This window comes from Chitinophaga sp. 05T412 (genome assembly GCF_056396465.1).
The window spans coordinates 576,715-634,385 of sequence record NZ_JBFTLN010000002.1; the positions used below are offsets into that span (position 1 = coordinate 576,715).

49 protein-coding genes, 1 tRNA gene and 1 pseudogene (2 of these 51 only partly in view) are annotated in these 57,671 nt (G+C 44.0%); 19 read left to right on the forward strand and 32 right to left on the reverse strand.

The genetic code is table 11. The features are described 5' to 3' along the window. Positions 1–536 carry the start of a glycerol-3-phosphate dehydrogenase/oxidase gene (locus AC1DFM_RS06055; protein ID WP_477075800.1) on the reverse strand. It extends 1,036 nt beyond the left edge of the window, so the window shows 536 of its 1,572 coding nt (coding positions 1–536); its start codon is at positions 534–536; the stop codon falls past the left edge of the window. Between the two features lie 190 nt (positions 537–726). Here AC1DFM_RS06055 and AC1DFM_RS06060 point away from each other — a divergent pair, with 190 nt between their 5' ends. The 4 genes from AC1DFM_RS06060 (at position 727) to AC1DFM_RS06075 (ending at position 6,275) form a co-directional block, all read left to right on the forward strand. Next, positions 727–3,240, forward strand: a complete 2,514-nt coding sequence (locus AC1DFM_RS06060) for a mechanosensitive ion channel family protein (RefSeq protein WP_477075801.1) — start codon at positions 727–729, stop codon at positions 3,238–3,240. A gap of 124 nt (positions 3,241–3,364) precedes the next feature. Beyond that, positions 3,365–3,438, forward strand: a tRNA-Met gene (locus AC1DFM_RS06065). Positions 3,439–3,808: 370 nt separating this feature from the next. After that, positions 3,809–5,017, forward strand: a complete 1,209-nt coding sequence (locus AC1DFM_RS06070; RefSeq protein WP_477075802.1) for a retropepsin-like aspartic protease — start codon at positions 3,809–3,811, stop codon at positions 5,015–5,017. A gap of 214 nt (positions 5,018–5,231) precedes the next feature. Beyond that, on the forward strand, positions 5,232–6,275 hold the full coding sequence (locus AC1DFM_RS06075) for a hypothetical protein (protein ID WP_477075803.1): 1,044 nt from the start codon (positions 5,232–5,234) through the stop codon (positions 6,273–6,275). Between the two features lie 110 nt (positions 6,276–6,385). Here AC1DFM_RS06075 and AC1DFM_RS06080 read toward each other — a convergent pair. Further along, positions 6,386–6,529: pseudogene (locus tag AC1DFM_RS06080) on the reverse strand (IS256 family transposase); the annotation flags it as partial. A gap of 65 nt (positions 6,530–6,594) precedes the next feature. On the opposite strand from AC1DFM_RS06080, the gene AC1DFM_RS06085 reads away from it, so the two are divergent. Then, complete coding sequence (locus AC1DFM_RS06085) at positions 6,595–7,119, forward strand: hypothetical protein (protein ID WP_477075804.1); 525 nt, start codon at positions 6,595–6,597, stop codon at positions 7,117–7,119. A 13-nt stretch (positions 7,120–7,132) separates the two neighbouring features. Next, a complete protein-coding gene (locus AC1DFM_RS06090; protein WP_477075805.1) occupies positions 7,133–7,558 on the forward strand; it encodes a hypothetical protein in 426 nt (141 codons plus the stop codon). Between the two features lie 46 nt (positions 7,559–7,604). Here the strand turns inward: AC1DFM_RS06090 and AC1DFM_RS06095 are convergent, their stop codons facing one another. The 10 genes from AC1DFM_RS06095 to AC1DFM_RS06140 form a co-directional block, all read right to left on the reverse strand. After that, complete coding sequence (locus AC1DFM_RS06095) at positions 7,605–8,246, reverse strand: DUF2461 domain-containing protein (protein WP_477075806.1); 642 nt, start codon at positions 8,244–8,246, stop codon at positions 7,605–7,607. Positions 8,247–8,252: 6 nt separating this feature from the next. Further along, entirely contained in the window at positions 8,253–8,621 is a 369-nt protein-coding gene (locus tag AC1DFM_RS06100) for a VOC family protein (protein WP_477075807.1), read from the reverse strand. A 72-nt stretch (positions 8,622–8,693) separates the two neighbouring features. Then, positions 8,694–9,509, reverse strand: a complete 816-nt coding sequence (locus tag AC1DFM_RS06105; protein WP_477075808.1) for a DUF6597 domain-containing transcriptional factor — start codon at positions 9,507–9,509, stop codon at positions 8,694–8,696. A 53-nt stretch (positions 9,510–9,562) separates the two neighbouring features. Next, on the reverse strand, positions 9,563–10,045 hold the full coding sequence (locus AC1DFM_RS06110; protein WP_477075809.1) for a RidA family protein: 483 nt from the start codon (positions 10,043–10,045) through the stop codon (positions 9,563–9,565). Between the two features lie 121 nt (positions 10,046–10,166). Next, positions 10,167–10,907, reverse strand: a complete 741-nt coding sequence (locus AC1DFM_RS06115) for a hypothetical protein (RefSeq protein ID WP_477075810.1) — start codon at positions 10,905–10,907, stop codon at positions 10,167–10,169. Positions 10,908–10,923: 16 nt separating this feature from the next. Continuing rightward, positions 10,924–11,715 (reverse strand): hypothetical protein, encoded by a 792-nt coding sequence (locus tag AC1DFM_RS06120; protein ID WP_477075811.1) that lies wholly within the window; start codon positions 11,713–11,715, stop codon positions 10,924–10,926. Between the two features lie 17 nt (positions 11,716–11,732). Then, positions 11,733–15,164, reverse strand: coding sequence for a TonB-dependent receptor (locus tag AC1DFM_RS06125; protein ID WP_477075812.1), 3,432 nt, complete (start codon positions 15,162–15,164; stop codon positions 11,733–11,735). A 99-nt stretch (positions 15,165–15,263) separates the two neighbouring features. Beyond that, positions 15,264–16,211, reverse strand: a complete 948-nt coding sequence (locus tag AC1DFM_RS06130) for a FecR family protein (protein WP_477075813.1) — start codon at positions 16,209–16,211, stop codon at positions 15,264–15,266. An 85-nt stretch (positions 16,212–16,296) separates the two neighbouring features. Then, a complete protein-coding gene (locus AC1DFM_RS06135) occupies positions 16,297–16,875 on the reverse strand; it encodes an RNA polymerase sigma factor (RefSeq protein WP_477075814.1) in 579 nt (192 codons plus the stop codon). 50 nt (positions 16,876–16,925) lie between these two features. Continuing rightward, positions 16,926–17,306: a winged helix-turn-helix transcriptional regulator gene (locus AC1DFM_RS06140; RefSeq protein WP_477075815.1), complete on the reverse strand. Its 381-nt coding sequence runs from the start codon at positions 17,304–17,306 to the stop codon at positions 16,926–16,928. An 87-nt stretch (positions 17,307–17,393) separates the two neighbouring features. Between AC1DFM_RS06140 and AC1DFM_RS06145 the strand changes: the two genes are divergently transcribed. Next, positions 17,394–18,218 carry an SDR family NAD(P)-dependent oxidoreductase gene (locus tag AC1DFM_RS06145; RefSeq protein WP_477075816.1) on the forward strand — a complete coding sequence of 275 codons (825 nt, stop codon included), beginning with the start codon at positions 17,394–17,396 and terminating at the stop codon, positions 18,216–18,218. 17 nt (positions 18,219–18,235) lie between these two features. Beyond that, positions 18,236–19,141 (forward strand): alpha/beta fold hydrolase, encoded by a 906-nt coding sequence (locus AC1DFM_RS06150; RefSeq protein ID WP_477075817.1) that lies wholly within the window; start codon positions 18,236–18,238, stop codon positions 19,139–19,141. An 86-nt stretch (positions 19,142–19,227) separates the two neighbouring features. Here the strand turns inward: AC1DFM_RS06150 and AC1DFM_RS06155 are convergent, their stop codons facing one another. Further along, positions 19,228–19,446 carry a helix-turn-helix transcriptional regulator gene (locus AC1DFM_RS06155; protein ID WP_477075818.1) on the reverse strand — a complete coding sequence of 73 codons (219 nt, stop codon included), beginning with the start codon at positions 19,444–19,446 and terminating at the stop codon, positions 19,228–19,230. 210 nt (positions 19,447–19,656) lie between these two features. On the opposite strand from AC1DFM_RS06155, the gene AC1DFM_RS06160 reads away from it, so the two are divergent. Beyond that, a complete protein-coding gene (locus AC1DFM_RS06160; protein ID WP_477075819.1) occupies positions 19,657–19,815 on the forward strand; it encodes a hypothetical protein in 159 nt (52 codons plus the stop codon). Between the two features lie 78 nt (positions 19,816–19,893). Here the strand turns inward: AC1DFM_RS06160 and AC1DFM_RS06165 are convergent, their stop codons facing one another. Genes AC1DFM_RS06165 through AC1DFM_RS06185 form a run of 5 tightly spaced genes read right to left on the reverse strand, consistent with a single transcriptional unit; the run spans position 19,894 to position 28,802 of the window. Continuing rightward, positions 19,894–21,231, reverse strand: coding sequence for a GH36-type glycosyl hydrolase domain-containing protein (locus AC1DFM_RS06165; RefSeq protein WP_477075820.1), 1,338 nt, complete (start codon positions 21,229–21,231; stop codon positions 19,894–19,896). Positions 21,232–21,237: 6 nt separating this feature from the next. After that, positions 21,238–22,452, reverse strand: coding sequence for a DUF4998 domain-containing protein (locus tag AC1DFM_RS06170; protein ID WP_477075821.1), 1,215 nt, complete (start codon positions 22,450–22,452; stop codon positions 21,238–21,240). Between the two features lie 28 nt (positions 22,453–22,480). After that, positions 22,481–23,650, reverse strand: coding sequence for a DUF5000 domain-containing lipoprotein (locus AC1DFM_RS06175; RefSeq protein WP_477075822.1), 1,170 nt, complete (start codon positions 23,648–23,650; stop codon positions 22,481–22,483). 48 nt (positions 23,651–23,698) lie between these two features. Beyond that, the gene (locus AC1DFM_RS06180) at positions 23,699–25,639 is read right to left on the reverse strand and encodes a RagB/SusD family nutrient uptake outer membrane protein (protein WP_477075823.1); all 1,941 of its coding nucleotides are present in this window, start codon (positions 25,637–25,639) and stop codon (positions 23,699–23,701) included. A gap of 22 nt (positions 25,640–25,661) precedes the next feature. Beyond that, positions 25,662–28,802 carry a SusC/RagA family TonB-linked outer membrane protein gene (locus AC1DFM_RS06185; protein ID WP_477075824.1) on the reverse strand — a complete coding sequence of 1,047 codons (3,141 nt, stop codon included), beginning with the start codon at positions 28,800–28,802 and terminating at the stop codon, positions 25,662–25,664. Positions 28,803–29,077: 275 nt separating this feature from the next. Between AC1DFM_RS06185 and AC1DFM_RS06190 the strand changes: the two genes are divergently transcribed. The 3 genes from AC1DFM_RS06190 to AC1DFM_RS06200 all read left to right on the forward strand — a co-directional run bounded on the left by AC1DFM_RS06190 (position 29,078) and on the right by AC1DFM_RS06200 (position 33,126). Next, a complete protein-coding gene (locus AC1DFM_RS06190) occupies positions 29,078–29,812 on the forward strand; it encodes a GntR family transcriptional regulator (protein ID WP_477075825.1) in 735 nt (244 codons plus the stop codon). 96 nt (positions 29,813–29,908) lie between these two features. Then, positions 29,909–31,705 (forward strand): class I mannose-6-phosphate isomerase, encoded by a 1,797-nt coding sequence (locus AC1DFM_RS06195; RefSeq protein WP_477075826.1) that lies wholly within the window; start codon positions 29,909–29,911, stop codon positions 31,703–31,705. A gap of 44 nt (positions 31,706–31,749) precedes the next feature. Then, positions 31,750–33,126 (forward strand): sugar porter family MFS transporter, encoded by a 1,377-nt coding sequence (locus AC1DFM_RS06200; RefSeq protein WP_477075827.1) that lies wholly within the window; start codon positions 31,750–31,752, stop codon positions 33,124–33,126. 134 nt (positions 33,127–33,260) lie between these two features. Here the strand turns inward: AC1DFM_RS06200 and AC1DFM_RS06205 are convergent, their stop codons facing one another. Next, positions 33,261–34,004: a hypothetical protein gene (locus AC1DFM_RS06205; protein WP_477075828.1), complete on the reverse strand. Its 744-nt coding sequence runs from the start codon at positions 34,002–34,004 to the stop codon at positions 33,261–33,263. 258 nt (positions 34,005–34,262) lie between these two features. Between AC1DFM_RS06205 and AC1DFM_RS06210 the strand changes: the two genes are divergently transcribed. Then, complete coding sequence (locus tag AC1DFM_RS06210) at positions 34,263–34,505, forward strand: hypothetical protein (protein ID WP_477075829.1); 243 nt, start codon at positions 34,263–34,265, stop codon at positions 34,503–34,505. Positions 34,506–34,508: 3 nt separating this feature from the next. On the opposite strand, the gene AC1DFM_RS06215 is transcribed toward AC1DFM_RS06210, so the two are convergent. From AC1DFM_RS06215 to AC1DFM_RS06225, 3 genes are all read right to left on the reverse strand, one after another. After that, positions 34,509–35,138: a hypothetical protein gene (locus tag AC1DFM_RS06215; RefSeq protein WP_477075830.1), complete on the reverse strand. Its 630-nt coding sequence runs from the start codon at positions 35,136–35,138 to the stop codon at positions 34,509–34,511. 52 nt (positions 35,139–35,190) lie between these two features. Further along, positions 35,191–35,397, reverse strand: a complete 207-nt coding sequence (locus AC1DFM_RS06220) for a hypothetical protein (RefSeq protein ID WP_477075831.1) — start codon at positions 35,395–35,397, stop codon at positions 35,191–35,193. A 145-nt stretch (positions 35,398–35,542) separates the two neighbouring features. Continuing rightward, the gene (locus AC1DFM_RS06225) at positions 35,543–36,004 is read right to left on the reverse strand and encodes a lipocalin-like domain-containing protein (protein WP_477075832.1); all 462 of its coding nucleotides are present in this window, start codon (positions 36,002–36,004) and stop codon (positions 35,543–35,545) included. Between the two features lie 184 nt (positions 36,005–36,188). Between AC1DFM_RS06225 and AC1DFM_RS06230 the strand changes: the two genes are divergently transcribed. Genes AC1DFM_RS06230 through AC1DFM_RS06240 form a run of 3 tightly spaced genes read left to right on the forward strand, consistent with a single transcriptional unit; the run spans position 36,189 to position 38,209 of the window. Then, positions 36,189–37,025, forward strand: coding sequence for a hypothetical protein (locus AC1DFM_RS06230; RefSeq protein ID WP_477075833.1), 837 nt, complete (start codon positions 36,189–36,191; stop codon positions 37,023–37,025). 45 nt (positions 37,026–37,070) lie between these two features. After that, a complete protein-coding gene (locus AC1DFM_RS06235; protein WP_477076033.1) occupies positions 37,071–37,604 on the forward strand; it encodes an RNA polymerase sigma factor in 534 nt (177 codons plus the stop codon). Continuing rightward, a complete protein-coding gene (locus AC1DFM_RS06240; protein WP_477075834.1) occupies positions 37,604–38,209 on the forward strand; it encodes a hypothetical protein in 606 nt (201 codons plus the stop codon). Before AC1DFM_RS06235 ends, AC1DFM_RS06240 begins: the two co-directional genes overlap by 1 nt. A gap of 6 nt (positions 38,210–38,215) precedes the next feature. Here AC1DFM_RS06240 and AC1DFM_RS06245 read toward each other — a convergent pair whose 3' ends face one another. Further along, positions 38,216–41,332, reverse strand: coding sequence for an efflux RND transporter permease subunit (locus tag AC1DFM_RS06245; protein ID WP_477075835.1), 3,117 nt, complete (start codon positions 41,330–41,332; stop codon positions 38,216–38,218). A gap of 195 nt (positions 41,333–41,527) precedes the next feature. Between AC1DFM_RS06245 and AC1DFM_RS06250 the strand changes: the two genes are divergently transcribed. Continuing rightward, complete coding sequence (locus AC1DFM_RS06250) at positions 41,528–41,905, forward strand: winged helix-turn-helix transcriptional regulator (protein WP_477075836.1); 378 nt, start codon at positions 41,528–41,530, stop codon at positions 41,903–41,905. 113 nt (positions 41,906–42,018) lie between these two features. Here AC1DFM_RS06250 and AC1DFM_RS06255 read toward each other — a convergent pair whose 3' ends face one another. Continuing rightward, positions 42,019–44,772 carry a hypothetical protein gene (locus AC1DFM_RS06255; RefSeq protein ID WP_477075837.1) on the reverse strand — a complete coding sequence of 918 codons (2,754 nt, stop codon included), beginning with the start codon at positions 44,770–44,772 and terminating at the stop codon, positions 42,019–42,021. A gap of 644 nt (positions 44,773–45,416) precedes the next feature. Here AC1DFM_RS06255 and AC1DFM_RS06260 point away from each other — a divergent pair. Both AC1DFM_RS06260 and AC1DFM_RS06265 read left to right on the forward strand, forming a co-directional pair. Further along, a complete protein-coding gene (locus tag AC1DFM_RS06260; protein ID WP_477075838.1) occupies positions 45,417–48,452 on the forward strand; it encodes a SusC/RagA family TonB-linked outer membrane protein in 3,036 nt (1,011 codons plus the stop codon). A gap of 12 nt (positions 48,453–48,464) precedes the next feature. After that, positions 48,465–49,904, forward strand: a complete 1,440-nt coding sequence (locus tag AC1DFM_RS06265; protein WP_477075839.1) for a RagB/SusD family nutrient uptake outer membrane protein — start codon at positions 48,465–48,467, stop codon at positions 49,902–49,904. A gap of 307 nt (positions 49,905–50,211) precedes the next feature. Here the strand turns inward: AC1DFM_RS06265 and AC1DFM_RS06270 are convergent, their stop codons facing one another. The 8 genes from AC1DFM_RS06270 to AC1DFM_RS06305 form a co-directional block, all read right to left on the reverse strand. After that, the gene (locus AC1DFM_RS06270) at positions 50,212–50,772 is read right to left on the reverse strand and encodes an RNA polymerase sigma factor (protein WP_477075840.1); all 561 of its coding nucleotides are present in this window, start codon (positions 50,770–50,772) and stop codon (positions 50,212–50,214) included. 390 nt (positions 50,773–51,162) lie between these two features. Continuing rightward, positions 51,163–51,507 (reverse strand): DHCW motif cupin fold protein, encoded by a 345-nt coding sequence (locus tag AC1DFM_RS06275; RefSeq protein ID WP_477075841.1) that lies wholly within the window; start codon positions 51,505–51,507, stop codon positions 51,163–51,165. Between the two features lie 12 nt (positions 51,508–51,519). After that, a complete protein-coding gene (locus AC1DFM_RS06280; RefSeq protein ID WP_477075842.1) occupies positions 51,520–51,999 on the reverse strand; it encodes a hypothetical protein in 480 nt (159 codons plus the stop codon). 151 nt (positions 52,000–52,150) lie between these two features. Beyond that, positions 52,151–53,017, reverse strand: coding sequence for a hypothetical protein (locus AC1DFM_RS06285; RefSeq protein ID WP_477075843.1), 867 nt, complete (start codon positions 53,015–53,017; stop codon positions 52,151–52,153). 83 nt (positions 53,018–53,100) lie between these two features. Beyond that, positions 53,101–56,103, reverse strand: a complete 3,003-nt coding sequence (locus AC1DFM_RS06290; protein ID WP_477075844.1) for a hypothetical protein — start codon at positions 56,101–56,103, stop codon at positions 53,101–53,103. A gap of 10 nt (positions 56,104–56,113) precedes the next feature. Beyond that, positions 56,114–56,596 carry a DUF4280 domain-containing protein gene (locus AC1DFM_RS06295; protein ID WP_477075845.1) on the reverse strand — a complete coding sequence of 161 codons (483 nt, stop codon included), beginning with the start codon at positions 56,594–56,596 and terminating at the stop codon, positions 56,114–56,116. A gap of 9 nt (positions 56,597–56,605) precedes the next feature. Continuing rightward, positions 56,606–57,559, reverse strand: coding sequence for a hypothetical protein (locus tag AC1DFM_RS06300; protein WP_477075846.1), 954 nt, complete (start codon positions 57,557–57,559; stop codon positions 56,606–56,608). Positions 57,560–57,563: 4 nt separating this feature from the next. Further along, a protein-coding gene (locus AC1DFM_RS06305) for a hypothetical protein (protein WP_477075847.1) crosses the window boundary here: on the reverse strand, positions 57,564–57,671 show its 3' portion. Its footprint extends 378 nt past the window's final position; 108 of the gene's 486 nt are visible here — the last part of the coding sequence; its start codon lies beyond the right edge, outside the window — the gene reads right to left on this strand; it ends in the stop codon at positions 57,564–57,566.

Sequence of the window (57,671 nt, forward strand, 5' to 3'; positions counted from 1 at the left end):
TTATCGCTGATGGTTTGTACGAGGTTAATGGCAAGACGGCTATCATCAAATTGGCCATCATGGTATAATACGCCACCGGCGAGTTTATCTTCTTTCAGCGTTGACAGTCGCTTCAGCGTTTCTGAGCGCGAAATATGCACCGACTTACCCAGGCTGAGACGTCCGGCCAGCCAATCGTACATTTTGAGGCCGATAGTGTATTTTAAATTCTCCCAAAAATTAAAAGTAGGAATCACAAAAGCCAGATTACGTACCAGATGTGGCGCATTAGCCGCCAGCAACCCACGTTCCACGCTGGCTTCCCGTACCAGCGACACATCTCCCTGCGCCAGGTAGCGTACCCCTCCATGTACCAGCTTTGTACTTTTGCTGGATGTTGACTTAGCAAAATCGACCTGTTCCAGCAACAATGTCCTATACCCTCTTGTAACTGCCTCCAGGGCAGCTCCCAGGCCAGTGGCCCCGCCTCCAATCACTACTATGTCCCAGGGTTTGAGATCCTTTCTTAATGCAGCAACGAGCATTTCTCTGTTCATAAGTTAGTTTTCTTGGTATGGCAATTACTTACAAAATACGGCGGAATTAAGTACCGGGCAAACGCTGCCCCATCGATTACAGAAAACTTAACGGACAAGCGGAGTAAAAGTTTTAAATTCAGGAACATTTACACGGAAAAAATGTTCCTCCATCAGAACTGGTGGGTGCTCAAAATATATGCTGTTTCATATGTTCATGAAGGTTAAACCATTTTTGCTACACATCCTGTTGCTGCTAACCGCTCTGGCCAGCAGCTTTTCCGGCACTGCGCAAAAAAAGAAGCTGGATACCATTCATATGGTAGCCATAGACAGCGCTACCATCCGGAAAAATATCGCTGCCCTGTCCAAAGACAGTAACCGGATTAAAAAATCGGATACCTCCGTTGCGCTCCTGATCAACCGCATCGAGAACTATACCATCATGATGAATGAACTTATGAGTTCACTCAAACGCGGCTTTGACACCGCAAGCATCAGCGGTGGCTTTCCACTGATAGACACTTCTATCGGACTGGTGAAATATAATATTGCCAGTTTGGGCCGTACTCCCAACATCAATGACATTTACACCAATAAAGTAATGCTGGAACAACTGCAACGGAAGCTTAACTCCTGGCAGGGCACCCTCTCCAACTATTACAGCAAACTGATTGCCATCAACGATACCATCCATACCCTGCGCACCGATACCACCATGCGGAACATTCCCGCCGAAGATGAGCTATACGGTTTTTATCTTGGACAAATCACCAACCTGATACTCAAATTTCATGCAGTAGACAGCGCCAACAAACATCATCTGATTAAAATGGGACTGCTGCAAAACAGAGTAGCCAACCGGTATATTGAGGTATCGAACTTGTATGAAGACATGGACTACCGACTGGAACAGTATTCCCTGAATATGTTTGCACGGGATTATCGTTACCTATGGAAACCTCACCGCGACAGTATCAACCCGCTGGATTTTTTTCCTGTGCTAAAAAATTCACTGCATAAAAGCACCAAAGTAGTGCTCATATTTTTCTCTATACAATGGCCTATCTTTTTTATCTGGCTGTTGCTGGCGGTACTGCTTTCCTGGTGGGTATATAACAACATCCGGAGAATCCGGCAAAATCACACCGAAGCAGAAGGCGAAACAATATTGCAACACGCGAAATACGTATACCGCTTTCCTGTGGCCAGTATCGTGGTATTCATTACTACGCTGTCGGCGGTACTTTCCGTCCGCTATCCTATCCTGTTCACTGAAATTACATGGGGGCTGGCCGTAGCCGCGTTATCCATTATTTTCCGTGAACACTTCCCGAAAACATTATTCCGGAACTGGTTATTTCTGATAGGGTTGTTATTTCTTTACAGCCTGAATAACCTGCTTATAGAAATTACCTACGCAGAACAGTGGGGGCTGTTGATTGGCGCTATACTCTCTATTATACTGGTCCGCCGGTTCCTGAAAGAAACTGCACTAACTACGTTTGCACAACCTAAATATACCCGGCCACTGCTGTTCTTTTTTCTCGCCACCAGTATTTTTTCGTTGGTGCTCGTCATTTTTGCCAGAGTGGGCACCGCCAAAATAATGGGCTCCAGCGCTGTTGTGAACACCGTTATGGCGCTCAGCCTCTTTGCATTAGTGAAAATACTGATGGAGGCCGTTTACCTGCAGGTAGAAGCCAATAAAGACTCCAGCACCTTTATTTCGTTCATGGACTACCAGGATGTGCAACGAAAACTGAAGACGTTTCTCAGTATTCTCGCCGGCATCGGTTGGCTGATGATTGTTGCCCGCAACCTGTATTTATATGATGCCATCTATGATACTATCGCGGAGTTCCTTTCTTCCCGACATCAGATTGGTAGCTCGGACTTTACTTTCAGCAGCATTATTATTTTCATCCTGGTGATATGGGTATCTACAGTCGCTTCCCAGCTGATTGCCTATATGTTTGGCAGTACTGGCACCAGTTCAAGTCCTTCGCGGAAAACAAAAATGGGCTCCGCCCTGTTGCTGCTGCGTCTTGCTGTTCTTGCCGGCGGCGTGCTGCTGGCCTTTGCCGCCTCCGGCATCCCCATGGATAAACTAACGATCGTTATAGGCGCATTAGGCGTTGGTATTGGCTTTGGTCTACAGAATGTTGTCAACAACCTGGTATCAGGTATTATCCTCGCCTTTGAAAAACCGCTGGAAGTAGGCGATGTAATAGAAATTGGCAGCCGTTCCGGCGTAGTGAAGGAAATCGGCATTCGCTCCAGTAAAATCAGCGCTCCCGATGGCTCTGAAATCATTGTTCCCAACGGCGAACTCATCTCCCAACAACTTATTAACTGGACAAGAACCAACCGTATCCGTCGCGTTACCTTCACCATCGGTGTTGGATATGGTAGTGATGTGAAACAAGTGATGGATATTATAAAATCGTCATTTACAGATCGCCCGGGAGTGCTTAGCAGCCCCGCTCCTGCCGTACAGCTCTATGAATTTGGCGCCAGCTCCATTAATTTCCGGGCGTATTTCTGGATCGCCGACCTGGATACCGCCGGCACCCAGCAAAGCGACGTATTGGCCTTTATTTATGATGCGCTGAACAAGGCAGGTATCGAACTGCCTTATCCACAGCAGGATTTGCACGTAAGATCCATCGATGAAACCCTGCTGAAAAAGTGGGATAAACCCCGTTCTGATGACGCTGTTTAAAAAATTTTATAAAAAAACGTCAGATACATTTTGAATTTTCATTTATAAGCCGTTATCTTTGCACTCCCGTTTTGGACGAGTAGTCGCTACAGATAGTAGTTACAGCGAATCGAAAAAGGTAAATGGCGAGGTAGCTCAGGTGGTTAGAGCGTTGGATTCATAACCCAAAGGTCTCGGGTTCAACTCCCGATCTCGCTACAGATAAAAAGCCGCAAACACTTAAAAAGGTTTGCGGCTTTTTCGTTTATACGCGATGGTCGGTTTGGTGGTCAGATAATTTGGAGCTCCCAAGTCATTTTTAAGGGTTATCACCCTGTCCTGATTCAACAATGCAAATGCCTGATTACCGATAACCCCAACTCACCAGCCCTTCAAGGCAAAGTTAATCTTCAAATAAGGCGAAAAAATTGGGTGCTAATGCCATATATTGTAAATTAGAATGAAGTTATTACTTAACCGATAACCGTGAAGACTGGTAAGGGCTTACACTTATCCGGCTTTAGACTTTTTCAGCAGCTCCTGGTTAATCTAAGGATCAAAAAACAGATTTAACTAAACCCCTGACAGGATGAAAATTAATAAACCCTTTCCCTTTTTTGAAATCCTATGGAAGTATACCAAAGGTTGTATCCTTTTTTTCTTGTCCATCAACCATTGTGTAGCTCAACGTGTCACTTTTAATAAAGGCGGAACTGAAAGCAAAGGCTATTACGAGGAAATTCCTTATGAATTTGTAAATGGCTTTATGTTTTTAACCCCGGAAATTAATGGTATAAAACGAAAATTTATTTTTGATACCGGTGCCCCTCTACAAATCACTACTGAACTGTTTAATGAGCTGAAGCCCGAAATCATTAATCATACAGAAATAACGGATGCCACTGGGAAAAAAGCTTCGTTAAATATTGTTGCTATAGCAGCGCTGAAACTTAATAATCTTTCCTTTACCGGCGTTCCAGCTTTGGTATCAAGCAGCAGTTTATACACATGCTGGCATATTGATGGTGTAATAGGCAGTAATTTGCTCCGCAAGTCCATTGTACAGATCGTACCCACCAAGCATATTATTATTTTAACGGATGATGAAACCAAACTTTCTATTGATAAGAAAATGCAGATGCCCCTTGTTACTGGCGAGCCGCAAAGTTTCCCCTATTTCAATATGCAGGTTGGAAGTAAAAAAAATCAGACTGTTGGTTTTGATACAGGCAGCCCACACTTTTTACGGATGACAATGGCAGATGCCAAGCGGTTAAAAAAAGAAGATGCTATTGAAAAGATCTCAACTGGTTATGGAATTAATCATCTGGGCCTCCTGGGTGTACCAACACCTGATAGTTTGCAACGGCTGAAAATTTCGTCCTTAATTATAGCAGGGAGTACATTTACAAATGTTGTTACAGAAACCAGTAACTCCAGGAACACCCGGATTGGTACAAAATTATTAGACCATGGTATTGTAACCATCGACTTTATACACCATTTTTTTTATTTTCAGCCAACGGCCCTTACCATTGATCTGAGCGAAAAGCTTTGGTCTTTAAAAACTATTGTAGCAAATGATAAGTTAGTGGTGGGTGTGGTATGGGAAAAGCTTAAAGATCAGGTTAAGTCTGGTGATCAAATTATAGCTATTGATGATGAAAATTGCCAAACTATTGACCTTTGCGACTGGCTAAGTGGCAAAGTGGATAAGATGCTGGACAAACAAACCGCCACCCTTACTATAAAAGACGAACAAGGAAGTATTAAAAAGATTAGTATAACAAAAGAATGATCGCAATCATTCCTTTGTATATGGGACTTACAGTGTACCTGAAAAATCAAATTATGATTCCGATTTTCCCTTTTTGGGATCAATTAACAACTCACAACTACTACCGTCTAGCACCCTGTTAGCACATATTCAAAGGCACATTGGGTACATATTATTAAAATAACAATACTTTTTTACGTATATTGATTATACAATCAAATGCCCAATTGGACTTATGCCTATCCCTAATGTAGCAAACTTGTATCAGATAATTGGTAAAGGAGCTGAAGGCGGCCATGAATTCGCCAGAGTGTTAAACCAACTAATAATAGCTGAAGCTAATGAACGAGGACTGGAATCAATAATAAGTTCAGATGCTTCTGGTGATTATAAAGGTGTTGATAGCATTTTAAAAGAGAGATGGAGAAGAACTGATAATTTTATATACACAGGCTTTCAATACAAATTTTACCCTTCCAACCTTACTACTAATCATAAAGCTGACATTAAGTTATCTCTTGAACGGGTTATTGATAAATTTCCAGAAATGTCAAATTGGATATTGGTTACTCCGGAAGATTTCTCAAAAAATGACATGCGCTGGTTTGAATTATTAAAAAAAGAGTATGAATATAAAGTTTCAATGATAGAAGCCGCCGAAAGGTTCATGAACAAAAGACAGCAGCATTTTCGTAATGATCTCTCCATTTCGCATTGGGGGCACACCAAGCTTATTTCACTCATGTTGAAACACCCTGAAATAGGGAGACACTATTATTCTAATCCATTCTTCATAAAAGAAGAAGGTAGTTTATCACTTAGCAAAATTTCCGTCGATACTCAAAATACAATCTGGCACAGGTCAGAAGAAGAGAAGAATTATTTTATCCAGGAAATAGTGCTCGGTGGATCATCGAAATCAAGCGAACTAATATTCGATTTTCAGTTTATAAATAATGTAGGTCTTATACATCATTTACAACAAATAGACATTATAATAGAAAAAATATGGACACAATTAAGTGGTTTTCCATCTACCGAAGTTCTCCAATCTATTGGAACTATCGAATTCGAAATGGACTTTAATAAGCAGACAAATTCAATTATTCTGGATGATGTAATCGGTGGACCTATTCTTTTTGGAGAAGGATCTAAAAGATTCAAACTTCAACTAAATAATTTTGCCAGGAAATGTCCTGGAAATATGGCTAAAATCCGCTTCGAATTTATATTTAACGATAAAGTAATAAAGAGTGAAATTATAACGCTTAGTTTTTGAAAAATGTTCCGATCTCGCTACGAAAGTCTGAAATAGACAAATTAAATCGATTAAACAAGGACTATTTTACAAAGTGTGTAAACTTAAAAACCTGAGATCAAAATTAATAATTAGATTCTCGCTCTGCTATCAAAAATAGTTAAAAACTGATTTAGGATCATGCCCCGGTTTCTAATGGGCATAGTCCATTTTTTTGATGCTTCCCGCAAAGCCAGGTAAACTGATTTAAGCACGGCGTCATCAATAGGGAAGGATAGTTTGGTAAAATGCCCGAACTCATGTTCCTTTAACGATCTAATTACCAATAAAGCATAAAAAATTGAACTTCCGGCTGCTTGCTTTAAAAATAGAGCTCAATATTGAAAGCATACGATCCGTGCCAAATGCCGCAGTACAGGCATTGCAAGAGGGACTAGATACTCCCTCTCTCTGGATTTTAGCCGGATTTTCCCATTACGACGATACTTACGATATTTTTCATTATTACAATATGTTATTAGGTGAATTAGGTATTGAATTACCTGATAAACGTACTGCAGCCATTGAAGTAGCGCTTCATATTGCTGATGAAATATTTGATAATAAAAAAGATCTTATCGAAGGTGCCTGGGAAATAAAAAAAACGGCTATTGACACTTACCCATTTTATGAAGAGAGTAAACGTTATGTTTATGATAGCATTTGCTTTAGAAAAATATATGCTTCACTTCTTGAAATTGAAGAATTAAGATGCTCAGACATTCAATGGAAACATAACACGACGAATAAGGAATTAGAAGCCGAATACTGTACAGTCTTGATGAATGAGCTCCGGGAGTGGTATGCGCTTATGAAAAAACAATAAATTCTAAACCTATATGCTACCTTATCAATTCAATAAAGTCTATACCCAACTAACCGGAGAATATGAAAATAGCCTCCGGATGTTATTTGTACCAGACACGAGGAATGATATACTTGTTTATGACGGTGGTTCTTTTTATATCGTGAATAAACCTCTCCAATTAAACCTAAACAGCTACAGTCTTGATTTACTGACCACAAAAAAACCAGCCAGTTACAACATATTACAGATCTCCAGTTATTGGGAAAGCCGCAATACCTATTTGAAACTGGAAGGCATCATTATAAAAACTTTCTGGGCATTTTCTACACACGATGGCCAGCAGGTTGAAACTTATAACTACTGTGATCAGAAGCAAACAAGTGCAACATATGAGGAATGGCTAAAAGAAATGGCTATTTCCAATCCCGAAAATATAAGCGATTTAAGATTTGTATAGATTGGCGCTATTTAAGCCCCACAAATATGTGAGGCTTAACAATCTTTCACTCAAAAGTCGCATTCAAAAAATCATTCAACGGTTTCAATGATTTATAAATTTCCGCCAGTTTTTTGGGCGCATCTTTCTCCAACAACTCCTTGTCGGCAATAGGATGAACGGCTACAAAACGTTTCAGCTTCAGGTATTCCGCCATTGGATCATCCTTTTCAAAGCCGGCAGGAATACGTGCCAACTTACCTTCGTTACTCAATTCCCCGAAATACCGGCAAAATTTCTCTTCTCCCAAAATCTTTTGAAATTCTCCGGCATTGCCAGAAATTTCCTTTCGAAGTGTTTTCAGCCGATCGTTCTCCAGCATATAAATACCACCGGCTAAAAAAGACTGGCCAGGTTGAATATGGAGATAATAACCCGCATTTTTGTAGCTAATATTTGCACCGAAATTGGTTTTGTAAGGATCTTTGTTAGATGAAAACCTCGTATCCCGATATATTCTGAAAAGTGATTTCGTGGCATCTACCTTTCCTATTTCCTTATCAAACGTGGTCATCTCCCATAATAATTCCTCCACAAAGGACAGTATATCTTCACGGGCAATAGTGAATAATTGTTTATGCTGATTAAACCACTCCCGGTTGTTGTTTTGCGCCAGCTTCTCCAGATAGCCAAAAGTTGATTGCTGCATCTGTTCTTAGTTAATGGAATGAAGCGCCATCCTGTTACCTTCGGTATCGATGAAGATCGCCTTATAGCCTACTTCTGCGCTGATATAGGTTTTAGGCAAAATGACTTTTCCATTATTGCCTTCCACCTTATCTAATATCACTTGTAAGTTGTTGCCGCCGTTTAAATAAACCAGTACCCCATTTGTTGATGGCTTGAAATCATCTCCCTGTACGATGGMGCCTGATATGTTCTTACCATCAAATGGGAAGAAGCCCATTTTTGTTCCGGAGATATCCATTTCATGGATGGGTACACCTAAAATAGCGGTATAAAAAGATACGGCCCTGCTGAAATCTGTAGCAGGGATATCAATGAAAGTGACAAGATTTTCCATTATTGATTGTTTTGCGTTAGGCAGCAAAGTTGCATCACGCCAACCATCCAAAATTGTAAAAATGGGACAAGGTCACGGTGTACTGTCGAAGATCAAAGACATTTTTAAACTATCACCATAAAATTCTTTGGGGGTCAGACCGGTGAATTCTTTGAAGTCTTTGATAAAATGGGCCTGATCGTAATACTCGCTTTCATAAGCCAGGCCGGTAAGACTTGTTACTTTACTATTCAGCAGCGTTTTGAGTGTAGCCTGCAGCCGGATTGTTTTGGAGAGCTGCTTGGGGCTCAGGCCAATAGAAGAGGAAAACTTACGCACCAGCTGCCTGCGGTTGATATTGCCTTTTCTAGATAGCTCATCTACAGATAGCTGTCCGTTGGCAGTCAGGATAGTTTCAATAGTAGATTGTACAATACAATCGACAGTAGCGGTATCGATGAGCCGGTCGAGCAAAAAGGCCTCCACCAGGCTTATTCTATCAGACGTGGATACTGCCTGTAGAATGTTGTGCGCGATGACTTGTCCATCTTGCCCAAATATTTCTTCCAGCGGCACTACCGTATTTTCCAGCTCCTTTAGTGGAATGGTGGTAAAAGGCAAAAATCCATTTGGATGAAAGCAAACAAAGAAAGTACCGGTTTCACCAGTGGGCTCTACTTCGTATGGCCGGGTTAGTTGCCCCACTACGAAACACTTTGGTAACAAAAAACTGTCTGCGCTTTCAGGATAATGTTTGTACGGATCGCCATAGTGAAAAATCATTTTTATACAGCCGTCTGGAACGATGGTGTTTCTTTTAGGCGTTTTTTCATGCGGGCTTTCCAATGTCCAATAACATTTGACGAATGTTGATAAGTCGCTATCCGGTTCAAATATCTGGTGATTCATTGGCTATTATTTTTCATGCAAATTATTCCATTTTATTCACAGCCACCTGTCAGTTATTTATGAGCAGGAATAACCGCCGTGGCTTCTATCTCCAGTAAAATATCTTCCCTGAACAAGCTGCTTACCTGTACCAGCGTACTGGCTGGCGGATGTTGAACATCAACATATTTATCTCTGACAGCACGAAGTGTTTTCAGATTTTTGGTATCCAGGATGAAATAGGAAAGTTTCACGATATMAGACATTTTTCCTCCGGCAGCGGTTACAATTTTCTGAATATTGGCAAAAACCTGCTCTGCCTGTTGTTCAAAATTATCTTTTCCGATCAGATCTCCTTTGGTATTTAAGGGTACCTGCCCGGAAAGTATCATCATTTTACTGGTCCCCAGGTCGATAACAGCGGCTTGTGAGTATCCATTAGATTTAGCCACTTCGGAGGGGTTTATGAATTGAACGGCGGGCTGGCCTGACTGGGCTTTGGCAAATGAAGTACGCAGCAACAGGAATAGGATACTTAAAATAATTTCTTTTCTCATAGCAATGGATAGTTTATTTCAAGATAGACATTTACCACCATACCTAACTGATGATACATAAAAAAGGTGTGCAGCGATACCGCTGCACACCTCAAAAATCTGTTATAATATTACAGTACGTCTACGGTCTTTTAAATAAACGTATCACATCCAGTTGTTCCGTGCCCGGTGTAACAAAATAAGTCCTCACCAATCCCTTCTCCTCGTTTTTAGGAAAAAGTAAACTGAACTCGTCTACTTTGCTGATTCCTTCACTATCTCCAAAATACCAGCTGTCTGTGGTGCCTGTTTTGGTAAAACACAGCATATACTTTTTGTCCTTCAACTTAAATCCTTCCTCCGGCAAATAATTAGCATATATCCAGGTACCAGGTTTTACATTTTTTGCGATACTCATCATTTGTCCTTCTTCATTTTTCAGAAAGATATCGAGTGCATCATTACTTTGCGGATAGTGAATATAAAAACCCAGTTTGTTGGTGGCCGGGTCTGCAGCAGCCGGTTCTACTTTCAGTTCCTTTCCGTTCATGAATACAAAAGGGAAAAACATTTCCAGCTGGCTGGTACCAAGCGCCAGCTGCTGCTGGAACAAATCTTTGCCAGATGTTTTGTCTTTTATTTTTAATAACACTTCTTTTTTAGCGGACGGATAAGTGTATATTTTACTGAAGGTAACAGCCTTATTGGGCGGTGTAATGAACTTGCTATAAGTGGTGGTGTCAATCGACATTTCCAGCTCAGCATCGCCAACGTTATAGCCCCAGACCTCCACGTTAATGGCTTTCATCTGTTCTTCTTCCTTACTACAGGAAATAAACATCATCAAAGCGACAAGCAATCCGAATATTCTAATATTTGACATGATCTGTTGTTATTTCTTAATAATCTAAACGGGTGTTAAATCTCATGCTGTTTCCACTGGGCGCCTCCGAGAAAATATAGAGTTTAGAGGAAGCGGTAGAAGCCGCCGGTTTGGGAGCAGTAGTAGATATATCGCTCCAGGTGTAGGCCGTGCCATCCACATAAGGCGTATTGGTACCTGCTTTAAATATCCTTACCTGAAAAGATACAGAAGTCAATACGCCATTGTATTCCTGTCTGCCGGTAAGGAATGTAGAAAACGTGGCTGCTTCACTAAATTCATTCGGCTTTACATTCTTTATCCGGGTAACTTCTTCATAAACCTTTGGTGTCACGAAATATTTACCGATGGAGATATCTACCGGTTCACTGTAGTTGGTAACGCTGGGAATGAACATGTATAGGAGGCTGATCTTGTCCTTCACTACAGCGGGCTTCTCGGGCATATCACTGGCTTTGCCATCCAGGTACAGGAAATTTAAAGCAATTGCTGTATCCTCTTTCTTCAATTCCTTTTCCAGTACCAGCTTCCCGGTATTTTTTTCATGGATCGATAACTTAACCGTTCGCCGGTCTCCTTTAAAAGTAAACGCCTCCGACTGCTCAAATGCTGATCCTGCAGAAAGTGGTATTGCCCAGTTGATGGTGTCCAGTTTTATAGCAAGCATTTCGCTACTGGCATTATAGCCCTTGATGGTGATGGGTAATGCGTATTCTTTATAAAGGAAATTGTCGTTATCCTTATTACAGGCAGCCAGCACAAAAACAATCATGCTCCAAAAAAACCAGTTTGTTCTATTTATTTTCATTTCCATTTTTATTATTATTAGAAATTGTAGGATACAGAAAGACTAAAAGCAGCGCCTATCTTGCGGATAAATGTATCGGTGTCACCTATACGAACTTTCCCTTTTCCATCAGGTGAATCTTCATAATGTCCTGCTTCATACTTTTGGGAAAACCCATTTTTCCATTCATATGCATCCGACCATTCTTTGATATTGTCATTAGCGCCCGGCTTCAGACTATAGGTATTTTTTCCATTGATAAAAAAGCGGTATGGGCTATTCGTCAGGTTGCTGACATTTAATCTCACCTGTAAATTTTTATTCTTCAGGAACTTATAACTCAATTGGGCATCCACCTGATCGCGGGGGCGTTCTAACTCTGAATAATGGGGCTGCATGCCTACGGTAAAGGTTTTATAGCCCGAGTGATTGAAGGCGATGTTGGCGCCCAGTCGTTCGCCGGCATATTGCAAGCCTATATTGTACAGTACCGGTACCTGTCCGTACAGCGGGCGTTTTTCTTTCAGGTAGGCTTTTCTGCGGTAGGCATACGTATTCCCATCGGCATCAGCACCGGAGCCTATGGTTTCGTACCGGAAAGCGCTGGCCTGCACTTCGGATTTTTGCAGGGTGAGGTTTCCGCTGAAATACAGGTTATCCAAAAATTTAGTCCCCTTATAGATAAACCCGAGACTCTTGCGCAAGTCCACTTCCCAGCCATTTACATTTGCATAGTCGGAGTTGGCTGTCAGCAAATCAACGGCGCCGCTGCTATTGGTGATGTCCAGGTACATTTCAACTGGATTTTTAAAATGCTTTTTAAAATAGCCAGCTGAAATAACCTCACCTGGTGCAGGGTACCATTCCAGACGCAGATCATAATGCGAAATAATGGTAGAAACCACGCCGGTATTACGCTGTATGCGGCCATATAAATAATTGAAACGGGCAAAGCTGGAATTTTCTATCAAGGCAGGACGAATAGCCGATTGCGCGTAGGAAGCCCTGATATTGAAGTTAGAGAACGGCGTAATGGTCAGGTTACCTGAAGGCAGGAACAGCCACTTCTTATCTTCCGCACTGGCATTGAGGGTTCGATGCACCAGGTTACCGGTTTCCGGATCTACATAACGCTGCTTGTCGGAATTATCGAGATTAGCCTGCGACACCTTATCAGCCGCTTCATCTTTTATCTTCTCATATTCATAATACTCTGCTCTAACACCCCATACTAAACGAAGCCAGTTGGTAAAGCGGTTATCCATCATCACATACCTGGCCTGGTTGTTGTTCCTCCCCGTATAAGTGTTATTGTTGAAGGCAGCCGGATAATAATATGCGTTGGCCATAGGATCTGCAAAGTCCATACTCCATTGCTGTATCGGCTTATAGGCGTCTTTAAATCTTCCTGCCACGCCTACAGGCAAAACGCTCCAATCGTAGCTACCTTTCTTTTCCAGGTATTGATAACCGGCCTTGAGCACCTGCGACTGGTTGTTAACGTTGAACCGATAGCTCAGTGCGGCATCGGCCATCCAGTTGGTTTCAACATACCTATAAGAAGACCGGCTCAGCGGCCCCGGGTTGGCTACGCCACCGGGAGTATAGTTGTAAAATGTAGTGTTCAACGTTTTAATAGGCGACAAGTTTGCATCAATAGCATCCTGTTCATGATTGGTTACCTGGTTGCGGGCCATGCTCCAGTCGAACTTAAAGCGGCCAACGTTATGCTCTCCATTGATCCTGTTCTGTAACAGATCAATAAATTTGGGTCTGTCGTATTCATTGATAGCAGGATTATCGCCAAACCCTATATCTTCTCCCCAGCCTTCTACGCGGAAAAACTGGTTAGCAAATACCCTGGAATAAAAATTACGGGAGATGATCTGATGGTGTTTACCTTTCCATCCCGCATTCAGCAAGGCGCCCCAGCTGGTGGTGAAATTGTATTGTTTCGCTGTTGTTTCCTTGATTTCGGCTCCCGTTGTTGGATCATATAAATTTCCCCCCTGCTTAGTGAAGATGCCGCGTTCAAAATGTGAAACATCATCAATGGCTTGCTCATTGCGGTAACTCAGCGATCCCACAAATCCGATACGACTGTTCTTTACGCTATAACTACGTCCCAGGCTAAATTGATAGTTCTGTCCCGGAGCAGCTTTATAAGTGCGGGTTCCCAGTCTTTCCAGTCCACCGATTCTTTTGTTCTGCGCCGCAATCATTTCAGGGGTCACTTTTTCAATACCGGCAGGCGGAATATGATCATAGGGCTTCTGTGGATTGTAGTTACCTGCATTGAGGGTAAGAATTTCTTTGGGGAAATGATCTCTATTACCGTCATCAAATCCGAGGTAGTCATTTTTTCCGCGTTGATAGCCCATGAATTCTTTGCCGGTGCTACCATTAATATATTTGGCACCGAAGCTGATGGTGGTAAAATTATTGTCGGCAACGGCCATGGTATTGATTTGTACCATTCCTCCGCCGAAGCCGAATCCCATATCCGGCGTAGCTGTTTTGGATACCACTACGTTGTCTACCAGGTTACTGGGAACGATGTCGAATTCAAAATCACGTACCTGTACATCTGTGCTGGGCAGCGCAGCGCCATCCATCATGGCCATGTTATATCTTTCAGCGATACCGCGTACCACTACCCGCCTGTTGTCTGTGGTGCTTACACCGGAAATACGCTTCAATGTTTCTCCGATATTTTTGTCGGGCAATACCGCGATCTGCTCGCGACTGATGCCATTGGAGATACCCGCTTCATTTTTCTGGCGACTGTAAAGGGAAGCAGTAGTCTCCTTTTTTACGGAGGATTTCACAACTACCATCGCCAGGTTGCCCTTTTGTCTTTTAAGGGTGGCGTTTAAGGTAAACGTTTCGCTTTCATTTACGGTAACACCACTCACTTCTTTGGCGCCATATCCCATGGAGCTGATCATCACCGTATAGTGTCCTTCTGACAGCGGTAATGAAAAATTACCGCCATCATCTGTCACCGATCCTGCGTCCCCTATGCGGATGGTGGCGCCAATCACCGGCTCACCATTTTCTTCATCTATCACCTTACCGACTATACGCCCTTTCTCCTTTCTAACAGGAGCAGGCGCCGCCTTCTCTTTTTCAAACAATACAATTCCACCGGCTACTTCTTTATACCCAACATTTGTTTGTTGTAATAAGTATTGCAGGATCTCGGATAAATCTGCTTTATTAAATTCTTTCGGAGAGATCTTCCATTGTGCCAGTCGTAGTTTACCGGCATCATAGGCAATATTTACCGGGCAGGCTTCTTTTACCTGCCGCATGGCCACATCCAGTGTAACATTTGCCACGCTGACAGACAGCTTTACTGCGCCGGGCGACTGTGCCTGTAAACTGCATACTGTCAGCATCAGGCAACACAGTGTTAACATCAGTCTTCGTCTGATGAGGACCCATGTCCCTGTTTCTTTTTTTTCCATACCTTTATGATTGATTTTTTTAGATGGTAATGTTGCTTTCGTCAAAAAATAGCATTACCGAAATGTTTGGCAAATCCCGTTACCAGCGGGATTTTGCTTTTAGTATAAAGTGATTGTTTGTCCCTGTATTTTATAGTGTATACCATGTACTTCTGCTAGTGTGGCAATAATATCGTTCACGGATGTTTTATATATAAAGAATTTGGCGTCGTAATGCAGGCTACGGATATCGGCATTATTGGTGACTAACGTTACCCCATATATTTCTTTCAACTCAAAAGCCAGTTCAGTAAAGGAGGCCGATTCCAACAGCAATACGCCTTGTTGCCAGGCCATTGCCTGTTTCCAATGGAGGCTGTCGATCTGGAAATGACCGTCGCCTGTCTCCCACTGCAATCTTTTTCCTTTAGATAACTCGGTCAATACCTGTATGCTGTCGCTCACCTGTACGCGCCCACTTTGTACCCATACCTGTATAGACGGGCGATTGCGATATGCCTGTATGTTGAAGGATGTACCCAATACTTTTGTTTCGAGTCCGCCAGCTTTCACTATAAATGGTCTGGCATTATCTTTTTGCACATCAAAAAAGGCTTCGCCCTCCAGCAGTTCCAGGCGTCTGTTTTTCTTTCCGTACAGAGAGCTGTATTGTACCGTAGTTCCTGATTTCAGCCATATTTTTGAACTATCGGGCAATAGCACTTGTTTGACTTCATTCAGGGGAGCTGATATAGTAAGATAGGTAACGGCATGGCTGCTACGACTCACCACGAAAAGCCAGGAGGCGCTGGCTAATAATACCGCAATACAAGCCGCAGCTGCGATCCGGCGGCGCATGGGCACTACTTTCGAACGATTGATTTGTCCGAGGATTTGCAATTGCATCCCGCCTTTGACAGCATTTCTTTTTCCTTCTTCTTCCCAAAGATTTATTGGCTTAGTATCATCCATTGAATGGTACCAGTCGTCAACAAGTCTGCTCTGATGTTCATTTGTCTTCCCTGATAAATAATGTCGAAGTAGCTTTAACCGGTTATGTAACTTCATGATATAACAGTCCTCCTGCTATATAAATACCAGTTTGGGCGGGTGGTACTATAAGTTCAATGTTACCAAATTGTGAACTCCGTGATTACAGGATAAAGGGCAGGAAAACCGATTGGCTTTGCATCCGGTAGCGAAGTCGTTTAAGGGCGTTGTGCACCTGGTTTTTAACGGTTTGTTCTGAAATAGACAAGCGGCGTGCTATTTCTTTGACGGAGAGTTCTTTTTCATAACTCAGTATAAATACTTCCCGCATCTTATCGGGCATAACAGTGATTTCGGCCTGAACTTTTTCTTTTAATCTGTCAAATTCGTGGTGCTCTTGTTTTTTCTGTTCTGTTTCATCGGGCAAACTGTACACAGCCAGGGGTAAATCTGTGGTGCCTTGTTTGGCTGCCCGGTAAATATGGCGGATAACACTATACTTTAATGCAGTAAACAGATAGGGGCTTAACTTATCTTCCACGGTAATCTGCTGCCGGTTTTCCCAGGCATGAATAAAAATATTCTGCACCACATCTTTGGCGGTTGCTTCATCAGCCAGTCTGCGGTAAGCCATCGAAAACATCTCATCCCAATACCGTTCAAACAAACACGAAAACGATGCCGTATCTCCCCGTTTTGCCTGTTGCCATAAAGTGGCATCATTTAAAGTGTTTCTGTCCATTACAAATTACCTTGCGGGCGCAAAGATATCATTACAGTTTTATCAGAATGTTATGAGTTTACTGCTGTCGGCATTGTTACATGCTTTTTACTATTCGCCTTTCCCCATTGCTGCATTTCAATCAGCAGGTTTCTCAGGCTTCGGCCTTTTTTACTGATACTGTACTCTACTCTTGGCGGCAGCTCTTTATAATCCTTCCGGGTAATAAGGCCATCTTCCTGCAATTCTTTGAGCTGTTTAATCAACATTCTTTCCGTGATATTGGAAAGTCTGTTTTTAATTTCCGAATACCTCATTACTTCGTTGTCCAGCAGGGCAGCCAGAATACTGATTTTCCATCTACCGCCAATCAGCATAATGGTATAGTACATTCCACAGTTGTGGGCAAGATCCCTCTCGTTTAAAAAGTTGGTGGAGTTTTCCTTTCTCATGCTATCCGTTTTATACCTACAATTTTGTAGGTACTTGTCGTATGCAAAGGTATAAAATAGTTTTGCATAGGATTTAAAACAAAAAATATGAAACAGAAAGTATGGCTTATTACCGGTGTTTCTAAAGGACTGGGCCGGGAAATAGCGAAGCAGGTGGCAGCCACCGGCGATATTGTGATCGGCACCGTTAGAACAGTTGCAGATAAAGAAACATTCGAAAAAGAGCTAAATGCTACGGCATACATCATTGACCTGAATCAAACCGATCAGATGACCTCGTTAGTCGCGTCTATCATTAAAACACAGGGGCAGATAGATGTACTCGTCAACAATGCGGGCTACGGCGCATTTGGAATGCTGGAGGAGTTTGATGAGTCTGAAGTGGTGCAACAATTTAATGTGAACGTGATTGCGGTGTGGAAGCTTTGCCAGGCAGTGTTGCCTCATATGCGTGAAAAAGGACAAGGCACCATTGTGCAGATATCTTCGCGTGTTGGGCTGATAGCGGCCGCCGGAAACGGCATTTATGCTTCCAGTAAGTTTGCCTTAGAGGGCATGAGCGAATCTTTGAAACAGGAAGTCGCTCCCTTTGGCATAAAAGTATTGCTGGTAGAACCAGGTCCACTACGGACTGATTTCTTTGGCGCCTCGGTTCAATATGCCCAAAATGAGTTGCCCACATATGCCGAAAAGCTGGGTAATATCCGGGTAAACACAAAGAACAATGACGGCAAACAATCGGGAGATCCTATTAAAGCGGCGCAGGCGATTATCGACGCTGTGTTAAAAGGCAGTCCTTTCTTCCGTTTACCGCTGACCTCCAGTACTATTGATACGATGAAAGCTAAAATTGCTGAACTGCAACATTGTATTGAACAAACAGCCGAAATCGCAAAAGGTATCGATTATTAACCCGACAAAAAGAAGTCATGAACTTTTCTTTCAAAATAAAAAATGGGATCAAATCATTACTGCTGCTAATGATCCCTGGCAGCCTGCTGGCGCAACTGCCCGCTATGAAAACTATCAAATTGAATAACACCAAAATTGCCTATTATGAACAAGGGAAAGGTGAAACCATTGTCCTCTTACATGGGTGGCCACAAACCTCCTATGTGTGGAGAAAGAATTTTGCCGAACTCTCGAAAAACAACCGGGTAATTGCGGTAGACTTACCAGGACTAGGCAAAAGTCAACGTGTGGAGAAATATGATACCAAAAGTATTGCCACGCTGATTAACCAATTAACAGATACGCTGAAGATCGAAAAATTCCACCTGGTAGGTCATGACATTGGCAGCTGGGTAGCGGTTACGTACGCTCTCTTTTTTGAACGTAAATTATCAACGCTCACCGTTATTGATGCCGGTATCCCCGGATTAATGGACCCTGCTGTTTTTCGTCCGGAAAATGCCACCAAGGTATGGCAGTTCTATTTTCATGCGGTAGATGAAATTCCTGAGTTTCTGACCAACGGAAAAGAAAAAGAATATATTTCCTGGTATTTTAGGAAGAAGTCATTCGTTAAATCTGCTATCAACAAAAATGATATCCAGGTTTACTACAACGACTATAAAGGCACCATGAAGAACGGCTTTGCTTACTATCGGGCTTTTAGTGAAAGCGCGCAGCAAAACCAGTCGTTCACCCGAAAGCTATCCATTCCGGTGTTGGCGGTAGGTGGTCGATATGCCACGGCGGATCGTGTGGGCGAGGCCATGAAGAAAATTGCCGATCACGTGCAAACGGAAGTGATAGAAGACTGCGGACATTATGTCCTGGAAGAACAACCGGAGCGGATCAATCAATTGATTTTAGCGCAGATAAAAAAATGAGTATAAAAAATCAAGTAAGAGAATTTCCGGTGTTATTCCGGGAATTCTTTTTTTATTTTCGATGTGATAGAGACACCATGTCATTATTATTTGTTCTTCCTGGGGTCAATTAGTAACTCGCATATACTTACATCCAAAGCAATAGCTATCTCCCGTAACAGCTTTAATGTTGGTTGAAAATCATTATTACAAATCCTTGTGATAGCACTAGGTGTTTTATCCACCATAGCTGCCAGGTCTTTGTGCATGATATCTTTTTCTGCTAGTACAGCCTTAATTCTATTAATCTTTAGCTTTTMTGCCATTTTGATAAGGTTATTATCAAATTTAAGGCAAAAAGAGCGCGTCAAAAAGCACTAAAACTTATCATTCAATAAGTTATAATTATCAATATTTACTTTTACTTACTATATAATACGTATAACTTATTATTTAATAACTTTTACGTATCTTCATTTTAAATTATTATTCCTCATTTTTTCCTCAAAAGTGTTAACAGTTTTAAACTAATCTTCATGACTGACAAAGAATTTCTTACCAAAGCCTGCGCAGACATAGAGGCAAAAAACCTTTTCTTAAAAAAGGAGATTTCCAAAACGGAAAAGGAAATTAAAAAACTGCAAAAAGAAGTGAGTTATTTGAAAAAAACAGGAGGGCTTAAATGCTCTATCTGATCAAGGCAAAACCAATCATAAAAAATCCCATAGAACAACCGTTCCATGGGATTTTTGTATCTAACATTCAATACTTATTTACTTCACTTTTCCTGCCCAGGCTTTCAGCTGATTAATCGCATCAAACAATACCCCGGCTTCTCCTCTGAAGTCGCCTGATCCGGATGCTTTGCCGGTACGCACATCATACCATTCATTGAATCCTTTGTTTTTGATTACGCGGTCGAGCATGGGGCTCATTTCTGCATAGGCTTCCAATGGCAGGCCGTTGTTAGTTAAGGCAGTGATCATACGTCCACCGAACCAGGTCCAGTCGCCGGCGTTCTGGTAGATATATGCTCCCATGTTAGGGAATACTTCTATCGGGTATGGAGGGTACACCGTCATACCGATGGTAGCGAATTGTTCTTTTTCAGCGGCAGCCAGGAATTGCTGGTTGATTGTACGAATCTCTTTCTGATCATGTAATCCGGCTAGTATTGCGCAGGCGGTACCTCCGGTATACAAGATGCTGCGCTCATCAAAGGAAGCGGGGAATGGGCTTCCATTCAGGTAGAGATGCGGAATATATTTGTTGGCTTTGGCATCCCAGAGATGTTGCCGGATATTTTTCCGGAGACTGGCAGCAATATTTTTCCAGTTATCCTTAGCAGTGTAGGTCGCGGGTTTGATGGCCAGGAAATCATTGATAGCCAGCAGGAACATGGCGTTATCGTAGATATCAACAGACCATTTTGTTTTTTCATTCAAKGCAACGCCCCATCCGGTTTCCGGCTGTACATCTCCCCAATCGACGGTGGTAGCGCCTTTCACCAGGCCGTATTCTTTTGCCCAGCGGTCATTCAATATAAAACGCATGGCTGCTTCCATTCTTTGCATCACCGTTTGCTCCCCTACACTTTCCTGGAGAATGCTTTTATCACCGGTTACATCAATGTATTGCTTTACGGCTTGTATCAGGGATGACTCCTGGTCTGTTTCCACCGTATTCTTGTGGCTGGCCCATCCTGGCGCCAGGTTTGTGTGCGCGTAGTTGTAACCGATGTTGGCTTGTTTTTCATTGATAGCGCCATCAGGGATATTACCATCGGCGCCTTGTAACTTGAAAAACAGGAGCAGCGCATCCTTCACATCCTGGCTGCTACGTACCTTTAATGATCCTTTGATAAAGGTGTTAAAGTCTCTGATCCAGATTTCGCCATAGCCGGTACCGGCGTTGAAGCCGGTTAATACTTTTAACGCCCACGCCTGTACGGTATCTAAACGGTGGTCGGCCAGTATCTGTTTAGCCAATTGAGCTTTGCTGATATTAGCTGCTTCCACCCGGCCCGGATAGGATAACAACTTCAACTCTCCTTGCTGTGCGTGTGCTGCCATCGCCAAAATGAGGCATGGCAGTATGAATAATCTTTTCATCTGTCGTTACTTATCGTGTGTATAAAATGTAATTTCTTCTATTGTCATAAATGCGGCATTGCCCCAGTTGGTTAACAATTTAAAGCGATAATACCGGAAAGGTGCTGTTCCTGCCGGTACGCTGAATTCTTCACCGGCTTTTGCAAAGGCAATGTCCGCGTCTGAATTTTGTCCCACAGGCAAACCGGAAGGCTTGATGGATTCATATGAGCCGATCTTTGTCCAGCTTTCCCAGCTCCCATCTGCCGCAGGCTGATTACTACCATATAATTCAAAGGTCTTTACGCTTTCTCCTACATACAGGCGGTCATTTGCCTGCCATACTTTGAAACGGTTGAGTGCTGCTGCTTTGGCGCAATCTATCGTGAACCAGCAAGGGATGATAGATTGTGTAGCAAAGCCGGGAGTGTTGTAGTTGTTATCCCACATATAATTAACTAACCAGCCATAGCCGCCATCTTTCACATCGGTTGGTAATTCCAGTACCTTAAATCCTTTCTTGGGGAGTTGTCTTTCAAACTGTGGTAAAGCAGTGGTAAGTGCGCCTTCTTTAGGATAGAAAAATATAAAAGAACTACTATCTGGCTTGCATCTTGAAATGTAAGTCAGTGTTGACGGACCTTTATAATCGTTCAGCACCGTTTGGGTTTCGCCGGCGGGCACTATCTTATTTCGTGTTTTTCCATCGTCACCGGTATATGTTATTTCAACGCCCTGCTCTCCGGTAGGCGCTGCTGCCCAGTTCAGCACCATGTTACCATCGGCGTCCTGTGTTACCGACTGCAGTGTTCTGTTAACGAGCGTGCTTACATAACTTTCTCCCACGGCTGCCCCAAAAGCATTCACCATTACGGAGCGATGATTTTCCTTATCATAAGTATAAATGATAAAGTTATAATCCCCCTCATTGAGGTTAGTTAGCAGTTGCGTTATCGTATCTGTTCCGTTTGTCCGCTTTACCGGTAGCTCTATGGAGTCGTTACTATTATTCCAGAGGATCTTTATTCGTGTTACCAAAGGATCGTTGCCTAAAATAATAGACAGCTGCAGCGTATTAAGGCCAGCGGCGCCTGCCAGAACGGTATCTGCTCTACCCGGATAGGTGATTTCACCACCTTCCATAAACTTTCTGTAGGCATCGCCTTTGGTTTTGGTGCAGGACACGATAAAAGCTGTAATAGCCAGTATCCCTAAAAGAATGAAAAGCCTGATATCTTTCATGTGATTAATTTCTTGGTTGACAGATGATTTATTTTGTATCTCCCCAGCTCATCAGTTCATGAAACTGACAATAGGTACCATTCGTCCAGTTTTGCAAAGTTTTAAAGCGGATATAACGCACTTTAGGTGTATTCAATGGGAAGCTGATCGTTTCACCTTCTGCGGCGGCATCCTTATCTGCCTGGGAAAGTTTTCCAGGAGGCAGGCCCGATGGTTTTATCTGGGTATGTTCAGCGAGCAATATCCAGCTATCATCAAAACTTCCATCTGGATTAGGCTTGTTAGAGCCCCATATTTCCACTTTTCTCGGGCTATGAAGGCCATATAAGTAATCGGGTCTCATGAACCATGCAATACGGCTTAACTTAACGGTGACGCCCATATCATAAGTGAACCATTGCGGCATCCTGGCGGCATCTCCGGAGTGATAAAAACCGGAGGTGGTGCTTCCATCAAAAATCCCTGAAATATCTCCTCCATAACCCAAAGGAGCATCGGTAGGCAGTATCAGTCCTTTCATTTTCTTACGATCCAGCAACTCTTCAAATAAAGGTGTCAGCTTTGTATGGAAGGTATCTGACATGTTCCCCCATCTGTCCCGCACATATACACCAAAGTCGGTGGGCACGTCTTTCATATTCCTGGTGGAGAAGTCTCCCACTTGCAAATTGGTATACTTCGTCATATAGGGAGAGAATGCGCCCAGGGAATCGTTGGCCAATACCACCACCGCCAGATCAGTTTCCTTCGCATTATCAAATTTCACATTTACGCCACCAAAATCAGGTACTACACCAATCGTTCTTCTAACGATCCAGATAAATGGCTCCAACGGTTTTACGGTTACTTCCACTGGGGGAGAAACATTCTCGCTTTTATCCACTGCATACAAGGTAACCTTGTAAACGCTGGTATCACCAAATCCTTCCACCAGCAGGCTGCTGTTATAACGACTTACTTTCGTTTCACTTTTTACACCTTTGGTGGTTTGATACACGGCTTTTACACATAACAGATCGGCATCGTCTGGCAGGGTATAGCTGATTCTTGCGGCACCATTGAGATTGGTGATAGATAAATTGGTCACAACTCCGGGCGCGGTATGATCTTCTATAACGGGTCTGGGCTCTTCTCTTTTACAGGAGGAGATCACCAGCAGGGATATTAATATTGTATGGAGATAATTTCGTTTGTTCATATCAGTGCATTTAAGCAGGTACAAATATTTTAACCAAATAGCCGGCTGTTACCAACCTGGATTTTGTTGCAGGTTAGTATTGATCTGGAGATCATATTCTTTGATGGGCCAGAAATAATCGCGGGGAGCAACAAACTGTGTGTTGTATATGAACACCTTGCGATTATACCCTTCATAGGTAGATTGCTGGATATCCCATCCATAAATGGGGCCATTCAATACCTGCGGGGCTGTTTTCCATCTACGCAGATCCCAGAAGCGACTGGCTTCAAACGCCATTTCTATACCGCGCTCCTGGCGGATAATATTACGAAGTCCGGCTACAGATGTATACTTCGATGGATTGGTTGAATAGGTGGACCAGGAAGTTTCTATCGACGGTAATCCGGCTCTTTCGCGGATCTGGTTCAGATAAGGCAATGCCTCTGTGGAGGCACCGGTTTCATTCAATGCTTCTGCGTATAAGAGGTAAAGATCTGACAAGCGCATCACCGGCCAGGGATATGATTCTGTTTTCAGCGACGTAGCAGTGAAATTCAGGTTCCAGCTCACTACTTTCTTGGTATAATAGCCAGTGACAGAATACAAGCGGATTTGTTTTTTACCTGAATATTGATCGGCTTTACTTTGAATATTGTAGTTCTCATTTTTCATGAACCATTTGGAGCCATCAAATGCCAGATCTGCATAGAATCTCGGCTCTCTCTCAAAATGTAATCCTACTGTTTTATAACCTTCCTGCATGCCGGTATCCTTTGCTGTTACCATACGCAATTTGTAGCGGTTGCCATAATCCCAGGTTTTGTCTTCTTCAATAGGCACGCCATTTTTGGTATAGAACATTTCCGCTATTTTCAGCGGAGGCGCCAGCTTTCCTTTCAGGTTGAGGTTAAACTCTTCGGGATCTAACTGCGGACAGGCAAATGTTTGCAGCCAGTAGGTAGGGTCTCCGTCTGATGTTAATCCAAATATCAGTTCACTGTTCCATTTTTCACAAACTGCATTACGGATATTCATTTCTATTTGTGTAGCATGATCTACTGCTGTGAGGGGTGAGGTGAAGTGGTATAGTCTCACTCCGGCAGCATTGGCGAGATCGATGGCTTTTTTACAGGCATCCTTTGCTCTTATCCATTTGGTAGCGTCATACTGTGGATTAAAAAGTACCTGTCCGTTTTTATTCTTCATGCCGGAAAAGTCGTTATTACCATTAAACAAGGGACTGGCGGCAGTTACCAGTACACGGGCTTTGATAGCCAGTGCAGCTACTTTCGTGACGCGTCCGAGTTCTATTGTAGAACTGGTAATAGATAGTGGCAGTCCGGTGTTTTCACCAGCAGCTGCTTCATCCAACAGATTAGCGATATAGTTGACAACGGAATCAACAGGTTGTCTGAATATCCGCACTTCTTCCGGCGTTGCAGTAGTAGGCAAATTTTTATCCACTATAGGAATAGGGCCATACATTCTGAATAAATACCAGTGAAAATAGGCTTTCAGGAATTTCACTTCAGCAATCCAACGCTCTTTTTCATAAGGCTGCAGATCGATTACTTTATCCACATTTTCGAGAAAAATGTTACAGTTACGAATCCCCTGCCATAGCGGTCTTCCGTCATATCCATCCCAATAGTTCATGTATGGGTCTGCGCTGCTCTGTGTACCACGGGCAATGTTATAGGGACCGAGGTTAAAAAAATCTTCATACATGGGCCAATAGGTCCAGGCTTCGTCACCGGCATTGAATCCGGGATTCATATCCGGGTTTCCTTCTCTCGGCAGATAGGCGTAGCAGGTAAATAAAAATTTCTCTGCCTCCTGGCGGTTAGCAAAAGCATGATCCAGTGTAGGCAGGTTGTCAGGAATGATGTCCAGAAATCCTTTTTTACAAGCCGTAAAAAAGGTGGCAGCAGCACACAGCAGAACGATCGTAAAATACCTGCTGCGTAAAGATTTTATTGATGTCAAATATGTATGTAATGGTTGCATAACAATTGATTTTGGCAGTACACTATAAGCTAACGTTAACGCCTACGTTAAACACACGTTGAACAGGATATCCCAAAGCGTTACCTCCTTGTTCGGGGTCCCATAATTTAAAGGCGCTGATCAGGAACAGGTTGGTACCATTGAGATAAATTCTCAGGCCGGATATATGATATTTCTTCATTCCCTTCTCACCGATATTATAACCGATTTCCGCACTCTTCATCCGAAGGAAAGCACCATTGCGCATCCACCAATTGGAGAGTTGATTGTTGTTGTTATTCTGTGTGGGACCCAGTCTTGGCCAAAAAGCGTACAGGTTACGATTGTCTTCCGACCAATGATTTTTGGCAATGACATCCAATAATCCATTTTGATTACTACCATCCTGTACAAAGGGAGAAATAGAAGCAGGATCTATTAAGAAAGAAGATCTGGCAGAGCCCTGGAAGAAAGTACTGATGTCAAAGTTTTTATATCCGAAAGAGAAACCAAATCCATAAATAATTTCGGGCGTAACGGGGTATCCCATTGCGTTCACCATATCGAGGTTAGTGATTTGTCCGTCGCCGTTCAGATCGCGGTATTTGATATCTCCACCTCTTACTTCTCCAAAATTCTGACGGGGTGAGTTCTTTACTTCTTCATCATCTACAAATAATCTTTCCGCTACCAGTCCATATACCTGACCCAATGAATGACCTACGCGGGACAGGTACTTCATGTTGGCCGGATAATCCGGTTCCTCATTTGCTAATAATTTGCTGGCGGCATAGGTAAATGTTCCCCGCACCTGCAGCCATGTTTTACCGAAGTTCTTGTTATAATCCAGGGCAACGTCTACTCCACGACCTTCTGCGATACCTACGTTAGAGCTGATAGGCGCTGAAAGGCCCATCGTAGTAGGGATGTAAGCTCTGGACATCAGGATATTACTCCGATGTTCTTTATATGCGTCTATGGTAAGGTTGAGTGCACTCCAGAGGCCCAGGTCCAAACCGATATTGGTTTTTTGGGATTTTTCCCAGGTGATGGCGCTGTTGGCATAGCGGGAAATACTTACACCTGGTCTGAAATATTCATAGTTCTGACCAAAGGATGATCCGTACCCATAAGTGTTCAGGTTAACGTTTGACAGGTAAAAGAAACGATCATTTGCGCTTCCGATCTGGTCGTTACCTACCAGGCCGTAGGTAGCGCGTAACTTCAATTGTGTGATTGTACTTTTATACTTCTCCAGGAATTGCTCATTCACTGCATTCCATGCTACTCCAATGGATGGGAAGAAGCCGTAGCGATTATTTTTTGCAAAACGTTCTGACCCGTTGTAGCCGAAGTTTCCTTCCACCAGGTAGCGATTATCGTAGCCATAAGTGAACCGGCCGGAAATGCCCTGGTTACGGAATGGGAGCGATGATTGCAGGTCGCCGGCGTTTCCGTTCAGATAGTTCCGGCGAATACCGATTAACAATCCGCTGATATTATGGACCCGGTTGAAAGTACGGTTATAGTTCAACGCCGCTTCCATATAGGTAGTGGTGTTTACCGTTTTGCCACCGCCGTTGTAGTTCAGATATTCTGTGGCTGTTTTTTCATTTAACAGCGTTAGTGTGTAGTCGTCCGGCGCTTTTATAACAGGATTAGCGGCATAATAGAATGCATTATACTGTCGGCTCAGATCAAAGTAGGAAAGGCGTTTGGTGTATGCCATTACTCTGGCAGAGAGACCAGGAATGATGAAATTAAGGTCCTGTTTTATTTCCAGTTGTACGTTTAATATGGCGGTATTATACTGGCTGAACCCTGATACCATCCACGCATAGGGATTGTTATACACTTCGCCTTCTGCACCGCGTGCAGCGTTTCCGAATAACGGGTGATTCACTTTTGGCAGGGCGCTGGATGGATAGCTAGCCGGAAACAACACGGGGTTGGCTGTAAGCGCACCCTTGAAGATAGCGCTACCACCACCAATGGGGCCATTATAATCATCAAAATTACCGGTGGTTCTGATGATGGCTTCTGTGGTGGAGGTCAGCTTCATGTTGATGTTAGAGCGAACCTCGTAACTTCTTAACTTGATGTTGCTATTAAAACCACTTCCTTTTTGCGTTCTCAGAATACCGTTATCCTGGTTCATGGTGGCGCCTACATAGTATTGCGCTTTCTGGCCACCGCCGGAGAGGTTGATATTCAACCGCTGGTTATTCGTAGATTTTTTAATCAATGTTCCGAGCCAGTCGTTGCTGGGATACAGATATGGATTATCGCCTGCTTTGGTGTGGTCAATTTTGTTCTGGCTATAAGGCAATGGCGCCAGCCTGTCGCGGGTGATGGCTGCTTCATTGGCCAGTTCCATATAAGAAATGTTATCTGCCAGTTCTATGTTTCGCGTGTTGGAAGAAAAGGAGTTCTCAAAACGTATATTCATTTTCGTTACACCGGATTTACCACTTTTAGTAGTAATCAGGATAACGCCGTTGGCACCGCGGGCGCCATACAATGACGAGGCGGCGGCGTCTTTCAGCACAGAGAAGCCGGCAATATCATCTGGTTGCAGGCGGGCCAGTTCTGTGCTGGTAGATTCCATTCCATCAATTAAGATCAGGGGATCTTGTTTACCGGAGCCAAAAGTCGTAATCCCCCGGATAAAGAAAGAGGCGTTGTCTGCACCGGGTTCACCACTGCGCTGGTAGGATACCAGTCCGGAGATACGTCCGGCGAGCATGGTAGTAAGGTTACTGGAAGGTCCTTTGATTTCTTTTGGGTTGACGGTCGTGATGGAGCTGACCATGCTTTGTTTCTTTTGTTGGCCATAAGCCACTACTACTACGTCGTTCAGGTCATTACGATTTTCCTCCAGTGTAACGAGCAAGGTGCGGCGTCCGTTTACGGGAATTTCCTGTGGCAGGTATCCCATGGAGCTGATGAGTAAAGTATCGGAGGCTTTCTCCAATTTGATGGCGAATTCGCCGATGGTACTGGTGACAGCGCCGGTAGTACGATGCTTCACTTTTACAGTTACGCCAGGCATCGCTTGTCCTTTTGCATCCACCACTTTACCTATTAAGGTAATGGACTGGGCAAAGGCAGCATTCCCGATAAATAGCAGCAAGAGATAGTACAGGCATTTCTGTCGCAGGGAGGTTGGGATGCGTTTTTTCATAACAGAGCAGACAAATGAATAATTAGATGTTGGTTTGTATATACATAAGTACATATTAAAAAGTTAACGTCAAAACTTTTTAAAAAGAAAAATTTTTACCGGAGGTTATTTTATTATAAATGAATTACTTAGACATTTAACGCAGACTGAATATATGAGATATTTGCAAAGACATATGCTATTTTTACCTAGCTGATGACCGGATCTACATCAAAAGTGGCGGGGGATTTCGGCTATTTATTAACTTGCGGGGGGCTTTCTATGTTATTACATATATGAACTTATCAATTGATCATCAAAGCGGCACCCCATTGCATATACAGGCAGAAAACCTGTTAAGGGAGCTGATAAAACAACCCGAATATCAGGCGGGAAAATTGCTACCCAATGAAGTGGAACTAGCTAAGAAGCTGGCTATTTCCCGGCCTACATTGCGTCAGGCTATTAATAAGCTGGTATACGAAGAATTGCTGGTACGGAAGAAAAGACTGGGAACCAAAGTGGCCCAGCAGAAGATGAGTTCGAAGTCGATGAACTGGCTGAGTTTTACGCAGGAAATGCAGGCCAGGGGCGTAACTATCAAGAATTACGAATTACATATCAGCTGGGTATACCCGGATGAACAGGTGGCCAATTTCTTCGATATCAAACCAGAGAAGAAAGTCATGAAGCTGGAGCGTTTGCGGGGCAATCCGCAGGAACCATTCGTTTATTTCGTGTCCTACTTCCACCCCCGGATCGGGCTMACGGGCGACGAAGATTTCAAGCGGCCCCTCTATGAAATGCTGGAACAGGACCACTACGTAACAGCTACCATCTCGAAAGAGGAAATCAGCGCCAGGACTGCCGATAAGTTCATTGCAGGTAAACTGGAGGTAGATGTAGACAGCGCCATTTTATTCCGGAAAAGATATGTTTTTGACCAGGCGGAACGGCCTATTGAATACAACCTGGGCTACTATAAGGCCGAAAGCTTCGTATATACTGTGGAAAGCAGACGTACCCCCTGATTTGTTATTGTTTTTATAAGGTGTAAAAGAAAACTTGCTTTTTTTCGATACAAACAATATGTTTGTACATATTTACATAATGATTAAATGGCAAACATGTTATCACCCGATCAAGCACAACAGATGACAGCGTCACGGGCCACAACACAATACCTGATCCCACTGACGAAAGATAAACAGCACGCAACAGGATACGACATCTACCCGAGCTTTCCTGCCACGGGTCCTATTTATACAGGTTTTGACACATTAGCTCACTGGATCACACAGCAATCATCCAATATAGTATTGGAGGGTTACGGAGGTGTACTATGGGAATCATTCATCGAAAAGCTGCAATCAGCACTGGTTACGTTAAATATCGATGCACATTTTATTGCAGTAACTGATGCATTACTGCCATCATCAGACATCAGCCACCTGATCGCGTCCAGCATTGGTGGCGAAGATCCTTTATTCGGTAAGCGTTTTACCGGCACCTTATCTGAATTCTTCTCTGCCGATAAACTGCAAAAATTACAACCCACACCGGGCAAACTCAATATTATATATGGCTGCGGTGCCTCACTGGCTAACTGGTCAGCACCCATCCTTTATATTGATATTCCTAAAAACGAAATTCAATTCCGCTCAAGAGCAGGTAAAGTCTGCAACCTTGGCCAATCTGCACCAGATAACAATCCGAAGCGTCAATACAAACAATTCTATTTCGTTGACTGGCCGGTACTCAACCGCCATAAAAAACAACTGCTACCACAAGTCGATATCATCATTGATGAACAGCGTATCAATGATATCAGCTGGTGTACCGGCGCTACACTCCGCGAAACGCTTGCCGAGATGTCGCGTAACAGCTTCAGGGCCCGCCCCTGGTTTGAACCGGGCGTTTGGGGCGGACAATGGATCAAAGAAAAAATTCCTGCACTCAATCCAGACGTAGTAAATTATGCCTGGTCTTTTGAGCTGATTGCTCCGGAAAACGGCGTACTCCTGGAAGCCAACAACGTATTGCTGGAAGTAACCTTCGATACCTTGCAGATGCTGGACAACGAAGCCTTGTTGGGAAAAGCAGCCGCGCGGTTCCCGGAAACCTTCCCAATCCGGTTCGACTTCCTCGATACCTTTGATGGTGGTAATCTTTCTGTACAATGTCATCCATCAGTGGCTTATACCAAAGAAAATTTTGGTGAAGATTTTACACAAGATGAAACCTACTATATCCTGGATGCAAAGCCCGACGCCAAAGTTTACCTCGGCTTCCAGGAAGATATCAACGCCACTGAATTTGAACAGGTACTGCAAAACAGTTTCCGCCGGCATGAGCCCGTGGATATCGAAAAATATGTACAGGTTTTTCCATCTCACAAACATGACCTGTTCCTGATACCTAACGGTACGGTACACAGTTCCGGAAAAAACAATCTGGTACTGGAGATCAGCGCCACACCTTATATATTCACCTTTAAGATGTACGACTGGTTACGGGCGGATCTGAGTGGACAACCCCGTACACTGAACATTGACCGGGCCTTTGCCAATCTTGATTTTGAGAGAAAGGGAGATGTAGTAAAGCATACGTTGCTGTCGCAACCAATGACCATACAAACCGGACACGATTGGCAAATTATATACCTGCCTACCCATCCACAGCATTTCTACCGCATTGAACGCCTTGAATTTAATTCCACGATAACGTTGAATACAGCCGGACAATGCCATATCTTAAGCCTCGTGGAAGGTAGTACCATCAAAGTGATTACCAATGGACGGGAACAAACCGTGCATTATGCGGAAACATTCATTGTACCCGCTGCTACCGGCACTTACACGCTGATAAGTGAAGATGAACCGGTGAAGGTAGTGAGGTCATTCATGAAAGAAGAATGTTGCTAACTGTTTCCTTACCATTTTATCAACCGAAATAAAACAATACATTCATGAACCGCGCTTCATCTTCATTGCTGCTCATCACACTCATTGCTACGCTGGGAGGACTGCTCTTTGGCTTTGATATGGCTGTTATTTCCGGCGCATTACCTTTTGTAACAGACCAGTTTCATTTGTCGGATTCCGCACAGGGCTGGTTTGTATCTTCTGCCTTAATGGGTTGCGTGGTAGGTGTAGCATTCTCTGGTGGACTCAGCGATCGGTTAGGTCGCAAAAAGATGCTGATGGCATCCGCATTATTATTCCTGTTATCGGCCGTAGGCTCTGCGTTGTCGCTGGATTTTACCATGCTGGTACTGGCGCGTATTTCAGGCGGCATTGGTGTAGGTGTAGCCTCTATGGTAGCGCCGTTATATATTTCCGAAATAGCGCCGTCGAATATCCGCGGACGATTGGTCACCTTTTATCAGCTGGCTATTACTGCGGGTATTCTGATTGCTTATGCCACCAATTTCCTGCTACTGCAACATGCCATCAGCCAGGTGGATTCGCCATCCACTTCATTTACACACCTGCTTTTTGCGAAAGAGGTTTGGCGTGGAATGATTGGCATCGGCGCCATTCCCTCTATTCTGTTTCTCATCGGATTATTTTTTGTGCCGGAAAGTCCGCGTTGGCTGATACAAAACAACCGCCGCGAAGAAGGATTGCGCATTATTAAAGGACTAACGGGTACGGCTATAGATACAGACAACGAAGTACCTGCGGCCGATGCATCTTCTACTAACTTCTATAAAGAGTTATTGTCGCCCGCCATGCGTAAGCCATTGCTGATCGGGATATTACTGCCGGTATTCTCGCAATTCAGCGGTATCAATGCAGTGATTTATTATGGTCCGCGCATACTGAGTGATGCAGGTATCAACATTTCTAATGCCTTTCTTAGCCAGGTGATCTTTGGTCTGGCGAATTTTATATTCACACTCATTGCCATCTGGAAAGTAGATACCATGGGCCGTCGTCCACTATATATTGCGGGGGCTATTGGCGGTACTGTCAGCCTGCTTTTCACCAGTGTTTGTTTTTACACCGGGGCAACAAATAATATTGCACTGGTCATCTCTATTATCCTGTTCCTGGCATGTTTTGCCTTCTCACTGGGTCCGTTGAAATTTGTGATTGCGGCAGAGATTTTCCCTACTAAAATCCGGGGTAGAGCCATGGCAGTAAGCATTATGGCGATGTGGGTATCAGATACCATTGTGGGGCAGTTAACGCCGATATTATTGGGCCGTGCAGGTGCTGCAGCTACGTTCTGTTTCTTTGCGGTTTGTTGTTTTCTGGCATTTATAACGGTGTATAAAATGGTACCGGAAACGAAGGGAAAAACCCTGGAAGAAATGGAAGGAATGTGGCAGGGACATTAAAAAACGCGGCTATATTCCCATGTGTAAGGCTCATCTGGATGCAGATGACTAAAGGCGGGACAACGGTGAGTATATAAACAACAAGAGGCGTTTCCCTAATCAGGAAACGCCTCTTGTTGTTAAACTATTTTCGCTTAGTACGAAAACGCTCTTGTATTGGTATAGTATTTTGAAATTTCTATCACCTTAACAGGCAGCTTATTACTATTGTAGCTATAAGTAAAGGTAGTTGTAAAGCCTTGTCTTGTATAACTTGCTATTGAGTTTTTATTAAAAATGATTTCCTCCTCGCATAAATAATTTAATCCAACTTTGTTCTGAAAGTTCACTAAGGCAAAAGGCTTAAAAAAGTTAGCGTCATTGGTGTAGGTGTAGCTAATTTCTTCCACGAGCTTATTATCGCTATCAAACTCTTTACGATTGGTAATATTCCCATTAGTTACTACGTAAGTCCAGTATTTCCAATACCTAAGTGTTGACTTACTCAAATCGTAGTCATAAAAAGTTCTTTTGGAGATTACGCCATTGGTATACTCAAATACATTGCGGAATTTCTCTAAGGTTCCAAAAGTTGTATTAGCTTCTGCCAGCGTGTTATCTGCATTGTAGGTGAACGTAACTGGCGTTGAGGCGCTACCATCTGTATACTTTTGAATCGTTGAAGTAAGAAGGCCGGCCTCATTGTAAGTAGCTTGCAAATCAGACTTCTCGGTGCTATCCACGATACTTTTAATGCGATTATTTGCGTCGTAAGTAATGAGAAAAATGGTATCCTCCACTCCAATCCCCTGCTGTATCCTAAGTACGCGGGTATTAGTTGTTGGATCTGGTTTTTGTTCGTCAGGCTTCGCATCGTTTTTCTTACCACAGGAGATCATCACTATTGTGATAAAGCACAGTAAATAGGACGTAATTTTTAAATTCATCAGGTCTTGGTTTATTCTCCGTAAAATTATATATTAAAATTAATAACAATTCAAATAAAACCGCATTACGTATCAAGTTGAGTCTATAAAGGTTGATTATTTGCCAAATACTTATCTTGTAAGCAACGGACGTTTAAAATAAATTGGAGAAGTGATGGAACTTAGCGTGACGCATAATGAGATAAACAAGACCCAATAACAATAAAGCTTATGGCGCTTCAAATTTGCCCCAACTGTAAAGCGGAATCATTCACCTGGAGTTACAACGAAGAAGATACCCCCCCTACCACATGGGGCTGCAACGACTGTGGTTATTTCGCCCGTGAAGATGAATCCTTTGAAAGAATATGTGAGACCTGTAATCGAAAAACAGAATCCAGGCTGGAGGATGAACAGCGCATCTATTGGTGGTGTAGTTCCTGTAATAAAACGACAGAGATATCGCAGAAATAAGACTTAATAACCGTCTTCCCATTTAACGGCTTTACGGGGAACAAAAAAAGCCTTAATAAGATTAGGGTTTCTTACGCATATTTGAACATGAGTTTTATCTAAAAACCCAGCACCTTCATATAGCTCTTCTCCTTCAAAAAACACGGCACGTACTGATTCAAAAGGAGGCTCGTTTCTCGTCTTCATTAAAGAATGAATATTATTGATTACAGTACAATCAAGTAATCTAATAATTCTATCCCGGGTATTTGCCGTTTCTTTTGGATTAACATTACGTGGTAATTTCTTTTGCTCCAATTGCGCTGATGTCTTCAAAATTTCATATGAAATTCTCACAAGATCAATACCTACTTTGTCAGTAAGATCCAAACAGTTACCCAGATTAAAGATTGCGCCCAGCACAGCAGGTCTCTTTATGGTCGACTTTGAGGGAGGATTGGTGGCGTAGTCTAATGCCCGCTCATAATTGTTCTGCCAAAAGTACATCCCTTCACCCAGCCAATCCCACCTATTTCTACTAAATTTTAATGAAGACTGACCTAAAACGATACTATCTCTAATATCCCGATCGCAGCCATGAAATCCGATTATTAATCCGGGGTCGGATGAATAGATGTATGAGGAAAAAGCCATAAATAATTATTGGAAATTAATGCACAGGAAAGAATAAAATCAGGTTAACAGGCTACTTTGTAGCAGTTTTGGGGTGAGTTGCTTTTTCTGCAACTGCTTTCTTTTTTGTAGTTTCCTTTTCTTCGGACGATACATCCACCAGAAAATCTCTAATACCCAGGTCAGTTAATAACTGCGCTGCCGCCTCTGGCGAATTAGTCACCAGACGCTTCTGTTCAAGCAACATGGCTTTAATTCTTTTATAAGCGCTCGCAGTCATAATACAAATTTAAGAATTTTCAATAATACTGCTATTCAATAAAAATTATATTTCCCCGGCATAACATCTCTTTAACAACATACATCGATGCTGCAACAACATAAAGGAAAGAGTATTTTTGAATACTCTTTCCTGTCCTTTCTAATTACTGCTTCACCCATGTAAACGTAAGCCTATCCCCCGTCTTCAGTCCATTTTCCACATAATACACCAGGGTCTTACTCTTACAATCATAACTTTCGATGGTAGCATTCAGCTGCTCCCCATCCCCATTTTTGGTTAAAACATTTCCATTCAGCTGCCAGGTGCCATGATCATTGTTAACGGGCGTACAGGCAGTACCGGCATCATTGTAGTCATAGGTACCATCACTTTTAAAGGTTAGGATATCGTCTTTTTCACAGTCTTCCGTGTAGGCGTAGTAGTCTACCGGCGCGGAGGTGGCACTGGCCTTATATTGCAGAGCGGTCAGTTTATACGCCCCGGAGATATTGGCTACATTAACAGCGCATGCCGGCTGATCATTACTTTTCTCTTTCTTGCAGGAAAAAAGCCCCATACCTGCTGTCATTGCTATTAAAGCCCATTTTTTTGTGATTGTATTCATACATTTGATTTGAATAGAAATAAGTGTTTGCCAGTAATACCTCCCTACTAGCCCAAATGGTTGGATAAAAAGAAAAAATATTTTTTTCAGGGAATACCCAACCCTTCTTCAAAATCAGAGGTATTAGTGACGGAGATCGGGCTGCAGATATGAATGATCGCATTTAAATAGCCGGTAAAACAACATGAAAAACATTGTATTAGTATTGGGTATAGCCGGTTTGATGAGTTGCCGGACGTCTATAAAGCTGGCCATTCCGGAACAGTTTAAACAACAGGCGGTGATGCAGCATGTGGATGGCGCCAGGGGCAATAAAATGTCGTTCGCTAATTTCAGCACGTCGAAAATTAAGAGAGGGTTACATATCAGCAATGCACCCTGGTTCTGGGGCGGCAATGGCTTTTTCCTGGAAAATTTATTCCTCCAGAAATATGGTATTAAAAAAACAGAACTTGTTACCCAGGAAAAAACAAAATTCCGTTACACCCTATCAGATGGAAAAAACCAGGTAGACATATATGCCCGTGAAAAAGAGCTGGAAAAAAGAAGGGGATATGAAACCATTAACAACGACAATAGCATCCTCAATGGCTTTTCTATATTGATGGCACATCAGTACATATTTTCTGCGATGATTGTGGCTGATACTATCCGGAGTAATAATAAAAACTGGGAGTTGCTGATGACGAATGTCTACGACCGGGAAGCAGAGCACGACAACAACCCTTTTACTTTTGCAAAAATGGAAGATAATGGACTGGCGACCAACGGTGTGGATACTATTTTTATAAAGCCGCTGAGCATCAAAAAAACATCCTTATCTAATGGTAAAACCGGACAGTTGCCATTCAAGTTATTGTCGGGGTACGAGCTAAGCACACATGACGGCGTGATTGCTATTATTGACCTGATAGACAGGAATATCTGGTTTTATAATGAATTAAATGCGACGGACAAGTTACCTGTCAGTGCTATTGCCACCGCTATTTTTGCGAGGCGGGTGAATGACGCCAAATGGTAACATCTCTCAAAACATGCATATAAAATACTAATGGCTCATTAATTCCTGGAACAAGATTTAAGTAATATCATCCTTGATTGCCGCAATGGCAATAGAAAAGCGCAGGAGCAACTGTATCGGCAGCTTTATGGCTTTGCTATGGCTATTGCTATGCGCTATGCCACGGATGAACATGAAGCCGCTGATATTTTGGGGCATGCTTTTGTGAAAATGTTTCGCAGCCTCCACACCTTTGATACCAACAAAGGAAACTTTCATGGATGGTTGAAGAAGATCGTTATCAACGAATCATTAGATCACATCAAACAACGGAGTCGGTTTACCAGCCTGGAATTACATACTGCAGAAGAACCTTTTGTCAACAACAGCGTGATTGAAAAAACAGATGCGGCCGCTATATTACAGCTGGTCCGACAGCTGCCACGTGCTACCCATGCGGTATTTGTATTGTATGCCATCGACGGCTATACGCACAAAGAAATTGCCGCACAACTCAACATCAGCGAAGGCACCAGTAAATGGCATCTGAGTGAGGCAAGAAAAATTCTTCAGCAAAAATTAACAGCAACAAAAACATAGTGAATAAAACCACACCATACGAAGATTTAATAGCAGCAAAGCTGGAACAGATGCCGGTGCCTGATATGGCAGACGCTATCTGGGACAACATTGCCATGCAATTGGATGCCGGTGTGGATATCCCGGAAGCCAAACCTACGCCCAAATACAAGGGCAAAATAGCGTATGGCTTCCTGGGTGCAATCATTATTGCTGCACTAATATACTGGTACTATCACACCCAACATCAAACACCTGCTAACACCACCACGCCCAAAGCGCCGCCAGCCATAGAAAAAACAACACCACTTATTGATAGCCCTGCTGTTATTGATAATAATATAGAAAAGAAAAATGCGCCCATCCTTCCTGTTATTATAAAGAAGGATAGCGCATTTTCCCCTGTTCACGCACCAGACAGCGTCCACGTGGATTCTATTACCATAGCGCCTTTAACGCCGGAAAAGATAGACTCCTTTGTTTCTTCTCATCAAAAAATACCGGAACGGGTGTTTGATAGTATTTACCAGATGCCCGTCCGCAAAAAGCCTAAAGGCGTAAAAGGTATCAAGCCCGATGACTACCGGCTGGACGTCAACAAGGACTCGATACCTAAAAAACAATAGTCCTCTTTATTGTTTTGCTGGCGTTCCAAAGAATTTTTCATGCAATCCCTGAAACGCTACAAACAGCACCGGAATAATAAACAGTCCCAATATCACCCCGAACAACATTCCTCCTACCGCTCCGGAGGCGATGGCACGGTTCCCTTGCTCAGATGCTCCTTTGGCAAACAACAACGGCAAGAGGCCTGCAATGAATGCCAGGGATGTCATCAGGATGGGACGCAGACGAAGCGTAGCTGCCTCCAATGCCGCCTCCACCAACGACTTGCCAGCACGACGGCGTTGTACCGCAAATTCCACAATGAGGATCGCATTCTTCGCGAGTAACCCAATCAACATAATCAGCCCTATCTGCACATAAATATTATTGGTAACATCCATCATCCGGATAAACACAAATACACCCAGGATACCGGTAGGAAGCGATAACATCACCGCCAGTGGCAGAATATAACTTTCATATTGCGCCGACAACAGGAAGTATACGAATATGATACATAACCCGAAGATGAAAACCGTTTGTGAACCGGATGCCTGCTCTTCCCTCGCCAGACCAATATATTCATGCGAGAAATCCACCGGCAACACCGAAGCCACTTCGTTAACAGCTTTCATCGCATCTCCGCTGGAAAAGCCTTTATTTGCCTGCACACTGATGGTGATCGCATTGGCCTGATTGAGGTGGTTGATTACTTCCGGACCAAACACCCGTTCCAGGCGGGCAACGGATTTCACGGGCACCATTTCACCATAGGCGTTCTTCACATGTATATAATCGAGACTGCTTTCGTCTTTACGAAAAGGAACATCCGCCTGTACTACCACCCGGTAATATTTACCAAAGCGGTTAAAATCAGAAGCATATACGCTGCCATAATATGCCTGCATCGTATTTAACACATCACTTACTTCTAAGCCAAATTGCTTGGCCTTCAACTCGTCCACTTCCAGCTGGTATTGCGGATAGTTAGCACTGAAAGAGGTGTAAGCACCGCCAATTTCTTTACGGGCCAACAGATTAGCAATAAATTCGTCGGCCTGCTTCGCCAGCTTGTTGATATTACCGCTGGTATTGTCTTTCAGCACTACATCCAATCCATCTATGGCGCCAAATCCAGGCACAGTAGGCATCGTGAAAGTAAAGGCATTGCCTTCCGGGAAAGCGGCAAAAATCTTGCTGACAGAGTCCGCAATCTGATTGATATCTGAAAAGTCGCCCCGCTCTTTTTTAGCTTTCAGCACGGTATACAGGGAACCGTAAGAAGGAGAAATGGTAGCTGACATCAGGTTCTCCCCTACTACCACTACCGTGAAATCTACCGCCGCAATTTTGTTGACGCGGCTTTCCACACTGTCCAGCAGCTTCTTCATGCGCGCATAGCCTGCTCCTGGCGGTAGACTAACCGTCGATATCAGGTTACGCTGATCTTCCGTAGGAATAAATCCTTTGGAGGTGTTTTGTGTCAGGAAAAACGCAGCAGCTGTAACCAGTGCCAGTCCGCCGAAAGCCCACCATTTTTTCCGTATCAGGAAATGCGCAGCCTTGGTATACTTACCAGTGGTAGCCTCGAAACCGGCATTGAACAATTCAAAAAAGCGGCGACCTGGTTTTTTATCTCCCGCATGCGTTTCCTTTAGCAGGATAGCGGATAACGCAGGACTGAGCGTTAACGCATTCACAGCAGAGAGTACAATGGCAATAGCCAGTGTAAAAGCAAACTGCCGGTAAAACACGCCCACTGGGCCATCTGTGAGACCAATCGGCAAAAACACGGCTGCCATTACCAGCGTAATAGAAAAGATGGCGCCGGTAATTTCGCTCATGGCGCTAACGGTAGCGGTGCGCGGTGTCATCCCCTGGCCTAGTTTACTATGTACCGCCTCTACTACCACCACGGCATCATCTACCACAATACCAATGGCCAACACCAATGCAAAGAGGGTGAGCAGATTGATGGTAATGCCGAATAACTGCATGAAAAAGAACGTACCGATAATGGATACCGGCACAGCCAGCGCGGGAATCAGCGTAGAGCGCCAATCCTGCAGAAAAATGAATACCACTACAAACACCAGTATAAACGCTTCCACCAGGGTATGTGTTACCTGTTCAATGGCTTCATCGAGGAAGTCTTTGGTGCTGTAACTCAGGTTGTATTTAATACCGGCAGGAAATGATTTTGCCTGTTGTTTCATCAGTTCATAGATGGCTGTTTGTATTTCGTTGGCATTGGAGCCGGGTACCTGGTATACAAATAGTCCCACGTCTGATTTCCCTCTGGTGCTCACGGCCGACGCATATACGTGATCGAGTGATCCTAATTCCACACGGGCCACATCTTTCAGGCGCATCACGCGGCCATGGGAGTCGGCGCGGATCACGATGTTTTCGTAATCCACTTCCTGGTTCATTTTACCTTTGTATTTGATCGCGTATTCAAAAGACGACTCGCTGCCTTCTCCCAGTCGGCCGGGGGCGGCCTCGAGGTTCTGGTGATTGATAGCAGTGATTACTTCCTCCGGTGTAAGGTGGTAAGCCGCCAGCTGTGCAGGGTTCAGCCAGATACGCATGGCATAGTCTTTACTACCGTATAAAGCCACTTTACCTACGCCGGATATCCTTTGTATTTTGGGGATAATGTTGATCAGGGCGTAGTTGTTAATAAATTCTCCATCGTAGCGACCATCAACTGCGTACATGTCCAGGTACATGATCATACCATTTTGCTGTTTGGCGGTGATAACGCCGGCCTGCACTGCTTCTTTGGGCAGCTGGCTCATTGCCTGCGCCACGCGGTTTTGCACGTTTACGGCTGCCTGGTCAGCATTGGTGCCTTGTTTAAAGAAAACGGTCAGCGTTAGTGTGCCGTCGTTAGCGGAGGAGGAAGACATATACGTCATATTTTCCACCCCATTTACTACCTGCTCCAGCGGGGTAGCAATAGCGCGTGCAATTGTTTCAGCATTGGCGCCGGGATACCTGGCGGTGACTACCACAGAAGGAGGGGCTACATCAGGAAATGTTTCCATGGGCAACCCTTTCAATGCTAATAGTCCCAGTATCACCAGGATAATAGATACCACAGTGGCCGTGACTGGACGGTCAATTATTCTTTTCAACATACATTATTCTGTTTATCAATACCGGGCGGCCGCTCCGTGTGTATTATGATTGCTAATTGCAGAACAAATGTCTTTTTAATTGAATCAGTAAGCAATACAGGATGAAAGAATCTCTAAAGGATAAATTAATCCCTATGTGCTGCTGGCGGCTTCCCCGAAATGAAATATATTTGGTCTTATAAAAAAGGGTACTGTATGTATGTCAAAAAGCTCCCCGAAATTGAATACGGTGTAAATATTACCATAAAAGCACTGGGTGGCAAGTGGAAACCGTGTTTACTCGACTGCATCCAGCTGGGTATTCATCGGCCGAGTGAAATGTGGCGTGCCATCCCCGGATCTACGCTTCGGGTATTAAGTCAGCAATTGAAAGAGATGGAAGAAACCAATATTGTATATAAGAAGATATATGCAGAAGTGCCGCTCCGCGTGGAATATCACCTGACGGAATGGGGCAGCCGGCTGATAGAAGTGGTGACCATCATGAATAAATGGGGGAACGACTATTCAGACGCTCATTTTGATGACCAGGGCTGCCGCCGGGATGAGGATGGTTGTACTAAAAACAATTGATGAAAAAAATCACGAATTACGAATTACGAATTACGGATTTGTGGCTAGATGGTAAACGCGAATAATATCCGCTATCATCTAGCCACAAATCCGTAATTCGTAATTCGTAATTTTCACCTCCCTTCATAGGCACGTCCGGGCGTGATGTGATACGTTCCTCCCCGGGCTTTGAAAAATAACGTATGCTTACCTGCTATCACTTTTACATTCCTGTTTATCTCTCCCCCTTCGATATGCCAGAATCCCGGCTCCATGCCGGTTAGCACCACCTGGTATTCTTTATCGGCAGGTACTTTCAGGTTAAATCCTGTGCGTACTAAACCAGTGCTGGCACTCATTCCTACAATTCGATCTGCGAGCGTGATGATGTAGCTTTCGCCGGTTTCATAATAGCTTACTGGTAATGGCGCCACACCATCTGCCGTCATTTGAAATACGGTAAGGAAACGATCGCGCTTATTGGCTGATTTGGGTGAAATCATGATGCGGTAGGCGCTGGCTTCCGGTTTATTGGAATTCACTTTATATGGAAACTCAAAGGTGCTGTTGGCTTTTTCACCACTGAGAATTTCTGTCAGACGATCCCCGGCAGCGGGTACCAGCATATCTACATAGGTATTACCGGTGACGCCGTTTAGCTCGTTGTGCAACTTCACGCCGGTGGGCGTTTCCACGGGTGGTTTCAGCGTATTGATTTGCCAGTATTTTTTGAACTCCGGTTTGGCAGTAGTCATATCATCCGTTAAGATGATAGCTGCCGGCACGTCTGCTCTGCCGAGATTCAGAAAGCAAAAGCCGCGGGTATACGCACGCATCTTAGCAGCATAGGCCGCCGTTAAATCGGCTTTAAAATAGCTATAGGCAGGTGTTTGTGCAGATGGTCCTTCATCCGCCGATTGTACGGTGCCGTAATCGAACCAGGGATCAGACATAGTTTCCGCGGGCGTAACCGGGAAACGCTGACTGAAGCGGGAACCGCCATCATTGGCTTCTGTTCTGAATAACAGCGRTTCCGCCGGATCTCTGGCCAGCATCATGCTGTGGGAGATAGAACGTTTATTGAAGTTGAAATCATAAGGCGTTCCGTAGGACAAATACAGCCCGATACAACCCACCTGCATACCATGGTAATAGATTTGCAGGTCACCGGCATCGGCATGCTGATGATTTCCAAAATGATAGCCGCCTCCTTTTATTTCTGCAATGACATCTGCGCTGGCGGGAGTATTGTCCCAGCCCGTTCTGGCCACCATGGAGCCCAGTATGGGTCCAAAATCTTTTGTCAGCGGTAGCGCTGCCGGACTGCGTTCCGCTTTCAATGCAGGATCATTTAACAAGAGATATAAAACGGGATTATCCGGTAGCCCTCCTTCTCTTTCAAACTCTCCTTTCACCAATGGATTATTTGAATAGGCATAACATAGCAACATGGTTTGCGGCTGTTTCCAATAGAAAGGTTTGCCGTTGGTGTTCACGTTAAATACATCGCCATCGTGGAGCATAGCGCCATTGGGCAGGCGCATATATAACCAATATGCGGGAAGATTTTTGATATTCTCGTCAAACACCGGGGCGCCGGTCATGCGGTAATACAGCCAGGCGGCGTGCATTTCCCAGCCGAAACGATAAGCGCCGTAGTCTACCCCCTGATTGTGCCGGGGCGACTGATACTCAAACTTCCGCATGGGCACCAGTTGTTCAAGGATAACGTAAGAAGTGTACTGATAAGGCAGTGGATCTTCGTCGTATATCGCGATACTCATGGCCAGCAAGTCGCGACTCACCTGCGCTTCATTGCCATGGCCATTAATAGCGCTGTTGTCAAATGGAGGCCAGCCAATTTCCATTTCCCTGGCGAGGCGCATCAGGTTTTTATATAGCAGCTGTTTTTCTTTTGCACTCAACAAATCGTAGCACCAATCGTATACCAGGGAGCCCTTGTAAATAGCACGACCTACTTCTCTGGTAATATCTCCATACTTCACGTTACCAAATTCCACCGCCGACAGGTAGCTGCACATCAGTTGCACTGCGGCGCGCCCTACTTTTTTATCTCCCGTCATGAGATAATAGCAGGCTTTTGTTTCGGCMGTTTTTTCTATGTCGTCGCTATAGGCGATTTCTTTATCCCGGCTAAAAGGAAATACAAAAGGGGTAAGCGCCTGTTGTTTTACTTTCTCCCAGGCGGCTTGATTTTCTCCTGTATTAAGACGGGCTTTGATGAGTGGCAACGTTTGTTCGTTTACCCATAACCGTGGTCTGCTTCTAGGCGGAAGCACAGCAGGTTGATAGTGCAACGCTTGCTCCGGTATGGCCGGTGGGACATAGCTTTTCCAACCCATGCATTCAAGACGGATGCCTTTAGGCAGCCATATTTTCACTTGCTGGGACTTGCCGCTGAGTTCAAATTTCCCGGCGGTTTGTGTGCCATGGTTCCAGGAGTCGAACAGAATGCGTTTAGTAGGGCGTTGTTGATCTATCTGAATTTTAATAAAGGAAGTGGGCAGGTTGCCCTTCTTCAATAATTCATTCAAATCTATTTCGGTACTGGCGTACGTCATTATTTCGTATATCCCTTCCTGTGGTACCTGTATAGTAAATGTCAGGTCTGGCGTGGTATTGTTACTGTCGATACTTTCGTTGGCCTCCTGCTTCAGTGCCAGCCATTTCACCTGATTAGCGGCGTCTTTAATGGTGATGATCGTGCGTGGATTGATCAATGCTTTATCAGCGCACCACTTGTTTACCTGCGCGAAGGTAGCCAGCGACAGGATATTGCATGCGATCAAAAGCAGGAGTGCTTTCTTTTTGTGGATGATCGTTCGTGTTGATTGTTTTTCGTTAACCAGTTTTTCCGTGTTGCACATGAATTTTACGATTATGAATTCAAAGGAGGAATAATGTTCCAGGTTCCGTTCGGATGCCTGATGTTGATTGGCAGGTGATAATATAAACTACAATTATACTTGTTTTTTGTATACAAAACAAGATTATCAAGGTAAACAAAAGTCGTGTTTATGGGTATTAAAATCCACAAAATCGGCTATCCATAGCAGATTAAAGGTAAAACCGACGCTACTTACTCCCGCAGGGCCGCGCGTTTCAATAATTTTTCAAAATAGTTTTTTGTTTACAAATAATATGTATATTCGTAAACAATTAAAGTTTTATTACCAGGAAAACAACCGACATACCGGTTGTTATGCAAATCCTGACTATGCCTTTTTAAATCCTGCATGCGAGGCGCAAAGAGAAGATCCGGGCAATCTGTTTAAAAAGCAATAGCAGTCAACTGATTCCACCACACCGGCATATGCACGTGCTTTTAGCATGCGATGCTCCGTGTTTGAACGAAAAACAATTAAGCCAATCAACCAATATTGCTGGCAATCATCCTGTATTGCCGGCTCATCAAAAAACTATACCAGATATGTTTTTCCACCTTCGAACCAGGCGTAGCCGCCAAGCTTCGCATGGCACCACAATGCCCGGCCTGTCTACCTTTCGCCTGATGGCAAAGCTTACCTGGCTGCTGCTGTTTTTATGCAGCATAAAGGTATCTGCTGCTACACATTCCATCACGCAGGATACAATACGTGTAAGCGGCACCGTTACTGACAGCACCGGCTCCCCGGTACCCGGTGTTACCGTGAAAGTACAAGGCACCACGCAGGGCACTACCACAGATGCCAATGGTAACTATCAATTTGCCCGCGTTCCGCAAGGCGCCACCCTCCTGTTTAGTATGATGGGTTATGTGCCGCAGCAGATGAAAGCTACGGGCAGTCATCTCAACATACATTTAAAAACAGGCAGCCGTCTCCTTGATGAAGTAGTGATCACTGATGGCTACCGTACCACCACCCGCGCCGCTAATACCAGCGCCATTGGCACCATTGGCGGCGCTGCACTGGAAAACAAACCTTTCTCCACCTTCATGCAATCCATGCAGGGAAAAATAGCAGGGGTATCTGCACCGCTGACCAGTGGCCAACCCGGCGGAAATGTCAATATCCGCATCCGCGGCGTAGGTTCATTGTCGTTATCTTCAGACCCATTGATTGTAGTAGATGGTATGATTGTAAACTCCGGCGCATTATCCGGTACTGTTACCACTTCCAACGCCCTGGCAGGCATCAACCAAAACGACATCGAAAGCATTGATGTACTGAAAGACGCTGCTGCCACCGCATTGTACGGTTCCCGCGGTAGTACAGGCGTAATCGTTATTACCACCAAAAGAGGAAAAATGGGCAAAACAGCTGTCAGAGCCGATGCAGAAGTAGGTCAATCCAGCCCTATCAACCTGCCGGATGCCGGCAAACCACTCACAGCCGATCAATATGCAGAACTGTTCAAAGAAGCACTGACAAATGCCAACTATACACCCGCACAGATAAAGGACCTGTCTGACAAATATGGTATCAACAGCGGTAAAAGTAATAACTGGTACGACCTGGTAACCCGTAACGGCCGCCAGCAACAATACAATGTGAGCATCAACGGCGGCACAGAGAAATCAAAATTATTCGCCTCCGCAGGTTACTTTGATCAACAAGCTACCACCATTGGCGCCGATTTTAAAAGAATATCCGGCCTTTTCAATTATGATCACCAGATTAATAAACGTATTCAGTTATCTACCGGCATCAACGTTTCCAATGTAGGGCAAAATACGCCGTACAGCACCCAATACTCCGGCAACCCTACCTATGCAGCCAGGGTATTAACACCGTTTCAGCTGGCCTATAAAGACGATGGCTCCATTAATACCAGTACCTCCGGCAACACCAACTTCCCGGCAGTATACAATCCGTTATGGATTGCCCAGCATGATAAAAAGTATTTATCGGAAACCCGTATGTTAGGCAGCACCCGCCTGAAATGGAATATCTGGGATCAGTTAACCTACACCAGCTACTTCAGCATCGACTATAACACATTGGAAGAAACCGTATTCCTGAACCCCACCATGGGCGATGGCGTAAATGCCGGCGGCACCGGCGGTACCAGTAAAAATTACTACTCCCGTTATTTTAACTGGCTTACCCGCAACCAGCTCGATTACCGCTATGATATTTCAGCGCATGACAACTTTTATGTGTTGGCATCTGTAGGATATGAAGCGCAGAAATCAAAGAAATACATGCTGGCGGCTGTAGGTAGCGGATTCCCTTCTGCGCATGAAGACTTAACCGCACTGGGCAATGCGGCTACACCTACTACGGCTTTCGGTCAGTATAACAACTATGCTTTTACTTCGCTGTATTCCAATGCCAGCGTGAATTATAAAAACAAGTATGCACTCAGTGGTTCCTTCCGCAGAGACGGCTCTTCCCGATTCCCTGCCGATCACCGCAATGCAAACTTCTATTCTGTTGGTGGCACCTGGAATGTACAAGAGGAAAATTTCTTCCACCTCCAACATATTCTTTCTTCCCTAAAAATCAGATCGTCCTACGGTACCACCGGTAACGCCAATCTCGGCAACTACGACTGGATACCACAGGCTGCTTATGGCGCTACGTACGGATATGCAGGATATAACGGTAACCAGTACACGATTATTGGCAGCAAAGACCTGCGTTGGGAAACCTCCAAAAAATTTGATGCAGGCACCGATATCGGCTTTGCGAATGATCGCTTTATTTTAACCGTAGATTACTACAACAATAACATTGATGGTCTGATCCGTTCTGTGGCCACCTCCCTCACTACTGGCTTTGGCGCGGTAAGTCAGAACGTAGGTTCTATGGTAAACAAAGGCTGGGAATTTACGCTGAAAGGTGATATCGTAAAGGCGCGGCAGTTTAACTGGTACAGCAATTTCAATATTGCCCTCAACAAAAATGCGATCACCAAATTACCGAAAGGCACCAATGAACGTAATGATCAGTTCTACCTGAAAGAAGGCTACAGCTTCAATAACTATTATATGAAAGAATTTGCCGGCGTAGATCCGCAAACCGGCAGCCCTTTATATTACACAGATGGTGGTCATGCTACCACTACCACCGATATTTCAAAGGCAGCCTATGTGGTACTTAACAAACAATCTATTCCTAAGTACGTAGGTGGATTCAATAACGTATTCACTTATAAAGGCATTAGCCTGGGTGTTGACTTCACGTATAATTTGGGATATTATGTTTACGGTGCATCAGATATCTACTTCACCTCTGGCCTCTACTACAACTATAACAAGTATCAGTTTATTTACAACAGACGCTGGACTACGCAAGGTCAGCAAACAGATGTGCCTAAATACTCTCCCACTACGGATAACTCTGTGAGCACTTACCGGTTGTACCGCGGCGATCATATCCGCCTGCAGAATCTCAGTGTTGGCTATGATTTCAAAAACGTTGGTTTCGTGAACCGGCTGGGTGTCAACAAACTACACGTCTATGCCCGTGCCACTAACCTATGGCTCAAAACCTTTGACGACAGGCTGCCATTTGATCCGGAGGTCAGCTATTCCGGATTTGATTACCAGAATATGCTGAAGTACAAAACATTTACAGTAGGCATTAACGTTGGACTCTAAACTATTATACTGATGAGAAATAAACATACACATATATCCATATTGCTGGCGGTAGTAATGCTGGCATCGGCCTGTGGCAAATCCTTTCTGGATGAAGAGCCTTCCACTTCGGTTTCTATAGAGAAAGCTATCTTAACAGATACTGATATGATGGAAACTATTGCGGGTACGTACCGGTCGCTGGACAACTACTATATATTCGGTCGAAATGCCCTGGTGATGGGTGATTTGCTGGCCGACAATATCTACATCAGCAGTGCTAATTCCGGCCGGTTGCTATCGCTCAACAACTATACTTTTAATTCGGGCAGCTCAGAAGCCAAACTGTTGTGGTCACAAAGCTATTACAGCATACTGCAGGCCAACCGGGTGATTGGCGCCAAACTGACTGCTACCAACAGCATTAATCAATTAAGAGGGGAAGCTTATGCCATCCGGGCATTGTGTTACCTGACCCTGGTGAACTGGTTTGGTACGCCCTATACTGTTAATCCCGCTGCTGCCGGTGTGCCGTTGGTAACGGTGTCAACTGATATTGGCGGCGCTTTCATTAAGCCGGATAGGAACACCGTGGCGGAAGTATACACCCAGGTGATCAGCGACCTGGATAGCGCGTATAATTTGATGCCGGAAACTACCCCCGCGATACATGTAACCAACTCCAATTTCATCGCCAAATATGCCGCCAAGGCGCTTCAGGCGAGGGCCTATTTGTATAAAGGTGACTACGCCCGCGCAAAGGATGCCGCGTTACTGGTAGTACAAAACGGCGGATATACACTGGCTGCAGATACCACCAGCTTCAAGAACTACTGGGGGTCCGCTGTTACCCGAACCGATAAACTGGAAACTATTTTTGAGATCAACAACTCCGCTACTGCTAACAATGGCGCAGAAGGAATTGATAATCTTTATTCGCCCAGTGGCCTCGGTGATTTGCTGGTAACAGATGATACCTATGCGCTGTATACGGCTACAGACATCCGCACCCGCCTGATCATCAACGGGATAAGAAATGGCAACCAGGTATATATGGTCAACAAATATCAGAATGCCAATAAAACAGATCGGGATGAAGTAAAAATATTGAGGTATGCAGAAGTATTGTTAACGTTGTCAGAATCGTATGCCCGTTTAGGTGATAACGCCAATGCGCTGATTTACTTAAACAAAGTGGCGCAAACCCGCGATGCCAGCCAGGCAGCATATACGTACACTGGTCCCGCGCTGATTAATGCTATCATTACAGAAAGGCGGAAAGAGCTGGCCTTTGAGGGATTGCGATTCTTTGACCTCACCCGTACGAATGTAGATTTCACCCGTCAGAATATGGGTGTAAAAGCGGTATCATTTTATGTAGATGTGAAAACGACAGATTTCAGGAGGCTACAACCAATTCCGGATGCAGAAATAGCCGCCAATCCGGGTATTAGCCTGAACCCGGGATATTAACAGGCAGAAGGCACAAAGCAGAAAGCACAAAGCTATTTTAGCGATTGATCAGAGCGGATTTTGTCTTTGAACAGGATTAGTCTGATTATACTGATTATACCGATTATATTTTTTCCGATTTTAAAAGATAATAGTAGATCGAAGCGGATATATTTTCTTCCACTTATTATCTTACTAAATCCAGAAAATCAAAATAAAATCAGTATAATCAGACTAATCCTGTTCAAAGACAAAATCCGCTCTGATCAATCGCTAAAATAGCTTTGTGCTTTGTGCTTTCTGCTTTCAGCTAAATGCGATGAGAGGTTTACAGGTGGGCTGGAGTAAAATAACCGCGTAAAATTTTTACAGCAGTTCCGATCTGGTTCTTTACTGTTTGGATGCTGGTGTTCATTTCTTCCGCTATTTCCTTATGACTTTTCTGATCATAATGTCTCAAACGGAAGGCAGTAGAGGATTTAGGCGGCACTTTCCTTGTCAGGGCAGTATTCACCTGGGTATAAATCTCCTTGCTTTCCAGTGGATCATTCGGTGTAAATGGCTCGTCCGGAATAACGCTGGTAAATTTCTTCTCGCGGGTAATTTTGTTCAGGCAGCGATTACGTACGCTGGCATACAGATAGCACTTCATGATAGAGGCCCTGTCCCGGTTCTGATAATTTACATCAATTTTAAGGAAGGATTTCTTCTGCCAGAAATCAATAAAAAACTCCTGGATAAGGTCTTCCGCCTTACTGTCATCTTTCAGCATGTCTGTGGCAAGTGACATCAAAATACGGTGGTACTTATTGTACACGGTGGTAAAGGCTTCGGCACTACCATCCTTTAGCAGTTCCAAAAGAACTGCATCCTGGTTGTTTTGTTGCATTCTCGTTTCCTTTTTGAAGAGAGTGGTTTCGGAAAATTAATTACACATTTTAAGTTGTACGGTGCTAGAAAATTGCTTTTCTACTGGTTTAACACTTAGGTTGAAATTGGTTTATCTGTAGCCCCTTTTTTAAAACTTAACTTAAAAGTAATGCTATAAAACGTTACAACTGGTTAAGCATTTGTTAAGCAGGAATGTTTAAAAAGTATGCAGATTAGCCACTATGGCTATTAAGGACAAGAATACGCTTATTAACAAACGGAATTAATGTAACCAAATGGTTACATTAAAAAAGGACGGTTTTAAGGCCCCAAAAATGACTTCAAATAAAAAAAAGCGGAGATAAGTAGTACCCCTACCTATCTCCGCTTTTTTACGTACTTAAAAAGGCTATGGCTTTAAAAAATCACCATCTACTATTAATAGTTTTACACCTGCCGCCGACACAGAACGATGTGAACTTAAATTATCAGATACCACATAACTCATACCCGCCGACAACTCCACACTTTCCCCATTCTCCAGTTCACTTACAAATGCGCCCTGCAGACAATGCACAATATGGCCCTTCTGACACCAATGGTCTGCCAGGTAACCAGGCGAATACTCTACAATCCTTATTCTCAGACCGGGAAACTGCAAGGTTTGCCAACGGGCAGTACCACTGTCACCCGGATGAATAGTAGCCGGAATAGCCGACCAGTCAATTGCCTGAAAGGGAATAGCTGTACTCATATAAAAATTATTTTAACGTAAACGGATATACGCTTCTACTATTTCATGATCTACGCCAATGCTTTCAATCTTCTCTACCCCTTTTTGTATCAGGGTATCGTTCTGTAAAGTCAGGGTGAAAGAAAAATTTTTGTCTTCCCAATCCCGGTGGGTACAGTACTGCAGATGCTCTTCATACTTATCGCCCACCAGGGTATAAGTACCGGCGCCAGAGCTGTAGACCACATTCGCCGTATCTTTTCCCTTGGCCAAATCATGCATAAAGAAAGCAAAGTGAGAACCATTAAACAGCTTAATCATTTCCTGCGACTTGCCCGGTACAGGGTAGGTGGTGGAAGTATCTCCTTTCTTAATCAATTTACTATAGGCTAATTTCCAGGTGCCGGTAAGGGGTAAAGTTGCGGCAGCGGGTGTTTCAGCTACTTTTTTTTCTCCGCAGGCGGCAAGGGCAAATGCTATCATTCCTATGATAGCCGTTGAACGTAGATTCATATCAGTGAGTGTTTAAAATCCAATAAAGAGGGTGGCCTGGATACCTCACACATTCATCAGGCGGAGTACAACGTTACTCAAAACATTTTGATTTTAAAACAACAGCGGCCAATATCCGAATGGATACTGGCCGCTGTTATAAAAAGATGCATTATCGTATTACCTGCAATTGATTGCTGCCAACTGGTTTATGCAGCAGCAGGCTATAAATTTTGTACTTATTATCTGCAATACCAGTTATCGCCGATTCCCCCCTCAATTCATCGTCTGTCCGGATAAGCCCCACGACTTTCCCATCTCCAAAAATTTTCAACTCATAATGCTCCAGTGGTAACATATCCAGGTGGTAGCCTTTAATTTTTTCAAAGCGGTTCCAGGTATCAGTGGCATCGCTGGGCTTATTCTGGAACATTGCCTGCTCTATTTCTACTTCGCGGTTGTATATCAATCCGGCTATCTCGTCCATTTTGCCGTCTGCCATCAGCTGACGATACTTAGCATAAAATGCCAGTACTTCTTTTGTGAGCTGTGCTTTGTCTTCTTTTTTCAGGTCCTGGCTTTCGGTCCAGCCTTTGAGCCGGTAAGGCGTTGTTGCTTCAAATACGCCTGTAAACTCCAGGTAAGGCACGCTATCCATCTGTACTTCCGGCATTTTGTAACGAAACAGCTGCTTATATTCCTTTGGCGTTTCCTTGTCGTCGTCGCCCGCCACTACCTTCACTTCCAGACCACAATTCTTTGCCAGTAAGAACGGCGACATTTTATCGTTGTCATCTACTTTGGGAAATACCCGAATGGTGATCTTTTGTTCTCCGCTTTTGAGAATAAGGGAAGATACCGGAAAAACTGCCCCACCCTGATTCCCCGAGCCGTAAAACGAATATGCGGGCATATCATTTATCAGTACTTCATAGGTGCAGTTGTAGCTATTGAAATCCAGGTAAAAGCGCGGATTATAGTCGTATTTTTTTATCCCTTTATAGCTGTTGAGATATTTTTCTTTGATACCCTGGTTCATAGTTTCTTTATTTGCATTTGTTCCCTGCCCGCAGCTCTGCAGGGCAATCATTAAAATCAGTGAACATACTATGGATAATTTCCTCATCCGTTCTCTTCTTTTTTTGTTAGATATATTTTCGGCAACGACACCTTCTTTTCATCAATCCCTACTTCGAAAGATGCTTTAGGATGGGCGTCTGCCACGTCTTTGTATTTATCTGGTTTGTTGGCATCTGTAGTAGCTACTTCCGTGGTACTCTCCGCAGGTTTTTTCTTCACCTCTTTGGTTTTCTCACTCACATTCACGTCCACGGTTACATATACCTCAATTTTTATGCCTTCGAAAATCAAATCCAGTGCCATATATAGACCGTCTTCATCGGAACCAAGACTAGCCTGCAGTCCCAGGCCGGCAGTCCCTTCCAGGCCCAGGCCCAGTGCTACCATTACTTTAGTCTGAAATACGGTGGCGGTTTTGGCGAGGTATAATTTACATTCTACTTTCACGGAAATAGAAGCGCCTCCCTTGATCAGCTGTTCTTTTTTGGCAGAGCTACCCTTTTCACGGGTAAATACATTTCCCCCAATGCTGTTATGCTTAAAGGAGGCCTCCATATCTATTTTACCGGTAACGGTTACACTAAGATCAACGGAGCTTTTCTTATCTGCAAAAATGTATAACAGTCCATCTACCGCTTTCAATACAATATAAGCGATGGGATGCCGGCGACAAAGCAGCTCCAGGAAATCCCATTTCAGGCTGATACCCACCAACGGCTTGGCATCCAGTTTAATCAGGATAGTGCGGCCGGCGCCCCATAGCTGGCTGTCGCTGTTAAGCGGGGGCATGGTTTCATAATACCACGAGGCCGCCAATCCCAATTTCGGGAACTCCAGTTCGTATTCAAAAGGCTTCCGCTGCATGCGTTGCACCAGCTCTTGTATGCTTTTGTCTTCCGAACCCTGGTTCTTCTTTACAAATTCGTCCGGGTCCTTACCATCATCACCGCTGGTATCGGCTTTGTTTGTGTAATTTCCGCCAATAATATTTTGCCCTTCCTTCAGCAATTTGAGCGCGCCCCGCAGGATGCGGAAGTATTTCATGACCAGGTCTTCCAACGGATCAATGCTATCTCCGCCATTGTTCCATTCTGCCTTGATGGAGAAGTCGAACTCCTTCATCAGCTCAATCAGCTCTGCCAGCTTACCCTTCGCTTTAGTGGGCGTAGGTGCTTCCGCTTTATCTTTCTTGAGGGCAAACATTTTGCCCAGGTCGTTACCAAAATCTTCATTCGCTTTATCCAGCTCCGCATTGGGTCTGTCAAATTTTTTCTTCGCTGCTTCACCTAATTTTTCTACGGACTCCAGTCGCTTCATGGTAAACCGTTGCATGGCGTTACCAATACCTTTCCCTTTGTTATCCGCAGCAAACTTGGTTTTCAGCGCTTCAAAATCGGAGGCCTCCATGTTAAATGCCAGGGCGGCGGTCCATTTGATGTCGGGGTATATGGCAAAGTCGATGGCATGTTTCCAGCGACAGGTTTGTATGGTCACCGGGAAATGATCTACCTGGGCTGCGGGAATCCAGATATAGCCCAGTACTCTTTTGGCCAGTTCTACTTTATCGAGACCTTCCGGCATGTATTTATACTCGGCATCAAATTCCAGTTCTGTATCGGATGATTTGATGACGCCCGAAAAAGAGCTGCTGGTATCCCGTTTATACTTGTAGTTATTCAGCTTTACTTCCACTTTTCCTTTGGCGGCGCTGTCGCTTTCTCCCGGCCGCTTTACGCCGGCCTTCTCATCTTCTTTCTTATATCCTTTTGCCAGGAAGCTGGTCAGGTCTATCACATGATCTTTATGCTTGGGAGTGGCGGTACATTCTTCCGCATGTGTTACCAGGTTTTCCACCTTTAATTTGATCGTTTTTTTAGCGGGGCCGCCGCCGGCTACGATATTAAACGTCAGATTTTCTGATGGTTTGAAATCCAGTATATTTTCATCGAAGATGGTTTGTAGTCCATCATCTTTGCTTTCCACCGTGATCCTGCTGTATTTGCAGGGCTGGAACCGTTGCGAATTGGTGGGAATATCTCCCACTATCACGGGTTTATTACCGCCATACATCAGGGGAGATTCTTTTATTTTCTCATCTTCTGTAACGGTGATAAAAGCACTCGTCAAAGACTTGGAAATCTTACCAGTCTTGTTTTTCAATACCGGGTATATTTTCAGGCTTTCTCCGGCGCCGGGTTTCCAGAGGTCGTCAATAAACACATCGATGATGACTTTTTGTACAAAGGCTTCGTAGGTAATGGTACCATCGGCGGCAATTTTAGCGGTTTTCTTGCCGTCTTTATCTTTTAACACATAGTCGGTTACCTGCTTTGCGCCGCGGGTGGTTTCATCATTTAATATCTTGGTAATTTTCACCTGCCGCGTGAAATGTTTGATGGCATCGTTGGGGGTTTGCTTTCCTTTTTCGATGTCTGCTTTACCATCGGTACGTTCCCATGGCGGCAGGTCATCATCAGCGGAGGTGGTGTCGTGGTCCATCAGGAATATTTTAATTTCCTGGCCATACATCGCCTGGGTATAGATATGCAGTTGTACGCTTTCCCGGAATTTTCTGGCGCTGCCGGTAATGATAGCGCCATCGTTGTTGGGCGAATACTCCCGCCATTCGGCAGAGAGGAATGCCGGCTTTCCTTTGGCAGCAACGAAATAGCCATGGGTAGCGGAGTTGGTAGGTTCCTGTTCACCTAAAATCGGCTCTATCCAGGCGAGCCCGCCACCTTCTACTATTTTAGGGAAGTTGGCATATACGAGCGGTCCTTTCAGCGCGTCGTTCACATCTGTTTTTTTGAAAGTGAGCGTACGCAACATAGACCAAATCCACTGATAGGCGGGCTTATTGGCGGCCGGCGCCTTCATGGGGATCGTAATTTTTGTGGGCGCAGGTATCTTCTCCACCATGGTGGTGATACTAGTCATTTCTGCACGTATAGATCCTGCTTCATTTAATACGGCAGTAGATTTTTTGGCGTCAACAGTTCCTTTGGTAGCCGGAATGGTAACAACCAATTTTTTATTATCAGACATGGCTGCTATTTTAGAATGGCTGCCCCTGTGGCAGTTTAATCAGGAATAAATCTTCTTCTACTTTTTGCACATCCACCATGGGGTTGAGATGTGATTGTACTTCTTTATCGGCTTTTTCCGCATCTTTTTGTGTCATGTCGGCGGTTTGCCCATGGAAGGTGATGTCGATACAGTCTTTACCACCAATGGCACAGGTGCCTTTGCTATCTTCCAATAAAATATTACTACCTCCCGGCAGTACTACTTTATCATAGAACCCGCTCCAGGCGGTGATGGCCACTTTGCAGGGATTGTTATTCATTTTTTTGCAGCTGCCAAAAGTGTTGGCTTCGAAGGGCTGACCAATATCTTTGGTATTGCCCAACGGCTTTTCCGCACCATCTTTATCATTGATATAGTGTACCTGCTGGCTCTTTACTTTTAGTTTATCGGGAGTAGTCCCAAACTTGCACTGGCAGATGGCTCCCTGGCAGACCAAATGTTTTTCGCTCATATCCTGATTTTATCCACGCTTGAATAATGATGAAAAGAAGCTTTTCTTTTGTTCGTTTGTTTCGGATGGTGTATCAGTCATTACCACCTTCATCGTGGGTGCCGGCGCTTTATCTTTTTCCCGCAGGTGATAAATAGAGAAGCTGATTTTCTTCTCTGCACCTGATTCCATGTGACAGTGGCCGATGATGGCATTGATGGAATAGTCCTGGTGATATAGTTTATACACGATGTCCATGCTTCCTTTCAGTGGCGTATGTATGCCCTGCATGTGCTGCGACAGTGGCAGGTCTTTTTCCTGTTGCAGGTCTTCCACACTGCGGGGATCGTTGCAGGTGCCTTTTTGCTGGAGAATAAGACAGCCACTATCCGTATGATGCTGCACCGGCTTTTGCGTTACAGCAAAAGTCACCGGCGCCGTATACGGCATCACCGGCAAAGCGGCGGTGATAGGTCGTTCTATGATATCGCTCCCCTGGTATACATTGGAAAAATAAAGCGACATAAACCAATCGCGGCAAAGCGACTGATAAATATGTGCATGGCTGCTTACCGCGAGGTCCATGTATTCCACGATGTCGTCCGTTACCTTACCGGTATAATACTGGGTGATCCCGGGCTTAGCTTCCTCCCAGGCCGCAGCGATTTGCTCCTGGTTGGCCACCGCAGTAAATTGTCCGGCTTCATTCACGGTGATCTGCAGTGGGTACAATACGCGGCCACAGCTTTCTGCCAGCTTATCGATCATTTTTTCCGGTGCCTGGTCATCGATATATACCTGTCCTTTATTGATTTCAAAGAGGAACTGCGGTCCCGGTTGTTTTCGTATACAGCATACCGTTATTTCATAGCTGATGGTTTGCTGTGCACCAGCGGTATGGAAGATATACGTAACGCCATAGGTCCTGTTCAGATGTATTGGGTTAAAGCGGAAGGCATTTGCCGCTACGGATGAGTGATTCATATGGCTACGACTTCTTTTTATGAATATCTTTTGCTATCAAACGGCTGGTTTGTACCAGCACGTCATTCACGTATTTCCGCACGGATACCGGCAATGCGCTGGTATCGGAATC

Coding starts and splice junctions, on each gene's coding strand:
- AC1DFM_RS06060 (WP_477075801.1), top strand. CDS start 727: ATGTTCATGAAGGTTAAACCATTTTTGCTACACATCCTGTTGCTGCTA.
- AC1DFM_RS06070 (WP_477075802.1), top strand. CDS start 3,809: ATGAAAATTAATAAACCCTTTCCCTTTTTTGAAATCCTATGGAAGTAT.
- AC1DFM_RS06075 (WP_477075803.1), top strand. CDS start 5,232: ATGCCTATCCCTAATGTAGCAAACTTGTATCAGATAATTGGTAAAGGA.
- AC1DFM_RS06090 (WP_477075805.1), top strand. CDS start 7,133: ATGCTACCTTATCAATTCAATAAAGTCTATACCCAACTAACCGGAGAA.
- AC1DFM_RS06095 (WP_477075806.1), bottom strand. CDS start 8,246: ATGCAGCAATCAACTTTTGGCTATCTGGAGAAGCTGGCGCAAAACAAC.
- AC1DFM_RS06105 (WP_477075808.1), bottom strand. CDS start 9,509: ATGAATCACCAGATATTTGAACCGGATAGCGACTTATCAACATTCGTC.
- AC1DFM_RS06115 (WP_477075810.1), bottom strand. CDS start 10,907: ATGTCAAATATTAGAATATTCGGATTGCTTGTCGCTTTGATGATGTTT.
- AC1DFM_RS06120 (WP_477075811.1), bottom strand. CDS start 11,715: ATGAAAATAAATAGAACAAACTGGTTTTTTTGGAGCATGATTGTTTTT.
- AC1DFM_RS06125 (WP_477075812.1), bottom strand. CDS start 15,164: ATGGAAAAAAAAGAAACAGGGACATGGGTCCTCATCAGACGAAGACTG.
- AC1DFM_RS06130 (WP_477075813.1), bottom strand. CDS start 16,211: ATGAAGTTACATAACCGGTTAAAGCTACTTCGACATTATTTATCAGGG.
- AC1DFM_RS06135 (WP_477075814.1), bottom strand. CDS start 16,875: ATGGACAGAAACACTTTAAATGATGCCACTTTATGGCAACAGGCAAAA.
- AC1DFM_RS06140 (WP_477075815.1), bottom strand. CDS start 17,306: ATGAGAAAGGAAAACTCCACCAACTTTTTAAACGAGAGGGATCTTGCC.
- AC1DFM_RS06145 (WP_477075816.1), top strand. CDS start 17,394: ATGAAACAGAAAGTATGGCTTATTACCGGTGTTTCTAAAGGACTGGGC.
- AC1DFM_RS06150 (WP_477075817.1), top strand. CDS start 18,236: ATGAACTTTTCTTTCAAAATAAAAAATGGGATCAAATCATTACTGCTG.
- AC1DFM_RS06160 (WP_477075819.1), top strand. CDS start 19,657: ATGACTGACAAAGAATTTCTTACCAAAGCCTGCGCAGACATAGAGGCA.
- AC1DFM_RS06170 (WP_477075821.1), bottom strand. CDS start 22,452: ATGAAAGATATCAGGCTTTTCATTCTTTTAGGGATACTGGCTATTACA.
- AC1DFM_RS06175 (WP_477075822.1), bottom strand. CDS start 23,650: ATGAACAAACGAAATTATCTCCATACAATATTAATATCCCTGCTGGTG.
- AC1DFM_RS06180 (WP_477075823.1), bottom strand. CDS start 25,639: ATGCAACCATTACATACATATTTGACATCAATAAAATCTTTACGCAGC.
- AC1DFM_RS06185 (WP_477075824.1), bottom strand. CDS start 28,802: ATGAAAAAACGCATCCCAACCTCCCTGCGACAGAAATGCCTGTACTAT.
- AC1DFM_RS06195 (WP_477075826.1), top strand. CDS start 29,909: ATGTTATCACCCGATCAAGCACAACAGATGACAGCGTCACGGGCCACA.
- AC1DFM_RS06200 (WP_477075827.1), top strand. CDS start 31,750: ATGAACCGCGCTTCATCTTCATTGCTGCTCATCACACTCATTGCTACG.
- AC1DFM_RS06205 (WP_477075828.1), bottom strand. CDS start 34,004: ATGATCTCCTGTGGTAAGAAAAACGATGCGAAGCCTGACGAACAAAAA.
- AC1DFM_RS06210 (WP_477075829.1), top strand. CDS start 34,263: ATGGCGCTTCAAATTTGCCCCAACTGTAAAGCGGAATCATTCACCTGG.
- AC1DFM_RS06215 (WP_477075830.1), bottom strand. CDS start 35,138: ATGGCTTTTTCCTCATACATCTATTCATCCGACCCCGGATTAATAATC.
- AC1DFM_RS06220 (WP_477075831.1), bottom strand. CDS start 35,397: ATGACTGCGAGCGCTTATAAAAGAATTAAAGCCATGTTGCTTGAACAG.
- AC1DFM_RS06225 (WP_477075832.1), bottom strand. CDS start 36,004: ATGAATACAATCACAAAAAAATGGGCTTTAATAGCAATGACAGCAGGT.
- AC1DFM_RS06230 (WP_477075833.1), top strand. CDS start 36,189: ATGAAAAACATTGTATTAGTATTGGGTATAGCCGGTTTGATGAGTTGC.
- AC1DFM_RS06245 (WP_477075835.1), bottom strand. CDS start 41,332: ATGTTGAAAAGAATAATTGACCGTCCAGTCACGGCCACTGTGGTATCT.
- AC1DFM_RS06250 (WP_477075836.1), top strand. CDS start 41,528: ATGTATGTCAAAAAGCTCCCCGAAATTGAATACGGTGTAAATATTACC.
- AC1DFM_RS06260 (WP_477075838.1), top strand. CDS start 45,417: ATGGCAAAGCTTACCTGGCTGCTGCTGTTTTTATGCAGCATAAAGGTA.
- AC1DFM_RS06265 (WP_477075839.1), top strand. CDS start 48,465: ATGAGAAATAAACATACACATATATCCATATTGCTGGCGGTAGTAATG.
- AC1DFM_RS06270 (WP_477075840.1), bottom strand. CDS start 50,772: ATGCAACAAAACAACCAGGATGCAGTTCTTTTGGAACTGCTAAAGGAT.
- AC1DFM_RS06275 (WP_477075841.1), bottom strand. CDS start 51,507: ATGAGTACAGCTATTCCCTTTCAGGCAATTGACTGGTCGGCTATTCCG.
- AC1DFM_RS06280 (WP_477075842.1), bottom strand. CDS start 51,999: ATGAATCTACGTTCAACGGCTATCATAGGAATGATAGCATTTGCCCTT.
- AC1DFM_RS06285 (WP_477075843.1), bottom strand. CDS start 53,017: ATGAACCAGGGTATCAAAGAAAAATATCTCAACAGCTATAAAGGGATA.
- AC1DFM_RS06290 (WP_477075844.1), bottom strand. CDS start 56,103: ATGTCTGATAATAAAAAATTGGTTGTTACCATTCCGGCTACCAAAGGA.
- AC1DFM_RS06295 (WP_477075845.1), bottom strand. CDS start 56,596: ATGAGCGAAAAACATTTGGTCTGCCAGGGAGCCATCTGCCAGTGCAAG.
- AC1DFM_RS06300 (WP_477075846.1), bottom strand. CDS start 57,559: ATGAATCACTCATCCGTAGCGGCAAATGCCTTCCGCTTTAACCCAATA.